The following is a 57092-nucleotide window of genomic DNA, read 5'->3' as shown; positions in this document are numbered from 1 at the left end:
TTCAAAATCGATCAGCCACAGCCTGCTGCCGTCGTCGAGAATGTTGGCTGGCAAAAGATCATTGTGGCCAAAGACGATCGGCAGCAGTTTCTGCGCCCGCTCCAATTCGTCCGCCAGCGTCAGCAGGCGCGGCAGGTCGTTGCGCTTGCGGCTGTTGCCTTCCTCGAGCGTGCGCGCATAGTCGCGGATGACGTGGAACACCCAGAACATGAAGCCGGCGCCGGAGACATGGTTCGGCATCTCGCGATGGAAGGATCGCAGCAGAGCCGCCACGCGGCCGAGATTGGCGCGCACGTCTTCGGCGAGGAAGGTCCTGGCGCCGAGAAACTGCGTCACCAGGATGCCCGGTTCGGAATAGTGCACGGCAGGCGCGAAACCGGCGGCATGGGCCGCGCGCGCGGTCATCACCTCGCGCTCGCGGAAGACATGGTGGAAGGGATAGTCCTGGCCGAAGCGCACGACATGCCGTCCGGCTGCGTCGCTGACCACATAATTGGCGTTGCTCAGGCCGCCGGGCAGGGGGGCGATCTCGATGGCGCCGGTCCAGCAGGGCAGGGCGCGGATGCGATCTTCGGCAATCACGGGCTCATCCCTGGTTTGCTGGGCTTCGACTAAAGCGCGTCGCGTTGAAACGGGTCCATGCGACGCGCTTTAGGTCCTTGTTTTTATGCATGTCGTTCTCCCAAAGCCGAGGTCACTATTGGGCGATATGCATTGGGCGCCATGGACAGCGCGACGAGAGCGGGGAGAAACGCAAATAATCTCGCCGGTGCGGGACGCCAGGATCGGTATCCCGCACCGCACCGACGAGCCCCTTGGCCAGGACTTTGAGCCTGGCATCCGCCCCCGCGGATCTGAAAATTCCTTGCGCCAGACGCATTCAAGGCTGTCCGGCCACTGAGTTGCGGCTCTGCCATCACCCTCCCGTTGCAGTTCCGAAACCCCTGTTGATGCCTTGGATTTCACGCCAGGGTTGCCCGGTTGTCAATAAAAAGATGTGACTTTTTTTGGGTGTTTTGCCCGAAAGCAAGAGTTGATCCCTTTAAAAGCGCTTGAATTGCCTTAAAACCGGTCAAAAGGCTCGGGAAACCCAATGGTCCATTCCAAACGCCACGGCGAGATCCTGCGGCTGCTGCAGGAAGAGGGAACCGTCACCATCGCCAGCCTGGCCGACCGGCTGGGTGTTTCACTGGAAACCGTGCGGCGCGACGTCAAGCCGCTCACCAATGATGGTTCGGTTCTGAAAATGCATGGCGCCATCGGCCTGCCGTCGATGGTCGGCGAGGCGCCGTTCGAACGGCGCATGCGCGAGAACGCCGATGCCAAGCGCATCATTGCCCGCATGGTCGCGGCCACCATCCGCGACGGCGAATCGGTCATGCTCGACACTGGCACCACGACCTCGTTCCTGGCCCGGGAGTTGCTCGGCCACCGGCGGCTGACGGTCGTCACCAATTCATCCGACATCGCCCGCACGCTGGCCACCATCAACGGCAACAAGGTCTATATGGCGGGCGGCGAATTGCGCAGCGATTCAGGCGCTGCCTTCGGCACTTCGGCCATCGACTTCGTCAGCCGCTTCTCGGTCAGTCACGCCATCATCTCCACCGGCGCCGTCGATGCGGTGACGGGTGTCATGGACTACGATCTGGAAGAGGCCGAATTCGCCCGCATGGTGCTGTCGCGCGGCCAGCGCTCGCTCGTCATCACCGACCACACGAAATTCGGCCGCCAGGGGCTGGTCCAGGTCTGCGGCTTCGATGGCTTTTCCGAACTCGCCACCGACCGTTCGCCGCCGCATGACATCGCCGCGGCGCTGGCACAGGCCGGCGCGCGGCTCAGCATTGCCGGCGGCGAAGCCGGATTTTAACTGAACACCAGCGATTGGTGGGCGAAGGCGATGTTGTGCATCGATGGCCGCCTGCGGCCATGTCTACGCGGGCACAGCGCGAAAACTCATCCTGAAGCGGGCACCGCTCGGCTTGCCGTCAAGGATCTCGATGCGCCCGCCATGCAGTTGCATGATTTCCTGCACGAGGTTGAGCCCGAGCCCGGCGCCGTGATCCTGCGGCCGCAGCCGGTAGAACGGCTCGAAGATGCGTTCGCGCTCGGCTGGCGGCACACCGTCGCCTTCGTCGCGCACCTCGATGACGGCGGGCGTTGTGACGCTGACGGTGATCTTGCCCGTGCGGCCGCCATGCTCGATGGCGTTCTGGACGATGTTGGTCACCGCGCGCTCGATCGCGGTGTGGTCGCCGCTGGCGAAAACCGTTTCCCGTTCCGGCTCGAACGACATTTCATACCCCGCCGAAAACGCCATCGGCGCGAGATCGACGATGACGCCACGGGCGATCGCCACGAGATCGACTTTCTCGAAAGGCGAGGTCTGCCGGTCGAGGCGCTGCAGGTCGAGCAGCTGGTCGGTCAGCGTCGAAAGCCGCGCCGCGTCCTGCAGCAGCCGTGCCCGCTCCGGTGTTGCCGGCAGCGAGGCCAGGCGTGTGTTGAGGATGGCGACCGGCGTTCGGAGTTCATGAGCGGCGTCGGTCAGGAAGCGCTTGTGGCGCTCATAGCCCTTGTCGAGGCGCGCAAGGGCTGCGTTTACCGCCTTCACCAGCGGCGTGACTTCCGTCGGCACATCCTTCAGCGGCAGTTGCACGCCGCGCTGGTCTATGTTGATGCGCTCGGCCTCAGCGGCCGCATGGCCAAGGCCCGACAGCGCGCCGCGCACCACCCAGGGCGTCGCGAACAGCGTCGCTAGCGCCATCAGCCCGGCCAGCGGCAATATGCCCTGCAGGAAGAACTGCGGCGCCTGCCCAAGCAGGCGCAGCAGCGAAAGCCCGCCCTTGGTGCCGGTGAAGATCTGGACATTGCCGGCGGCCGTGTCGGTCCAGCGGATCTTTGCATCCGGCGGCGCGCTCTCGCCGATGGAATTGTCGATACGCGCGTCGCTGATGGTGTCCAGCAGTCCGGCGAAAGGCAGGAAGAGGGCCGGCACCGTGCCCTCCTGCAGCCGCTGCCCCTGCTTGTCGCGGATGATGAACCAGAGGTCGGGGACATCCGATCGCAGCTTCGTCAGGTCGGAGGTCTCGCGCAGGACAAGCTTGCCGCCCGCGTCGCGCGCCACCGCATCCGCCAGCACATCCATCGTGCCGTCCTCATAGTCGTGCGGAATGAGGCCGGTGGCCAGCAACGCGCCGAGAATGCCGACGATGATCAGCGTCAGCATCGCGCATTGCAGCAAAGCAATGCGCAGCACCAGGCTCCATTTGAGCGAACGTGGTCGTTTGAGGCTCATCCCTTGGCGCTCACGTCGTTTCGCGCAGGAGATAGCCGACGCCGCGAATGCCGTTGATCGTCACCCCGGCATCGGCGTCGGCCAGTTTGCGGCGCAGGCGTGAGACATGGGTGTCGAGTGCATTGGACTGGATCTCGTCGTCGAGGCCGAACACCGCTTCCATCAGCGCCTCGCGCTGCACCATGCGGCCGGTGCGCCGCATCAGCGCCTCCAGCACCAGCAGTTCGCGGCGCGGCAGGCTGAGCGGCTCGCCGCGGATCGCCGCCTCGCGATGTCCGACATCGAGCACCAGATGGCCGGCGCGGATGAATTGCGCCTGCATCGGCGCCGGCCGCCTGAGCAAGGCGCGCAAGCGGGCCAGCAATTCCTCGAAGGCGAACGGCTTCGCCAGATAGTCGTCCGCGCCCATGTCCAGCCCATCGACCTTGTCGGACGTGTCGCCCTTGGCCGTCAGCACCAGCACGGGCGTGGTGTTTTTCGCCGAGCGCAATCTCGGCACCAGCGACAGCCCGTCACCATCGGGCAACTGGCGGTCGAGCAGGATGGCGTCGTAGCCGTCGACGGCAACGAAGCCTTCCGCCTCAAGCAATGTGCCGGCGTGATCGACCACCATGTCGTGGCGCTTCAGCGCGGCACGCAGCGCCGAGACCATTTCAGGCTCGTCTTCGACCAGCAAGATACGCATCCACACTCCCCAGGCAACGGCACCGCTTCGGGCGCTACCGCGCCAACATTGCGTAGACATGGCAAAGCCGAGTGGACCGAGGCCGGCAAGGTCTTTCTTTGCGCGAGCGACGTTGCGCAATGTCTATGCAATCCAGTCGCGGCAAACAGCGCCGGTCGGCGGGAACCGCCCATGCCGGCGTCAAGGCGTCGGGCCCGACTATGCAACAGGTCGGGTCCGACGCCGAAACGAAATCAAGTGGCCGCACCAAGCCGATTGTCGCGCCGCTGTTCGGGATTGAGGTTGGTTATGCCTGCACATGATGCCCTGTCTTTTCTCATGGCGTGGACCGTTGCGCCGTTCAGGGTCGGCTCCGTCACGCCGTCCAGTTCCAGCCTGGCGGCCTTGATGACCCGCGACATCGGCCCCGAGACGGGGCCTGTGCTGGAGCTTGGACCCGGAACCGGCCCTTTCACCCGGGCGCTGCTGTCACGCGGGGTGCGGGAGGAGGATCTGACGCTGATCGAATCCGATCCGGATTTTGCCGCACTTCTCATGCGGCGCTTTCCCGCCGCCCGGATTTTCGAGATGGATGCCGCCGGGCTGCGCCATCTGTCGCTCTTCCCTGGGCCGGTGGTTGGTGCCGCCGTCAGCGGGCTGCCTTTCCGCCTGATTTCGCCGCGCAAGACGCTTGCCATTCTCGAAGGCGTTTTCGCGAATCTGCGCCCGGGTGGGGCGCTCTACCAGTTCACGCTCGGCCGGCGCTGCCCGTTTGACCAGTCGCTGCTCGATCGGCTCGATCTCGAAGTCACGCGGGTCGGCCATACCTTTCGCAATTTCCCGCCGGCGACGGTCTATCGCGTCACGAGGATCAAGACGCTTGGGACCTATGACTGGCGCTTCGCATGACGGGTCCGCTGTCGGCCATTCTCGGCTTCGGCCTGTTCGGCGTCTTCTGCCTCGCCTTCACCGAAAAAATCCTGCCGATTCCGCCCTCGCATGTGCTGCTGCTGTTCCTCGGCATGACGGCGGCGCCGGATGCCTTCACACTGGCAATCCTGCTGGCGGTGACGACGTTCGCCTCCTTCGCCGGTTGCCTTGTCTGGTATGGGGTTGGTCGCCGGATCGGATTTGACCGTGCCGACAGGCTGATCGAACGTGTCGGCAGATATGTCTTCCTGCGCCCCGCAACCTACCGCAAGCTCGGCCAGGCCTATCGCCGCGATCATGTGCGGGTGTCGCTGCTGGCGCAGTTCATCCCGACGGTGCGCAATTATTTGCCGATCGCGGCCGGCGCGCTCTGTCTGCCTGCAATGCCCTTCGCGATCGCGACGCTGCTCGGCGCCACCATCTGGAATGCGGGCTTTCTCGTAACCGGCTATCTCTTGCACGGCAGTGGCCAGGATTCTTTCACGGTGGGTTTGCGCATCATCGTCATCGTCGTGGCGCTGGAGACGGCCTTCATGCTGGCGCTGCGCTATGGTCCCGCATGGCGGCGGCGCATCAGGCTGATGCTCGGCTGAGCGCACAGCACCAGTCATGGGATAAGCTCCGCCATCGGCTTTCCTTCCCTTGTCTGCCGGTGTTTAGTCCGGCCATGGCCTTCACCATCCGCCAGTTGCAGTTCTTCATCGCCGTCGCCGAGCAAGGCACGGTGTCGGGCGCGGCACAGAACCTCTCCATCTCGCAATCGTCCGTCACCGAAGCGATCAAGGAACTCGAAAGCGATCTCGGCGTCGAATTGTTCGAGCGCCATCCGCGCGGCCTCAACATCACCCACAAGGGCCACCAGTTCCTGCGTCACGCGACGAAGATCCTCGCCGACGTGTCCGACGCCCGCCGCTCTTTTTCTGGCGAACAGGCGGTGGCGGGCGGCCGGCTCCAGCTCGGCGTCACCTCGCTGGTCGCCGGCTATGTGCTGTCGGATCTGCTCTCCCGCTATCGCCGCGCCTATCCCGGCGTCGAGGTCTCGGCCATCGAGGACAATGGCGACTACCTCGAACATCTCCTGATCGGCGGCAAGCTCGACATCGCCGTCATGGTCACTTCCAATTTGCGCGACCGCACAGCGCTGCAATCGGAAATCCTCGAAGTCTCGGCCTACCGCCTGTGGCTGCCGCTCGGCCATCCGCTCGCCAGCGCCGACATCATCAGCATTGGCGATATCGCTGGCGAGCCACTGATCATGCTGACCGTCGACGAAATCGAGGAGAATACGGGAAAACTGCTGACGGCGATCGGCGCCAAGCCGCATGTCGCTTTCCGCACCCGTTCCGTCGAAGCCGTGCGCAGCCTGGTCGCCACCGGTGCCGGCGTGGCGCTGTTGCCCGACCTTGTCTACCGGCCTTGGTCGCTGGAAGGCGACCGCATCGAATCACGCGATATTTCCGGCTCCTTGCCGGTCGTGCAGGTCGGCATGGTCTGGCGGCGCGGCTCCGGCTTGCCGCAGGCGGCGCGCGATTTCATCGGGCTTGCCCAGTCGCAGCGGACGGTCCGTCGCTAGTGTGACATACTCCAGGCGACGCCAGTCCTACGCTTGCGCCTCTTGATGGAAACCGCCTCCGCCATGAACGGCCCTATCGGAGCAACCTCGAAGCGGCCGGCGCCGGCAAGCCTGACGGGCGCGGCGGAACGCAGGGCACTCCATCGGCCGGGTGGCCGGACATTGGGCGGCGTGACGCAAGGCCTCTCGGATCGTCGTCAGCCGTTGGATGATTTGGTCCAGTTCCTTCGCTTTGGCATCCAGGCGCCCTCGATCCATTTTCGGCAGACCGTCGGGTGTCAGCATCGAGGAAATCTCGTCCAGTGCGAATCCACCGGCGCGTCCGAGTGCGATCAAGGCGAGCCGGTCGAGGACGGCAGGGTCGAACAAACGGCGCTGGCCGCGACGGCCGATCGAGGCGACGAGGCCCTTCTCCTCGTAGTAGCGAAGTGTCGAGGCGGGCACGCCGGAGCGGCGCGATACTTCGGCAATGTCCATATTTTTCATACTTGACCTCAAGTCGGCTTGAACTCGTAGAGTGCTCGTGACGATCGGTGAGAGCAACACGAAAGCGAGGTCCGTTATGCCGCAATCCGCGCCGCCCAACACACGCCAAGCCGCGCTCTGGAACGATGCCAGCGGAAAGGCCTGGGTCGAGATGCAGCCGATCCTCGACGAGATATTGGCACCGTTCGAGCGGCTGGTGGTCGATGCCGGCTATCCCGGGGAAGGGGGCAATGTCCTGGATGTCGGCTGCGGTGCCGGCGCCACAACTCTGGCGATGGCGCGCCGCGTGGGCAAAGGCGGAAATTGTGTGGGGCTCGACATCTCGCAGCCGCTTGTCGCCCTGGCGACGGAGCGCGCGAGGGTGGAAGACGTAGCAAACGCAAGTTTTGAAGTGGGCGATGCCCAGGCGTTTGCGTTCGAATCCGGGCGCTTCGACGCTGTTATCTCGCGCTTCGGCGTCATGTTCTTCGACGATCCCGTGGCGGCGTTCACCAACATAAGAAAGGCTGCGAGGCGCGGCGGCAAACTCGCCTTTGTCGCCTGGCGCAGTCCGCTCGAGAATGATTTCATGACGACCGCCGTGCGAGCGGCTGCGCCTTTCCTGCCGCCCGCACCGGCGCCAGACCCCGATGCGCCGGGTCAGTTTGCCTTTGCCGACGGCGCCAAGGCGAAGCGGATCCTGGAAGCGAGCGGCTGGGCTTCAATCGAAGTCGAACAGGCCGACGTTCCGTGCCGGATCGCCCAACGCGATCTGATGACGTTTGCCACCCGGCTAGGGCCGCTCGGCGCCGTGCTGCGCGAGGTTGACCGGGCAACGGCCGAAAAAATCACGACGGTGTTGCCGGCTGCGTTCGCGCCTTTCGTGGAGAACGGTGAGGCTCGCTTCAATGCGGCCTGCTGGCTGGTGACGGCGCTTGCTTGAAGCGGTCCGGCTATCGGAAAAACCGATATCGCCTTTCTGATAAATGAATTTGCGAAACCGGGATTTCCCAAGCACCTTCGGCTTCAGGGACCAACGCCGCCATCAGAGCGGCATCAAGTCCACAGGACGAACTGATACGTTTTTCAGTCCGCGCGTGATCTGGCGAAAACCGGAGCGGTTTCGGGGTCATCCGCCAAAATGGGAGATCGATGATGAATTCATTCCTGAAGTCATGCACGGCGCTGACGGTCGCGCTGACCTTCTCCGGTCAGGCCATCGCCCAGGTCAAGGAACTCGGCAAGGGCGAAGGCCAGGTCAACATCGTTGCATGGCCGGGCTATATCGAGCGCGGCGAGACCGATAAGGGCTATGACTGGGTCACCGCCTTCGAGAAGGAGAGCGGCTGCAAGGTCAACGTCAAGACCGCCAACACGTCGGACGAGATGGTCTCGCTGATGAACGAGGGCGGCTTCGACCTCGTCACGGCTTCGGGTGATGCCTCGCTGCGCCTCGTCGCCGGCAAGCGCGTGCAGCCGATCAACACCGATCTCATCCCGAGCTGGAAGACGGTCGACGACCGGCTCAAGGACGCGCCCTGGTTCACCGTCGACAAGGTGCATTACGGCGTTCCCTATCAGTGGGGCCCCAACATCCTGATGTACAACACCGAGGTGTTCAAGGACGCGCCGAAGAGCTGGAATGTCGTCTTCGAGGAGATGAAGCTGCCGGACGGCAAGTCCAACAAAGGCCGCGTCCAGGCCTATGACGGCCCGATCCACATTGCGGATGCCGCCAACTATCTGATGTTCCACAAGCCGGAACTCGGCATCAAGGACCCCTACGAGCTGAACGAGGACCAGTACAAGGCAGCGCTCGACCTGCTGCGCGTCCAGCGCACGCTGGTCGGTCGCTACTGGCATGACGCCGCCATCCAGGTCGACGATTTCCAGAACGAAGGCGTCGTCGCCTCGGGTTCGTGGCCGTATCAGGTCAACACGCTGGTTGCCGCCAAGAAGCCGGTTGCCTCGACCGTGCCGGAAGAAGGCGTCACCGGCTGGGCCGACACCACCATGATGGAAGCCGACGCGGCTCACCCGAACTGCGCCTATATGTGGCTCGAGCATTCGCTGTCACCGAAGGTGCAGGGCGATGTCTCGGCCTGGTTCGGATCGCTCCCCGTGGTGCCCGCCGCCTGCAAGGGCAATGAGCTCTTGACCGACGAAGGCTGCAAGACCAACGGCTACGACAATTTCGACAAGATCAAGTTCTGGAAGACGCCGGTCTCGAAATGCGTCACCCAGAACGACCAGTGCGTGCCTTACTACCGCTGGGTGTCGGACTATATCGGCGTCATCGGCGGACGGTGATTTCCCTTACCCTCCCCCTGGTGGGGAGGGTCGACGCCCAGCGTCGGGGTGGGGGGCTGTCCGATAGATTCGCGCCATCACCCCCACCCGCGGCTTCGCCGCGACCTCCCCCGTCGAGGGGGAGGTGAAGCGGCGCGCGAATTTCGTGATCCTAGCCAGATTTGTAGCTGAGGATGATTTTGATAAACCGGCAACAGACTGACAGCCCATGACCTCTGCCGTCTCCTTCCAGAAAGTCTCGCGCCATTTCGGCAGCATTCGCGCCGTCGATGCGGTCGATCTCGACATTGCGCCGGGCGAGTTCTTCGCCATGCTCGGGCCGTCCGGTTCCGGCAAGACCACCTGCCTGCGCCTGATCGCCGGTTTCGAGCAGCCGACGGCGGGTTCCATCTCGATCTTCGGTGAGCGCGCCGAGGGCGTTCCGCCCTATCGCCGCAACGTCAACACCGTGTTCCAGGACTATGCGCTGTTCCCGCATCTCAATGTGCTCGACAACGTCGCCTACGGGCTGATGGTCAAGGGCGTCGGCAAGGCCGAGCGGCACAAGGCGGCCGAGGAAGCGCTGTCGCTGGTGCGGCTGCCCGGCTACGGCGCCCGCCGCCCCGGCCAGCTTTCCGGCGGCCAGCGCCAGCGTGTCGCGCTGGCCCGTGCGCTGGTCAACCAGCCCAAGGTGCTGCTACTCGACGAACCGCTCGGCGCGCTCGACCTCAAACTGCGCGAAAACATGCAGGAAGAGCTGAAATCGTTGCAGAAGGCGCTCGGCATCACCTTCGTCTTCGTCACCCACGACCAGGGCGAGGCACTGTCCATGGCTGACCGCGTCGCCGTCTTCAACGACGGCAGGATCATGCAGATCGGCACGCCCGAAGATATCTATCAGCGGCCTCGCACGCGCTTCGTTGCCGATTTCGTTGGCTCCTCCAATGTACTGCCGCCGGACTTCGTCCAGCGCTATTCCGGCCAGCACCGCTGGGGCAGCCTTCGCCCCGAATCCATTCGCGTCAGCCGCGCCGCTAGCGGCGAAGGCGTCGCCGCCCGCCTCGTTTCGACCAACTATCTCGGTGCCACCACCAGGCTGGCGCTCGATGCCGATGGGTTGAAACTACACGCCGTGGTGCCGGCCGGCACGGCGCTGCCTGCCGAGGGCGAAGCGGTGATGCTCACCTTCAACCGCGAAAGCCTGCATCTGATGGATGAGCCGGCATGATGAAGGTTGGCGCCAGGCCCCCCTCTCTGTCCTGCCGGACATCTCCCCCTCAAGGGGGGAGATTGGCTGTCCCCTCGGGTTTCGCCAATTTCCAACGTGGCAAAACCGGCGAGGCCGAGAAACTGCTGATCTCCCCCCTTGAGGGGGAGATGTCCGGCAGGACAGAGAGGGGGGCGAAGGATCGCGACCTCTCACTCAATCCCTTTCAGCACGCGGTGGCCTCATGACCATCGCCGCTGTTCAATCCAACCCCGCGCCTGCCATCCTGCCCGGCAGCGGCGGCATGCGCGGTACGCTGTCGGATCTGTTCTGGCGCCGGCCGCAACTGCTCCTGCTTCTCATGCTGTTGCCGCCGGTGCTGTGGCTCGGCATCGTCTATATCGGCTCGCTCTTCGCGCTCTTGGCACAGAGCTTTTTCTCCATCGACGAGTACTCCGGCCTCATCAACCGCCAGTTCACGCTGAAGACCTATGGCGATCTGTTGCAGGCCGCCAATCTCGACATCATCCTGCGCACGGTGACCATGGCGGCCCTGGTGACGCTGGCCTCGGCCATCGTTGCCTTCCCCATCGCCTATTACGCGGCGCGTTATGCGCGCGGCCGTTGGAAGGCGCTGTTCTATCTCGGCGTCATGCTGCCGCTGTGGTCGAGTTATCTGGTCAAGATCTACGCCTGGAAGCTGATCCTGGCCAAGGAAGGCATCCTCACCTGGCTCTTCGCCAAGCTGCATTTGCTGTGGATTCTCGATGCCTGGCTCTCGCTGCCGGTCGTCGGCGGCAACTCGCTGTCGGTCTCGTTCACCGGCACCTTCATCGTTTTCGTCTATGTCTGGCTGCCCTTCATGATCCTGCCGGTTCAGGCGGCGCTCGAGCGCGTGCCCGGCAACCTGGTCGAGGCTTCCTCCGATCTCGGCGCCTCGCCGGGACAGACCTTTCGCAACGTGCTGTTCCCGTTGGCGCTGCCCGGCATTGTCGCCGGCTCGATCTTCACCTTCTCGCTGACTCTCGGCGACTACATCATTCCGCAGATCATCGGCACGTCGCGCCTGTTCATCGGCCAGGCCGTCTATTCGCAGCAAGGCACCGCCGGCAACATCCCGCTCGCCGCCGCCTTCACCGTGGTGCCCATCGTCATCATGGGCTTCTACCTCTGGGGCGCCAAGCGCATGGGGGCCTTCGATGCACTCTGACCGTGGCCAATCCGCTCCGCTCGGCCTGAAGATCGCTGCCGCCTGCGGCCTGCTGTTCCTGCATTTGCCGATCCTGCTGATCTTCGTCTATGCCTTCACCACCGAGGAGAAGAGTTTCGTCTGGCCTCCGCCCGGGCTGACCACGCAGTGGTTCGCCGTCACCTGGAACCGGCCCGACGTCTGGGAGGCGCTGTCGCTGTCGGTGCGCGTCGCCGCCATCTCGACGGCGATCGCGCTGGTGCTCGGCACGCTGTGCGCCGCCGCGGTGTCGCGGACGAAATTCTTCGGTCGCGAGACCATCTCGCTGCTGGTCATCCTGCCGATCGCCCTGCCCGGCATCATCACCGGCATCGCGCTGCGCTCGGCCTTTTCGCTCGCCGACATCCCTTTCTCGTTCTGGACGATCGTGCTCGGCCACGCCACCTTCTGCGTCGTCGTCGTCTACAACAATGCAGTTGCCCGTTTCCGCCGCACCTCCGGCTCGATGATCGAGGCCTCGATGGATCTCGGCGCCGACGGTTTTCAGACCTTCCGCCATGTCATGCTGCCCAACATCGCCACCGCACTGCTTGCCGGCGGCATGCTGGCCTTCGCCCTTTCGTTCGATGAGGTCATCGTCACCACCTTCACCGCCGGCCAGCAGCAGACCGTGCCGATCTGGATGCTGGAGGAACTGATCCGCCCGCGTCAGCGCCCGGTCACCAATGTCGTGGCCATGGTCGTCGTGCTGGTGACGCTGCTGCCCATCCTGTTTGCCTATTACCTGACCCGCGACGGCGACCAGATCGCTGGTTCGGGCAAATAATCCAATCGATAAGGGAGAGACCTCCATGGACACCCAGATGCTGATCGGCTCGAAATTCGAGAACGGCGCCGAGACCGAGGAGCCGATCCTCAATCCGAAGACCGGGGCGACCGTTCTCAACCTGCCCGAGGCCAGCCAGGCACAGATCGAAGCAGCGGTCAGTGCCGCCGAAAAGGCGTTCGTCTTGTGGTCGCGCACCACGCCGGCGCAGCGCTCAGCCTATCTCCTCAAGATCGCCGATCGCATCGAGGCCGAGGCCAAGGAATTCGCCGCGCTCGAGGCATTGAACTGCGGCAAGCCGATCAATGCCGTGCTCAATGACGAAATCCCCGCAATCGTCGACTGCTACCGCTTCTTCGCCGGCGCGGTGCGTTCCATGCCGGGCGTGGTCGCCGGCGAATATCTGCCTGGCCACACCTCGATGGTCCGGCGCGACCCGATCGGCATCGTCGCCTCGATCGCGCCCTGGAATTATCCGCTGATGATGATGGCCTGGAAGCTGGCCCCGGCGATCGGCGGCGGCAACACCGTCGTCTTCAAGCCGTCGGAGCAGACGCCGCTGACGGCGCTGAAGCTGGCAAAAATCCTGGCCGAAATCCTGCCCGAAGGCGTCGTCAATGTCGTGCTCGGCCGCGGCGACAGCGTCGGCAACACGCTGATCAACCACCCCAAAGTCAACATGATCTCGATCACCGGGGACGTCGCCACCGGCAAGAAGGTGCTGCAGGCGGCCGCCAAGTCGGTCAAGCGCACGCATCTCGAACTCGGCGGCAAGGCGCCGGTCATCGTCTTCGACGACGCCGACCTCGGCGCCGTCGTCAACGGCCTACGCGCCTTCGGCTATTACAATGCCGGCCAGGACTGCACCGCCGCCTGCCGCATCTATGCCGGCAAGAAGATCTACGACAAGCTCGTCGCCGACCTGTCCTCCGCTGTGTCGACCATCAAATACAATCGACCCGACGATACCGAAAACGAGATCGGCCCGCTGATCTCGCGCCGCCAGCGCGACCGCGTGTCGAGCTTCGTCGAACGCGCCTCGGAGCTGAAGCACATCGAGATCACCACCGGCGGCAAGCCGGGCGACGGCACCGGCTTCTACTACCAGCCGACCGTCGTCGCCGGCGCCTTGCAGGAAGACGAGATCGTGCGCCGCGAGGTGTTTGGCCCGGTTGTCTCGGTCACCCGCTTCACCGAAGTCGACGAGGCGGTGACCTGGGCCAATGACAGCGACTATGGCCTGGCGTCGTCGGTGTGGACCAAGGACGTCTCGCGCGCCATGGCGACGGCCGCGCGCCTGCAATATGGCTGCACCTGGATCAACACCCATTTCATGCTGACCAACGAGATGCCGCATGGCGGGCTGAAGCAGTCCGGCTACGGCAAGGACATGTCGCTCTACGCGCTGGAGGACTACACCGCCGTGCGGCATGTGATGGTTGCACATGGGTGAGGAGCGGTCCGCGCAGCGGACGAAAAGCCCCTAAATGGGCTTTTCGAGCGACGAACGGTGAAGGTCCGGTTCGCCTTCGGGCGAATTAAAAGGTCCAGTGGACCTTTTAAAGGAGCTGAACGCCCGAAGGGCAGGGAGCCATAGCGAAGGGCCGGGCGTGGCTATTTTCCCTTCTCCCCTTGTGGGAGAAGGTGGATCGGCGCGTAGCGCCGAGACGGTTGAGGGGTGTTCCAGCTTGGCGCCAGCCTACCCCTCACCCGGATTGCCAACCGATTTGTGAAGAACAAATCGGGGCAATCCGACCTCTCCCACAAGGGGCCTGTTGCGTAATTGGCTGGTTGTGATTCTCTGAGACATAAGCTCGGAGGACGAACCGATGGCGGTGAAGCGGACAGGTCAGTTGAGTCTGGTGGAGGGATTTCTGGGCGACAAGCTGTCTGGTGGCTCCTCGCCGCTCGACCGGTTGTCTGGCCTTGTGAAGTGGTACCGCTTCGAGAAGCTGCTTAACCCTCTGCGCGATGGCGGACCGGGTCGGGCGGCTTGGCCGCCGCTGGTGCTGTTCAAGGCACTGCTGCTGCAATCGCTTTATGGGCTGTCGGATCGCGAACTTGAGGAGGCGCTCGGCGACCGGCTGTCGTTCCGGCGTTTTGCCGGGCTTGGGCTGGGAGAGAGCATTCCCGACCACACGGTGCTCTCGCGCTTTCGCAATCTGCTTGTCGGTGAAGGGCTGCTGGAGAAGCTGTTTGGCGAACTCGACCGGCAGCTGGAGAAGGCCGGCGTGATCCTGAAGCGCGGCACGATGCTGGATGCAACGCTGATCGATGCAGTCTCAGCGCCGCCGACAGCTGAGCGGCCTTCGAAAGATGCGGACGCCCGTGTCACCACGCGGCAGGGCAAGGGCGGTTTCACTTTTGGCTACAAGGCCCATGTCGGCGTGGATGAGGGCTCTGGCATCATCCGCACGGTGATCACCACACCGGCCAACGTCAACGACACGGTGATGGCCGATGACTTGATCCGCAGCGACGAGAAGACGGTGTGGGCCGATGCCGCCTACGACACGCACGCCCGGCGTGCCCGGCTCAAGGCCGAGGGCAAGAAGGTGCGCATCGCGCGCCGCCCCAACAAGCATCATCCGGAGCTGCCGTTGCGGCTCAAACGCTACAATCGCCTCATCGCCAGGCGTCGGGCGGCGGTGGAGACCACCTTCGCCACGCTCAAGAACCGCATGAAGCTGACCGCGATCCGCTACGTCGGACTGGCCAAGGCGTCCGCCCAAGTGACGATGGCGGCGATCGCCTTCAACATGCGCCGATGGGCCGCCATCACGGGATAGGTGCGCCTGCAGTCCGGCCGTACGGGCCGAACCGCCACCTCAACCCCTCAAAACCAGACTCCAATCCACAAGCGCAAGCAACAACCCGCTGCATTCCACTCCCGTCCGCGCACTCCCGAAACTGCGCAACAGGCCCACAAGGGGAGAGCTAAGACCGTTGCGCGCCGCTATTCGACGATGCGATAGATGGTCCAAAGACTGGTGCCCGATACGACATAGGGCTCCATCTCCTTGCCCCATTTGGCGTGCGCGTCGATCTTGCCGATCTTGGCGAAGAACTCTTCCAGCTGGGCAAGTGTTTCGACTTGGTGGTGCGTTTCGATCGTCGCCTCGCGCGCGCCGATCGAGCCGGTCATGATCTGGAACTTCAGCTCGGCGATGCCGACCTGGGCGCCAATCTCGCGCTCCCATTTCCGCATCAGGTCGAGCACGGTCTGCTTGTGCCCGAACTTGGCGTCGATCTGCCATCTGGCGCTGAACATGGCGGCCTCACTCGTCCCAGGCCTGCACGACGGTCTGCCGTGCGATCTGCCCGTTCTTCAGTTCCAGCATCGCGGCGGCGAACACCTTGGTGCCATCCGGATAGGCGCAGGCCTGGGTGAAGGCCAGGCTGTTGCCGTCGGCGATCGTGGTGTCGACCTTGTGGGTCATCGCCCGGCTGCAAATGTCGTCCCAGAAGGTGGTGATCGCCGCGCGCCCGCGGATCTCGCGCGGCTTGCTCGGCGGGTTGTTGCGGTCGATCACGCGCACCAGCGCGTCATCGGTATAGAAGCTCGAAAGCGTCTTGCCGTCGCGGGTCTCGATCGCCTTCTTGATGGCCGCGCCATCCACGGTTTGGGTCTTGGTCAGCATTTCATCCTCCATGGCCCGTCTTCGGGCGGTTGATGTGCGCAAATCTGCCCGGCGCTTATCGACGGGCAGTGTCGTTCACTGCGACTTCGCCTTGACGGCCGCGAAAACGTCGTCGGTCTGCTTCTTGAAAGTCGCGAGATCGACCTGACTGCCGTTGAGCATCGTCGACCAATGGCGCACGATCGCCGCCATCGCGATCGTCTCCTTGATCTCCTCCTCGCTGGCGCCGTTGAGCTTGGCCGCCTCGGTGTGGAAATAGATGCAGTACTGGCAGGGGATCTGCGCGGCGACCGCAAGGCCAATCAACTCCTTGGTCTTGCCGTCGAGCGCGGTCTTGGGGTTAAGCTGCACCCCCTTGATCTCGGCCCAGGCGCCGGCGACGGCGACGTCAGGCAGCGTCTTGAACATATCCGGCACCGAGCCGAGCGTCGCCTGGATGTCCTTGTAGGCGGCTGTCGCCGATGCATCCTCGGCCTTTGCGGGAGAGATCGTGAACAGCGCGCCAATGCCTGCCGCGATCACGAATGATCTGACATTCAGTTTTGACTTGAGCATTTCATCCTCCGTTCGCAGGGCCTTCCCGGCGGCATCCGCCTGGCCTGCATGGGGGAATTGATAGCCCCTACATCGGCGTGTCCGCTTCGCCCGAAAGCGCCATGGCTCTCATGGCCCGTCCGGGCCAGCGTGCCTGGCGGAAAATGCCGCCGCTGCCGCTCGCGATGGCAGGTCGAGCTTGAGCAGTATGTTGGCGACGTGACGCTTGACCGTGTGCTCGCTCAGCCTGAGTTCGGCGGCGATAGCGGCGTTGCTCTTGCCATCGGCGATCAGGTTCACCACCTCGCTTTCCCGTGCCGTCAACACGGCGGGTTCCGCCGGCTTGGACTTCGAACGGCAAGCCGGTTCCAGATGCTGCTCCGACGTCGCATGCACCACCGGCAATGGCTCGTCCAGTTCGCCGAGGCTGACGCGGCCGGCGTCGACGAAATGCAGGCCGGATCCCACCGCCAGATCGGCAACCAGCCGGGAAGCCAGAATGTCGCCACGCCCGGCATGGTTCGCCAACTGCATGGCCACGCGCGCCGTCAGTCCGACCGGTGGGCCGCGCGCTTCGATCTCGCCGACATGGACCCCTTGCGCACTCGCCACCCCGATCTGCTGCGCCGCCTCGCGCAACGCCGCCGCGCAACCTACGGCGCGCGCCGGCCCGTCGAAGCGCGAGATCATCAATTCGCCATGCATGCCCACCGCGCGCCCGCCATGGCGCCCGACCAGCAGCCGCCAGCTCTCCTGAAAACGCTGACTGCGCTCGAGCCACATGCGGTCGCCAAGCTTGGCCGTGTCGGAGATGCGCGTCACCAGCAACGCGGCAAGCACACGCTCCGTGTCCGCCACCGCCGGCTGGCCGGTAAGAAATTCCTCGATCAGATCGGCAACGCGGTCGACATCGCCGGTCCAGACCGGATGGTCGCGCCCGGCGATCTCGACCAGCCGTGCATTCGGGATCTTCTTCGCCAGGAAGCGGCTGGCCTCGGGATCGACACGAATATCGTTGCGGCGATGGATCAGCAGTGTCGGCGCGCTGATCGCGCCGAGGATGTCTCGCACGTCGATTCCGGCATTCATCCGCGCCAATGCCACCGCCGCGGTCGGGCTCGCCGACAGGCGCTCGAAGCGTGCCCACCAGGTTGAAAAGTGGGCGTCATCGACCCGGCCCGGCGCAAAATTCGGCAAGGTCGCGCCGGTGCCCCAGGCCGTTTCGGCCGTCTTGATGAAGGCCGCCAGCCGCTCCGGCGGCATCACCCATTTGTGGAAATTCGCATAGCCGCCATAGAGCACCAGCCCCCGCGTCCGCTCCGGATAGGTGGCTGCGAACAGCATCGCCATCGGCGCGCCCTCGGAAGCGCCGAGCAATGCGGCCCGGCCGCTGCCGGCCGCATCCATCACCGCGCGCACATCGTCCATGCGGGTTTCGAGGCTCGGCAGATGATGGGCATCGACACGGTCTGAAAGACCGGTGCCGCGCTTGTCGAACAGGATCAGCCGCGAGAATGCCGACAGCCGCCTCAAGAGCCTTGTATAGCCCTCGTCCTCCCAATGCAGGTCGAGATTGGAAATGAAGCCCGGGACGAAGACGAGATCAAGCGAACCCTGGCCGACCACCTGATAGGCGATCCGCACCTCGCCACTGCGGGCATATCGGGTCTCGATCGGCCTCACGAGGTTTCTTCCGCCCGGCCTGACGATTTCTGATCGTCGACCATAGCAGAGCCGCGTCGATAGCGGCAGATCAAACTTTAGCGGAAAGGAATATAGGCCCGCGTGGCGGCTCGCGGCTACTTCTGCGACGCGGCGACGTCTGCCGGGGAGGGCTTGAGCCCGAGCTTGAGATCGGCCTCGGCTGGTGTGATCGGCCGCTTGATCCTGGCCGACGCAGCCACGACGAGTTCGTCGAAGCCTTCACCGCTGTCCAGCAGTTCGAAGAACTGCCGCCGCATCCGGGGCTCCCAGAACTTGTTGATATGCTCGGCGACGCCGGCAATCCCTTCCTCGCGCGACTTGGAATGGAAGAAGGCCGCGATCTGGTTGGCCATACGCACCAGCTTTTCGCTGGTGCTCGTGATGTGGTCTTCGTCATGCGACATGCTGGGCAACTCCCAAAACCACCCGGTCGGGGTGGGTGAAAACATCGAAATCTTCGCCGCGCACCAGCGCCACCAGTGTCATGCCGGCCTCGTCGGCGGTGCGGATGGCAAGCGCGGTCGGCGCCGAGACGGCAATGATGAAGGCCGAGCCGATCGCCGCCGTCTTCTGCACCATTTCGACCGACACGCGCGACGTCACCACGACGGCGCCCGACGCGCCGTCGATGCCTGCTTTGGCCAATGCGCCGGCCAGCTTGTCCAACGCATTGTGGCGGCCGACATCCTCGCGCGCCATGACGACGCCCTTGCCGGGAATGTAGAAGCCGGCGGCATGCACGGCCCCGGTCTCCTGATGCAGCGGCTGCACCTTCGACAACAGCTTGACGGAGCGCACGATGTCGTCTGCACCAAGCGTAAGTTTTGACGCACCAACCGCATCGACCGAGCGCATCGCTTCCTCGATCGACTCTATGCCGCACAGCCCGCATCCGACCGGCCCGGCGAGCCTGCGCCGCCGCGCTTCGAACCGTGTATTGGCCTGATCTCTCAGCCGGATCTGGATGTCGATGCCGGCGCCATGATCCTCGACCTCGATCGCCTCGATCTCTTCAGGGGAAGAGATGATGCCTTCTGTCAACGAGAAGCCGAGCGCGAAATCCTCGAAATCGGCCGGGCTCGCCATCATCACCGCATGGGTTGTGCCGGCGAAGGAGAACGCCACCGGCGTCTCCTCCGGCACCATGCGATTGGCGGCAGCCGTACCGCTGGCGCGATGCGCCAGCCGCGATATCTCGGTCGTTGCTTTGCGGCGCGCGGCCACGGCTACTCCGCTGCCTGCAGCGAGGCGATGCGGCGGCTGTTCCTGGCCTGCTCATCATACTCGCGCTGCCAGTCCGACGGGCCGTTGGAGGCGCCGACCTGCACCGCCGTCACCTTGTACTCCGGACAGTTGGTCGCCCAGTCCGAGAAGTCGGTGGTGATGACGTTGGCCTGCGTGTCCGGATGGTGGAAGGTGGTGTAGACCACGCCCGGCGACACCCGGTCGGTGATCAGCGCCCGCAGCGTCGTCTCGCCGGAGCGGCTGGTAAGCCGCACCCAGTCGCCGTCGCGCAGGCCGCGATTCTCGGCATCGTGCGGGTGGATCTCCAGCCGGTCTTCCGAGTGCCACATGACGTTGTCGGTGCGCCGCGTCTGCGCGCCGACATTATACTGGCTGAGGATGCGGCCTGTGGTCAAAAGCAGCGGGAAGCGCGGCCCGGTCCTCTCGTCCGTCGCCACATATTCGGTGCGGATGAACTTGCCCTTGCCGCGCACGAAGCCGTCGATGTGCATGATCGGCGTGCCGAGCGGGGCCTTCTCGTTGCAGGGCCACTGCACCGATCCCACCCGGTCGAGCAGATCGAAGGAGACATTGGCGAAGCTCGGCGTCGTCTGGGCGATCTCGTCCATGATCTGCGACGGATGCGTGTAGTTCCAGTCGAGCCCGATGGCGCGGGCAAGCTCCTGCGTCGCCTCCCAGTCGGCATAGCGCGCCTTTGGTTCCAGCACCTTGCGCACCATGTTGATGCGGCGCTCGGCATTGGTGAAAGTGCCGTCCTTTTCCAGGAAGGTCGAACCCGGCAGGAAGACATGCGCGTAGTTCGCTGTTTCGTTGAGGAAGAGATCGTGCACGACGACGCATTCCATGGCCGCGAGACCGCCGGCAACATGCTTGGTGTCGGGATCGGACTGCAATATGTCCTCGCCCTGGATGTAGATGCCCTTGAAGGAGCCGTCGACGGCGGCATCGAGCATGTTGGGGATGCGCAGGCCGGGTTCGTCGTCCAGCTTCACGCCCCACAGGCTCTCATAGATGTCGCGCACGGCTTCGCCGGAGATGTGGCGGTAGCCGGGCAGTTCGTGCGGGAAGGAGCCCATGTCGCACGAGCCCTGCACGTTGTTCTGGCCGCGCAGCGGGTTCACGCCGACGCCCGGGCGGCCGATATTGCCGGTGGCCATGGCGAGGTTGGCGATCGCCATCACCGTCGTCGAGCCCTGGCTGTGCTCGGTGACGCCGAGGCCGTAATAGATCGCGCCATTGCCGCCCTTGGCGTAGAGCCGCGCGGCACCCCGGATCAGCTCCGGATCGACGCCGGAAAGCTTGCCGACGGTCTCGGGGCTGTTTTCCGGCAAGGCGACGAACGAGGCCCAGTCCTGGAACTCCGTCCAGTCGCAGCGTTCGCGGATGAAGGCTTCGTCGAAAAGCCCTTCGGTGACGATGACATGCGCCAGCGACGTCAGCACCGCCACGTTGGTGCCGGGCTTCAGCGGCAGGTGATAGTCGGCCTCGACATGAGCCGATTTGACCATCTCCGTGCGGCGCGGATCGAGCACGATCAGCTTGGCGCCCTGGCGCAGCCGCTTCTTCAGCCGCGAAGCGAACACCGGGTGCGCCGAAACCGGATTGGCGCCGATGACGACGGCGACGTCGGTGAATTCGACGGAATCGAAATCCTGCGTGCCGGCCGAGGTGCCGTAGGTCTGGCCGAGCCCGTAACCGGTCGGCGAATGGCAGACGCGGGCGCAGGTGTCGACATTGTTGTTGCGGAAACCCTGCCGCACCAGCTTCTGGACGAGATAGGTCTCCTCATTCGTGCAGCGCGAGGAGGTGATGCCGCCGATCGAAGTGCGGCCATACTGATATTGGATCCGGCGGAATTCCTTGGCCGTATGGGCGATGGCCTCTTCCCAGCTCACCTCGCGCCACGGGTCGGAAATCTTCTCGCGGATCATCGGCGACAGGATGCGGTCCTTGTGGGTGGCGTAGCCATAGGCGAAACGGCCCTTGACGCAGCTATGGCCGTGGTTCGCCTTGCCGTCCTTGTAGGGCATCATACGGATGACTTCGTCGTCCTTCACCTCGGCCTTGAACGAGCAGCCGACGCCGCAATAGGCGCAGGTGGTGACGGCGGAGCGCTCGGGCATACCCTTTTCGAGCACTGTCTTCTCGCGCAGCGCATCGGTCGGGCAGGCCTGCACGCAGGCGCCGCAGGACACGCATTCGGAAGCGATGAAATCCTCATGCATGCCGGCGACCATGCGCGATTCGAAACCGCGGCCCTCTATGGTCAGCGCGAAGGTGCCCTGCACCTCCTCGCAGGCCCGCACGCAGCGCGAGCAGACGATGCACTGCGCCGGATCATAGGTGAAATAGGGATTGGATTCGTCGCGGGCGATGTAGTCGACGGCCAGCGAGCCATGGCCGGGCGCGACGCCGTCTTCCTGCTTGACGTGGTTGCGGCCCTCGACGCCGTAGCGGTTCTCGGTCAGGCCGACTGATTTCGCCACCGTGTCGAATTCGCTGGCGCCGGTGCCGGCCTTCTCGTTCCAGCCGGTCGGATGATCGGAGACGTAAAGCTCCATGACGCCGCGGCGGATCGCGTCGAGCCGGTCGGACTGCGTGCGCACCACCATGCCTTCGCCGACCGGCGTCGTACAGGAGGCCGGCGTGCCGCCACGGCCTTCGATCTCGACCAGGCAGACGCGGCACGAGCCGAAGGAGTCCAGCATGTCGGTGGCGCAGAGTTTCGGGATCTCGACACCGCCTTCCATCGCCGCGCGCATGATCGAGGTGCCTTCCGGCACCGTGATGCTGCGGCCGTCGACGTTCAGCGTGACCTGCTTTTGCGCTCGCGATTCCGGGGTTCCGTAGTCGATCTCTTCGACCAGCGATGGGAAGTCGGCCTTGATGTTCATCTGCCAGCTCCTACTCAGCAGCCACGCGCGCCGGCGCGGGCTTGAAATCTTCGGGGAAATGCGTGATCGAACTCATCACCGGGTAGGGCGTGAAGCCGCCCAGCGCGCACAGCGAACCGAACTTCATCGTGTTGCAGAGGTCGGTGACCAGAGCGAGGTTCTTTTCCGGCTCGATGCCGGCGGCAAGCCTGTCGATGGTCTCGACGCCGCGCGTCGAGCCGATGCGGCAGGGCGTGCACTTGCCGCAGCTTTCGATGGCGCAGAATTCCATGGCGAAGCGCGCCTGCTTCAGCATATCGGCCGTGTCGTCGAACACGGTGATGCCGGCATGGCCGATCAGCCCGTCGCGCTTGGCGAATTCCTCGTAGTCGAACGGCGTGTCGAACAGAGCGCGCGGGAAATAGGCGCCGAGCGGTCCGCCGACCTGCACTGCCTTCACCGGGCGGCCAGTGGCCGTGCCGCCACCGATGTCATCGACGATTTCGCCCAGCGTCAGGCCGAAAGCGGTCTCGAACAAACCGCCATTCCTGACATTGCCGGCGATCTGGATCGGGATCGTGCCGCGCGAGCGGCCCATGCCGAAATCCTTGTAGAAGGCGGCGCCCTTGTCCATGATGATGGGCACGGAGGCCAGGCTGATCACGTTGTTGATCACCGTCGGTTTGCCGAACAGGCCCTGGATGGCCGGCAGCGGCGGCTTGGCGCGCACCACGCCGCGCTTGCCTTCCAGGCTGTTCAGAAGCGAGGTTTCCTCGCCGCAGACATAGGCGCCGGCGCCGACGCGGATTTCCATGTCGAAGGCGTTCGGCGAGCCCAGCACATTGACGCCGAGCACACCGGACTTGCGAGCGATTTCGACGGCCTTGTTCATTGTTGCCACCGCATGCGGATATTCCGAGCGGATATAGACAAAACCCTTGGTCGCGCCGGTGGCGATGCCGGCGATCGCCATGCCTTCGATCAGCACGAAGGGGTCGCCTTCCATGATCATGCGGTCGGCGAAAGTCGCGCTATCGCCTTCGTCGGCGTTGCAGACGATGTATTTGCGCTCGGATGTCGTATCCAGCACCGTCTTCCACTTGATGCCGGTCGGGAAGCCGGCGCCGCCACGGCCGCGCAGGCCTGAGTCTGTCACCTGCTTGACAATGTCGGCCGGGGCCATGGCCACCGCGTTCTGCAGGCCCTTCAGCCCGCCGAGCGACTTGTAGGCGTCAAGCGACAGCGGATCGTTGATGCCGCAGCGGGCGAAGGTCAGCCGGGTCTGTTTGGCCAGGAATGGGATTTTGTCTGGCGCGCCGAGCCAGCGCTTGTGATGGCCGCCGGTGAGGAAACCGCTGTCGAACAGGCTCTTGACGTCGGACGACTTCACCGGCCCGTAGGCGACGCGGCCCTTTTCGGTCGCCACTTCGACCATCGGCTCGAGGAAATAGGCGCCGCGCGAGCCGTTGCGCACGATCTTGGCCTCGATGCCACGCTCGGCGAGTTCCTTGGCGATCGCCCTGGCGACCTTTTCGGCACCGAGCGCCAGCGCGCCGGAATCGCCGGGAATGTAAATGCGGGGGATCATGAGCGCACCTCGGCAAGGATCTCGTCGATCTTGTCGTCATCGAGCCGCCCGATCACCTCGCCATCGAGCATCGCCGACGGCGAACAGGCGCAAAGCCCGAGGCAATAGACCGGCTCGAGTGTAACCGATCCGTCGCGGGCGGTCTCGTGGAAACCGATGCCCAGCAACTGTTTGATCTTGGCAGCGACGGCATCCGAGCCCATCGACTGGCAGGCTTCCGCCTGGCAGAGCTTGAGGACATGCCGCCCGGCCGGCCGGGCACGGAAATCATGGTAGAAGGTGACGACGCCGTGCACCTCGGCCCTGGAGAGGTTCAGCCCATCGGCGATGACCGGCAGCGCTGCCTGCGGCACATGGCCGAATTCTTCCTGGATCTCGTGCAGGATCGGCAGCAATGGGCCTTCGAGGCCCTTCAGCTCTTGGATAATCGCCGCCGTGCGCGATGCGATCTCGGTACTTGCAGGCTGCATCGTCATGCAGCGCCCTCCCTGGTCGGTGGTAGCGTTCTAGCGCTAAGTCGTTACAAAAACAGAGGAAACCCGCGAAATCAATAAAGCTGATCCGTTGCTTGATAGAAATCTTCTATCAAGCGCTGCCAGCCGCCATTCTCTATCCTAGCGGTGGGCGCGGAAATCGTCTGCCAGCGCCATCGCCTCGTCCAGCAGCGCCTGCACCAGCGGCGTGTGCGGCTCGCGCGGCGCGGCCACCAGGCCGACCGTGTGGCTGGCATCCGGCTCGACGATCGGAATGGCTCGGATCGGCTCGGAAAAGCCGAACGTTTCCGCGAGGTTGAGCGGCATGATCGATGACCATTTGCCGGTGTGGATATGCGAGAACAGCACGATCATCGAGTTGGATTCGAGCGTCGGCCGCACCTGCACCCCGGCCTCAGCCAGATGCTGGTCGATGATGCGACGGTTCTGCATGTCCGGCGTCAGCAAGCAGAGCGGCAACCGGCTGATCTCGGCCCATGTCACTTTGTCGCGGTCGGAATAGGGATTTCCGACCGCCGTGATCAGCTGATAGCGCTCATCGTAAAGCGGCACGCTGGTCACCCGCCCGAGCGGTTCGTTGTCGAGATAGGTGATGCCGGCGTCGATGTCGAAATTGCCGAGCAGCGACAAGACTTCGATCGAGGTGCGCGACAGAACCGAAAAGGTGACGCCCGGGTGCTTTTCGCGAAACGGCGTCGTCAGCCGCGCCACCATGGCGAGTGCCGTCGGAATGGCGGCAATGCGGATGCGGCCGGAAAGACCGTGGCGCGCCGCCCGCATCTCCTCGCGCATGGTCCTTGAATCGCCGACGATGCGGCGCGCCCAGACCAGCACCTGCTTGCCTTCCGGCGTCAGCCCCTGGAACCGCGACCCGCGATTGACCAGCATGACGCCAAGCTGCCCCTCCAACTGCTTGATACCGGCCGACAGGGTCGGCTGGGTGACGCCACACGCCTCCGCCGCCCGGCCGAAATGCTCTTCCTTGGCCAGCGCGATGAAGAATTCGAGTTTGTCGATCATGCCATCCTTCCGGTCGTCATGCGCAGACTCGGGGAAATTCTTCCTTGCCGCAAGCGCTGTGCGTAATCGTTCCGCATCCACATCTTTCAGCCGGCTTACTGTTTCCCGCGGCGTCAGGCGGCGCTATGTCAATGAAACGGTCGTGAACAGGGCGCGATGGGAGACTGACATGCTGGGCTGGTTCCGCAAGCTGCTGCCACGCGAAGATCGTTTCTTCGAATTGTTCGAGCGGCATTCCCGTACGGTGGTCGGCGGCGCGGAAGCGCTGCAGCAGCTTCTTCAGGGCAAGGACATCGATCGCTGGTGCCAGAAGATCGTCGATCTCGAGGACGAAGCCGATCATATCACGGCGGAAGTCCTGCTTGCCGTGCGGCGCTCCTTCATCACACCTTTCGATCGCGGCGACATCAAGGATCTGATCCAGTCGATGGATGACGCCATCGACATGATGCACAAGACCGTCAAGACGGTGAGGCTATTCGAGAAGCGGGAGTTCGACCCGCTGATGCAGGAAATGGGCGCCGTCATCGTCGACGCCGCCCGTTTGGTCGCGGAGGCAATCCCGTTGCTGGCCAAGGTCGGCGCCAACAGCGCACGCCTCAATGCCCTCGCCGAGGAGGTGATGCGCGCCGAAGGCCGGGCCGACGATTTGCACGAGCAGGGCCTGAAGGATTTGTTCAGGCGCCATGGTCGCGGTGACGCGATGGCTTATCTGATCGGCAGCGAGATCTATGGCCAGCTGGAGAAGGTGGTCGACCGTTTCGAGGACGTCGCCAACGAGATCAGCGGCATCGTCATCGAGAACGTCTAGGCGATGGACGTCGCGATCGCTTTCCCCCTGCTGGCCGGCCTCGTCGCCGTCGCACTGTTCTTTGATTTTCTCAATGGCCTGCACGATGCGGCAAATTCCATCGCCACCATCGTCTCGACACGCGTACTCAGGCCGCAATATGCAGTGCTGTGGGCGGCCTTCTTCAACTTCATTGCCTTCATGTTCTTCGGCCTGCATGTCGCTGAGACCGTGGGGAAAGGCATCGTCGACGTCAGCATCGTCACACCGGCGGTGATCTTCTCGGCCCTCGTCGGCGCCATCGTCTGGAACATCGTCACCTGGATCGCCGGCATTCCCTCGAGCAGTTCTCACGCGCTGATCGGCGGGCTGGTCGGCGCCGGCGTTGCAAAGGGAGGCATCGGCGCCATCGTCTGGTCGGGACTTGGCAAGACGGTCGCCGCGATCGTGCTCTCGCCGGCGACCGGTTTTGTCTTGGCACTCGTGCTGATCCTGGTGGTTTCGTGGCTGTTCGTGCGCCAGACGCCGTTCGCCGTCGACAGCACCTTTCGCGTCCTGCAGTTCTTTTCCGCCTCGCTCTATTCGCTTGGCCATGGCGGCAACGATGCGCAGAAGACCATGGGCATCATCGCCGTGCTGCTCTATTCGCAAGGCATGCTCGGCGAAAAATTCTACGTGCCGCTATGGGTCGTCCTGACCTGCCAGTCGGCGCTGGCGCTCGGCACGCTGTTCGGCGGCTGGCGGATCGTCCACACAATGGGTTCTAAGATCACCAGGCTCAATCCGATGCAGGGCTTCTGCGCCGAAACCGGCGGCGCAATCACACTGTTCGCCGCCACCTGGCTTGGCGTTCCCGTATCGACCACGCATACGATCACCGGCGCCATCATCGGCGTCGGCGCCGCCCGCCGCGTCTCGGCGGTGCGCTGGGGCATTGCCGGCAACATCGTCATCGCCTGGATCGTCACCTTGCCGGCGACGGCGGCGATTTCGGCTCTCACCTATTTCGTCACAAACCTGGCAGGCTGACGCGCAGCGCCGAAGCCTATTTGTCGACTAGATTCAGGATGTTGCCGTCGGGGTCCTTGAACCATGCGACCTTCATGCCGTCGCCGACATGGACGTCGCCCTCAAGCGTCAGGCCGGGCATCTCATAATGTTCGAAGGCCACGCCCTTTGATTTCAGCGATTTGACGACATCGCCGATCTGGTCGCCAACCGTCCAGGTCAGTGCCGTCGCCTTGTTGGTTCCGGCAAATTGCGAGTGGTAGACATTGATGAGCGTGTCACCGCTTTTGTAGACGATGAGCTCGCCGCCCATGTCGTCGACCTGCTTGAGGCCTAGCGTGCCCTCATAAAAGGCCTTTGCCCTTGCCAGGTCCTTGACGGCGAGATTGGCCGTTGCGTTGCTGTTTTGGAGCATGACCGTCTCCTTCCCGGATTGTCGTGTCCTCGCTCAGGCAACCGAAATAGGGCAGGCGGCCCGTTTGGCCATCGGCAACCGTCCGACCGGGAGCGTCACCTGGCAAAATCCGACAGCATCGGTCGTTTTCCGTGGCACGCCGGACAAGCCTTTGCGTCACGGCTTGGTTCTCGCTGGAAACTGCACTATCTGGATCGCAAAACGCCGAGGAAAGATCATGACCGTTACCAAGGAAATCGTCACCGAGCGCCTGAAGACGGTCAACGGGCCGGACTTCACCGGCAACATCGTCGACCTCGGCATGGTTTCGGAGATTTTCATCGCCGATTCGAAAGTGTTCTTCTCGATCACGGTTCCCGCCGCCCGTGCGCAGGAGATGGAGCCGTTGCGCGCCGCCGCCGAGCGTGTCGTCAAGGCGATCCCCGGCGTTGCCGGCGCCGTGGTGGCGCTGACGGCGGAGAAAAAGGGGGGCGGCATGGAAGCGCCGGTGCCGGCGCGCCCCGCGCCCAGGCCGGCATCGCCTGCAACCGCCGCCCCGCGCCCCGCGCCGCATGCCCCCGCCTCGCACAGCTCGGGCAAGCGCGGCGTGCCCGGCATCGAGGCGATCATCGCGGTTGCTTCCGGCAAGGGCGGCGTCGGCAAGTCGACCACCGCCGTCAATCTCGCGCTTGGCCTCGCCGCCAATGGCTTGCGGGTCGGTGTGCTCGATGCCGACATCTACGGCCCGTCCATGCCGAAGCTGCTCAACATCCACGGTCGGCCGCAGACGGTTGACGGCAAGATCCTGAAACCGATGGAGAACTACGGTCTCAAGGTGATGTCGATGGGCTTCCTCGTCGATGAGGAGACGCCGATGATCTGGCGCGGGCCGATGGTGATGTCGGCGCTGACGCAGATGCTGCGCGAGGTCGAATGGGGCCGGCTCGACGTGCTCGTCGTCGACATGCCCCCCGGCACCGGCGACGCGCAATTGACCATGGCGCAGCAGGTGCCGCTGGCCGGCGCCGTCATCGTCTCGACGCCGCAGGACCTGGCGCTGATCGATGCCCGCAAGGGTTTGAACATGTTCAAGAAGGTTGACGTGCCGCTGCTCGGCATCGTCGAGAACATGAGCTATTTCATCGCCCCGGACACCGGCAAGCGCTACGACATTTTCGGCCATGGCGGCGCACGCCGCGAAGCCGAACGCCTCGGCGTCACCTTCCTCGGAGAAGTGCCGCTGGAAATGGGTATCCGCGAAAGCTCGGATGCCGGTGAGCCGGTTGTTGCCTCGAAGCCCGATAGCGCCACGGCGAAAACCTATCGCGACATCGCCGCCAAGGTCTGGGACCGCGTCAATGAGGAACGCGGCGCGGCCGAAGCGGCGGTGCCGAGCATCGTCTTCGAGTAAGCGTTCCGAGGGGGAGGGTCAGCCGCCGACCTTCTCGCCGAAACTGGAAAAGAACTGCCCGGCCAGTTTTTTCGACGTCGACTCGATCAGCCGGCTGCCGAGCTGGGCGATCTTGCCGCCGACATCGGCCTTGGCCGCGTATTTGAGCACCGTGGCATCCGGTCCATCCTCGGTCAGCGTCACGTCGGCGCCACCCTTGGCGAAGCCGGCGATGCCGCCCTTGCCTTCGCCCTGGATGGTGTAGGAATGCGGCGGCTTGAGGTTCTTCAGCGTCACTTCGCCGTTGAAGGTTGCCTTGATCGGGCCGATCTTCAACACCACCGTCGCCGCCATCTCGGTCGGCGACTTCATCTCCAGACTCTGGCAGCCGGGAATCGTCGCCTTCAGCACATCGGGATCGTTCAGCGCTTCCCAGACTTTTTGTAGGGGTGCGGCAATGCGTTCCTCGCCTTCGATCACCAAAGCCATCAAGAACCTCCCGGAAAGAATGCTTTGAAGCCCTAGCGCAGGGGCGCTGTTGTGTCTATCGCACCAAAGTGCGGGTTAGGAACGCGCGTGCCCCTTGCTTGCAGTGACGCGTTGTCATATCGATTTGTCATACAAATACGGAGACCGTGATGGCCGGCGCCCCCACCAAGAAGAAAAAATTCCGCTCCCAGGAGTGGTTCGACAACCCCGACAATCCGGGAATGACCGCGCTCTATCTGGAGCGTTACCTGAATTACGGGTTGACCCGTGCCGAGCTGATGTCGGGCAAGCCGCTGATCGGCATCGCCCAGACAGGCTCGGATCTGTCGCCTTGCAACCGGCACCATATCGAGCTCGCCAAGCGCGTGCGCGAAGGCATCGTCTCGATGGGCGGCATCCCTTTCGAATTCCCTTGCCATCCGATCCAGGAGACCGGCAAGCGCCCGACCGCAGCACTTGACCGCAACCTTGCCTATCTCGGCCTCGTCGAGGTGCTCTATGGCTATCCGCTCGACGGCGTCGTGCTGACCATCGGATGCGACAAGACGACGCCGGCGCTGCTGATGGCGGCGGCCACCGTCAACATTCCTGCCATCGCGCTGTCGGTCGGTCCGATGCTCAATGGCTGGCACAAGGGCAAGCGCACCGGCTCCGGCACCATCGTCTGGGAATCGCGCCAGCGGCTGTCGGCCGGCGAGATCGACTATGACGAGTTCATGGACATCGTCGCTTCCTCGGCGCCGTCCACCGGCTATTGCAACACGATGGGCACCGCCACCACGATGAATTCGCTGGCCGAGGCGCTCGGCATGCAGCTTCCGGGCTCGGCCGCCATTCCGGCCCCTTACCGCGAGCGCGGCCAGATCGCCTACGAAACGGGAAAACGCATCGTCGACATGGTGCATGAGGATCTGAAGCCGTCCGACATCATGACGCGCAAAGCCTTCGAAAACGCCATCGTCGTCAATTCGGCGATCGGCGGTTCCACCAACGCGCCGATCCATCTCAACGCCATCGCCCGCCATCTCGGCGTGCCGCTCGACAATGACGACTGGCAGAAGATCGGCCTCAAAGTGCCGCTCATCGTCAATCTGCAGCCGACGGGCGAATATCTCGGCGAGGATTACCATCATGCCGGCGGCGTGCCGGCGGTGGTGGCCGAACTGATGAAGGGCGGGCTGTTGCCGCATCCCGATGCCCTGACCGCCAATGGCAAGTCGATCGGCGACAATTGCAAGGCGGCGGTCGTTGAAAACGCCGACGTCATCCACAGCGTCGACAAGCCGCTGAAGATCAATGCCGGCTTCATCAACCTCAGCGGCAATCTGTTCGATTCGGCGATCATGAAGACGAGTGGCATCTCGCCGGAATTCCGCGAACGCTATCTGTCCAACCCGAAGGACCCGGAAGCGTTCGAAGGCAACGCCATGGTCTTCGACGGGCCGGAGGATTACCACGCCCGCATCGACGATCCGGCGCAAGGCATCGACGAGCACACCATCCTGTTCATGCGCGGCGCCGGCCCGGTCGGCTATCCCGGCGGCGCCGAGGTCGTCAACATGCAGCCGCCGGCCTACCTCATCAAGAAGGGCATCCATGCGCTGGCGTGCATCGGCGATGGCCGCCAGTCGGGCACGTCGGGCTCGCCGTCGATCCTGAACGCCTCGCCGGAAGCGGCAATAGGCGGCGGCCTGGCGCTGCTCAAGACAGGCGACCGCGTTCGCATCGACCTGAACAAGGGCACCGCCAACATCCTGGTCAGCGACGACGAGATCGCCAAGCGGCGCGCAGCACTCCAGGGCAATGGCGGCTACCATTATCCGCAGCACCAGACGCCATGGCAGGAAATCCAGCGCGGTATGGTCGACCAGTTCGACCAGGGCATGGTGCTGAAGCCGGCGGTGAAATACCAGGATGTCGCGCACACCCGTGGCGTGCCGAGGGACAATCACTGATTGCTGCGGAGACAATCGCTGATTGCTCCGGAGACAATCGCTGATTGCTCCCGGGATAATCACCGATTATTCCAAGGGGCAGTCATCGATTATTCCTGGCGGCAATCACTGATGTTGGATCGACCGGCTGACGGCCCGTGCAATTGGGCCGCCAGCCGTTTTTCGTTTTCGCAGTGGCGCTCCGGTCACGATCCTTGACAAGCGCGCCCAACAAATCCACGATCATGGCAAGGGGTGCATCGCGACGACCCCGTGAGGCGTCAGCCCAACGTTCGCGTCCAAGCTTCTCTATCAGGAGGTGGACGCTATGCCGTCAACAACCGCTATCACCGTATCGCAACTGTCCCGTCTCGTCGGTCTGCCGGGTGCGCCTGTCATCATCGATGTCCGCATCGATGATGATTTCGACGCCGATCCGCGCCTGCTGCCGGCGTCGGTCCGGCGTGATTTCAAAACCGTTTCGACCTGGGCGCCCGATTTCGCCGGCAAGCCGGTGGCGATCGTCTGTCAGAGAGGTCAAAAACTCTCGCAAGGCGTGGCCGCTTGGCTGCGGCACGAGGGAATTCCCGCTGAATCCCTCGAAGGCGGCTTTGAGGCCTGGCGCGATGCCGGGGGGATTCTGGTCCGCACCGACAAATTGCCGCCACGCGACGAAAAGGGCCGCACCGTCTGGGTGACACGGTCACGCCCGAAGGTTGACCGCATCGCTTGCCCCTGGCTGATCCGGCGTTTCGTCGACCCTCATGCGATGTTCCTGTTTGTCGAACCCGCTGAAGTCTTGGCTGTTGCCGACCGCTTTCAAGCCGTGCCATTCGACATCGACAATGTGTTCTGGAGCCATCGCGGCGAGCGCTGCACCTTCGACACGATGATCGAGGAATTCGGGCTGGAATCCGCCGCGCTCGACCGTCTCGCCGCGATCGTGCGCGCGGCCGACACCGCAAATCTCGATCTGGTGCCCCAGGCCGCCGGCTTTCTGGCTGCCTCGCTTGGCCTGTCGCGGATGTTTCGCGATGATCTGGAGCAATTGGAAGCAGGCATGCTGCTCTACGATGCATTCTTCCGCTGGTGTCGCGACGCCACCGAAGAAACGCACAACTGGCCCAGCGCGGGGAAACCGTCATGAGCGCTGTTGCGCCTCTACATGAGGCGGGGAACGTCGAGGCGCCGGCTGCCCCGACCTTTGCCGAAGCCGTGAAGGTCTGGGCGAAGATCGGACTGCTCAGCTTCGGCGGGCCGGCCGGGCAGATCGCCCTGATGCACAGGGAACTGGTCGAGGAGCGGCGCTGGATCGGTGAACAGCGTTTCCTGCATGCGTTGAACTACTGCATGCTCCTGCCCGGCCCGGAGGCCCAGCAGCTCGCCATCTATATTGGCTGGCTGCTGCACCGGACGGTCGGCGGCCTTGTCGCCGGCATCCTGTTCGTCGTGCCCGGCGCGCTCGTCATGCTGATCCTGAGCAGCCTCTACGTGCTCTATGGCGACATGCCGCTCGTCGAGGCGCTTTTCCTCGGGGTGAAGGCGGCGGTGCTTGCCATCGTCATCGAGGCGGTGATCCGCATCGGACGGCGCGCCTTGAAAAACCGGGCCATGGTGCTGATCGCGGTCGCGGCCTTCATCGCCATCTATGCGTTGAATGTGCCGTTTCCGCTCATCATCCTGCTCGCCGGCCTGACAGGATGGCTGGGAGACCGCATGGTTCCCGGCCTGTTTTCCGGCTCCGCGCATGGCAAGGGCGACGTTGTCGACATCAAGGGCGCGGTCGACCTGATGTTCGAGCGCGGCGAACTGGCCCATGTCAAACCGACCAGATGGCATGCGCCGCGCACGATCGCCATCTGGCTACCGATCTGGCTCGGACCGGTTCTCGTCATCTGGTGGTTCACCGGCGCCAGTGTGTGGACCGAGATCGGCCGGTTCTTCAGTCTGATGGCGGTCGTCACCTTCGGCGGCGCCTATGCGGTGCTTGCCTATGTCGCGCAGGCGGCCGTCCAGTCCTTCGGCTGGCTGGCCCCCGGTGAAATGGTCGATGGTCTCGGGCTTGCCGAGACCACGCCTGGCCCGCTCATCCTGGTGCTGCAGTTTGTCGGCTTCATCGCCGCGTTCCGCCACTCCGGGTCACTGAACCCATTGCTTGCCGGATCGCTTGGAGCGCTGCTGACGCTGTGGGTGACGTTCACGCCGTGCTTCTTCTGGATATTCCTTGGCGCGCCCTATATCGAGGCCCTGCGCGGCAACAGGGCCTTGTCGGCGGCACTCGGCGCGATTACCGCCGCTGTTGTCGGCGTCATCATGAATCTCGCTTTGTGGTTTGCCTTGCACGTCGTTTTCCGTGAGGTGCACGCAATGAGCCTCGGCATGAATGTGCCGGTGCTTTCGTCGATCGACTGGCGTGCCGCGCTGCTCTCCTGTGCCGCGATGATCGCCATCCTGAAGCTGAAGATCGGCATGCTGCCGACGCTCGCCGGATCGGCCCTTGCCGGTGTCTTGCTGCTGGCGGTGGGTGGCTAGATATCAGTCGCCTTTGTATTCCGCTTGCCGACCACTTAAGTGGTTGGAAACGGATCGGACCATCATGGCGCAACGACGCTTTTCCCTCGGTTTCCTTGGCATGTTCGGCCGCTCGGGCGATCTGAGGCAGCTTGATACCGCCTTGCGCGGCGTCGACCTGCATCCCGCCCTGGTGCCTGAGGGCGTGAAACTCACCCTCGTCAATCTGATGAAGGACCGCTGGCCCGACGAACCGCCGCCACAGGCCTATCCGGACGTGGCGCGGCTGTTCAGCTATTGCATTGCCGGACCGGAAACTTTCGAAAGCGCGCATGGCTTGCAGCAACGGCAGGACGTCGAGCGCCGGATCGAGGCCGCTGTCGAGGCCGGCGACAGTTTCGACGCGCAAATCGTGCTGATGGCGCTACACGCCAAGCTGATCAATGCCGAAGTCGTCGAGCGTTTTGGGTTGGGCGCCGAATAACTTGTTCCGACGAGCGCCTCAGCCGCCCATATTGGCGCGTGGCAGCTTGATCATGTCACCGAAGCGGGCGCGCAATTTGTCGTCGAGCAGTTTCGGCACATGGCGCGGGAAGCGTTCGGCAAGGATCCGCTTCTTCTCGATGATCGCCCGCTGCAATATGTCGGGCCGGCCCTTCTCGTTCCATTCCTTCGGCGAAAACCGGTCGCCGACGGCCGGGTAGAAATACTCCGTCTGCATCAGCCGCAGCGTCTGCTCGTTGCCGAGATAGTGGCCCGGGCCGTTCAGGCAGACCTCGGCGATGGTGTCGATCGACAGTGCCTCGTCGGTCACCTCGATACCGCGCACGCAGCGCAGGCAGTGGCCGAGCATGTCATTGTCGATGATCAGGCTTTCCAGGCAGAAGCCGAGCAGCGAGGCATGCATGCCGGCCGACTCATAGACCAGGTTGAGGCCGGCAAGGCCGGCCATGACATCGGTGATGCCCTTTTCGTAGCCGGACTGGATGTCGGGCAATTTCGAATCCGTCATGCCGGCGGCCGAGCCGCCCGGCAGATCGTAGAATTGCGCCATCTGCGCGCAGGCCGCGGTCAACACCGCCTGCTCGGCCGAGCCGCCCGACATGGCGCCGGTCCGCAGATCCGATACGAACGGCCAGGTGCCGAAGATCGCCGGATGCCCCGGCTTGATGGCGTTGACATAGACCAGACCGGCCAGCACTTCGGCCACGGCCTGCACCACCGCGCCGGCGATCGCCGCCGGTGCGGTCGCGCCGGCCTGGCCGGCCGACAAAAGCAGGATCGGGATGCCGCCCTCGACGCAGGCCTCGAGCACGCCGCAGGCGTCCTCGGCGAATTTCATCGGCGGCACGACGAAGCAGTTGGAGTTCGACACGAACGGCCGGGCGCGGAAATTCTCCTCGCCGCCGGCAATGGCGTAGAGCATTTCCAGCGCCGGCTGCACGTTCTCGCGCACCGTGAACGAGGTGCCGACATGCTTGGACGTGCCCATCACGCAGGCGTAGAGCGTGTTGAAGTCCATTTCGAGTGGATCGGGAATGTCGCGCGGCACCATCGGCCGCTGGAAGAAATGGATGTTGTCGAGCCCGTCGACGATGCGGGCGGCGTCATAGATGTCCTGCAGCAGCGATTCGCGGTATTCGCGCTTCTCGACATCGACCAGATGGACCGCGGCACCCGCCGTGCCGTAATGCACGCGCTTGCCCTGGATCACCATGTCGTGTTTCGGGTCCTGGCCGTGCAAGGTGAAATTCCGTGCCGCTTTTTTGATCGTGTCGAGCACCAGCGCGCGCGGGAAACGGATGCGGCCGTCATCGCCATAGGTGGCGCTGGCCTTGGTCAGGGCGTCTATGCAGGAGGGGATGGCATTGGCGAAGCCGACGGTCTCCAGCAGCGTCAGCACCGCCTCGTGGATGCGCTCCTGGTCGTTCCCGCGCAACGGTCCGTAGCTGCCGCCCTCGAGGCCCGCGCGCACCGGCCTGATGTCGTCGGCGAGCGGCGCTGCCCGCATGGCACGGCGCGCTTCGCGTCCACCGGAGCGGCGCGAGCGCTGATCCGCCGCCGCTTCCTGCTTTTCAAGAACCACTGACATGGAGGCACTCCACCTTTTCTTGGAAACAGGGCGGCGGTTGGTCCACCATCGTCTGTTTCTTCCCCTTTATGCCACGACTATGCCGCCGGCATTGGCACAGACTATGAGCCAGCCGGTCTGGCTGCATATGCCAGAGCTAAAGGTTACGGAGCCGCACTCATGCGGCTCCGGTCAGGGATAGAGCGCGTGGTTCAGGCAGCCGCCGGCCTGCGGCCGGCCGCGGTGGCGAGTTCGCGGATGCCGGGCTCGATATGCTGCAGCGCGATCGACGAAATGCCCAACCGCATGAAACGCGAAGGCTTTTCGGTGCGGTCGAAGAAGCGGTCGCCCGGCTCGATGATGACGCTGCGCGAGGCGGCGGCCTCGGCCAAACCGCGGGAATCGGTACCGCGCGGCCCTTCGAGCCAGAGCGACGTGCCGCCGGCCGAGTCGGTCGAGCGCCATTCCGGCAGGAAAGCGGAAATCGCATGGACCAGGCGCTTGCGCCGCTCGTCGAAGGCGCTCGACAGCCGCCGCACCAGGGCCTCGTGATGGCCGAGCGACAGGAACAGTGCGACGGCGCGCTGGTTGTTGGCCGGCGGATGGCGCAGCATGAAACGGCGCAGCGCCCTGAGCTCCGATATCAGCCCAGCCGAGGCGACGATGTAGCCAAGCCGCAGGCCGGGAGCCAGCGTCTTCGACATCGAGCCGACATAGACGACGCGACCGGAGCGATCTAGGCTCTTCAGCGCCTGCTGCGGCGCCTCGTCGAGAAGCTGGCTGTCATAGCCGTCCTCGATGATGATCTGGTTGTGCCGGTTGGCGCGCGCCAGAAGATCCTGCCGACGCTCGGCAGACAACGGCACCATGGTCGGGCAATGATGGCTGGGCGTGACGAAGACGAAGCCCGAATCATTGGGGATAGAAGAGGTTACGATGCCGGACTGGTCGACCGGAACCGGCTGGATCTCGGCGCCCGCAAGCCGGAAGATCGAGCGCGCGTCGGGATAGCCAGGATCTTCCATCGCCACCTTCGAGCCCTTGGTCATCAGCAGCGAAGCCAGCATGTAGAGCGCGTTCTGGGCGCCGAGCGTGACGATGATCTCGTCGGGGTTGGCGAAGATGCCGCGCCGGGGCAAGAGCCGCGCCTGAATCTGTTCGATCAAGAGCGGATCGTCGCGATCGACCATGTCGGACGCCCAGTTGCGGATTTCGAGCACGGCCAGCGCCATGCGGTTGCACTCGCGCCACTCGGCGGTCGGGAACAGCGCCGGATCGAACTGGCCGTAGACGAACGGGTAGGACGACTTGATCCAGTTCTCGTGCTTGGCCGGTGGCGGCATGTCGCTGGCGGCGATCTGCCGGCGCGCCTTCCAGTCGATCTCGTTGGCCTGGTCGGGCGCCTTCTGGTGCGGCTTGGCCGGCGTTGCCAGCACGTCCGGATTGACGAAATGGCCGCGCCGCTCGCGCGCCACCAGGAAACCCTGGTCGACGAGCTGCTGGAAGGCCAGCACCACCGTCCCGCGTGCGACGCCGAGTTTTTCGGCCAGGATGCGGCAGGAGGGAAGCGGCATCGAAGCGGCGATCTGGCGGTCGAGAATGGCGGCCACGATGGCTTGGCGGATCTGCGCCTGCAGGGTTTGGCCGGATTCGGCCGAAATCCGGAACAGGCCGGACCATATGGCCGTGTCGTTGCGCTGTGGCATGGGAAATCTTCCTCGGATGGCCAGCCATTTTCATTTGGCTGGACCAGTCGAGTGTATGGGTGGCACAAGGGGTTGCGCCAATCAATTTTTCTGATCGTTGGGATTTATGCCAGTGATCCTTCAGCCAAAAATCGGGCTCTGTGGCCGCCCGCAGTGACACATTGTGTCATCGCATCGTGATGCGATGCGGCATCGCCGCGTATTGACCGCACGGAATTCGGCTCAATAGGTTTGTCGCGACGACACGCGCCGGAAACATCCGGTCTGATAAAGTACGTCGAAAAACGCCAGGAGCCCCCCGCCAGTGGATAAGTCAGCCTTCCAGAAACAGCTTGCCGCCTTGCGCGATCATCGCGCTGCGGCACCTGCCAGCATGCGCCAGGCCTTCGCCGCCGATCCGCAGCGGTTCCAGACATTCTCCGCCAGCGACGGCGACCTCTTGCTTGACTGGTCGAAATGCGCCGTCGACGCAACCACCATGGACTTGCTGGAAAAGCTCGCCGGCGCCGCCGATCTCGAAGGCCGCCGCGCCGCCATGTTCGCCGGCAAGAAGATCAACATCACCGAAGACCGCGCCGTGCTGCACACGGCGCTGCGCAATCTCAGCGGCAAGGGCGTCACGGTCGATGGCCAGGACGTCAAGGCGGATGTTCTTTCCGTGCTCGACGCGATGGGCGCCTTCGCCGATGCCATCCGCTCCGGCAAAGCGGCCGGTGCCACCGGCAAGAAGATCACCGACATCGTCAACATCGGCATTGGCGGCTCCGACCTCGGCCCGGCCATGGCGACGCTGGCGCTCGCCCCCTATCATGACGGACCGCGCGCGCACTATGTCTCCAACATCGACGGCGCCCATATCCATGACACGTTGAAAGGCCTGTCGGCCGAGACCACGCTGTTCATCATCGCCTCCAAGACCTTCACCACGGTCGAGACGATGACCAATGCGCAGACGGCGCGCGACTGGGTGCAGAAGGCGCTGGGCAAGGAAGCGGTCGGCAAGCATTTCGCCGCCGTTTCGACGGCGCTCGACCTGGTGGCCAAGTTCGGCATCGAACCCGATCGCGTCTTCGGCTTCTGGGATTGGGTCGGCGGCCGCTATTCGGTCTGGGGCGCGATCGGCCTTCCGGTCATGATCGCCGTCGGTCCGAGGAATTTCCGCGCCTTCCTCGACGGTGCCCATGAGATGGACGAGCATTTCCGCACCGCGCCGCTCGCCAACAACCTGCCGGCGCTGCTCGGGCTGGTCGGTTGGTGGCATCGCGTGATCTGCGGCTATCCGGCTCGCGCCGTCATCCCCTATGACCAGCGCCTGTCCCGGCTGCCCGCCTATCTGCAGCAGCTCGACATGGAATCGAACGGCAAGGGCGTCACACTTGACGGCACGCCCGTGGCGACGCCGACCGGGCCGCTGGTCTGGGGCGAGCCGGGCACCAATGGCCAGCACGCCTTCTTCCAGCTTCTGCACCAGGGCACCGACTTCATCCCGGTCGAGTTTCTCGCCGCGGCCGTCGGCCACGAGCCGGAGCTCAAGCATCAGCATGATTTGCTGCTCGCCAATTGCCTGGCGCAGTCGGAAGCGCTAATGAAGGGCCGCACGCTGGATGAGGCGCGCGCGCAGATGCTGGCCAAGGGCATGAAGCCGGCTGATGTCGACAAAATAGCGCCGCATCGTGTCTTCTCCGGCAACCGGCCTTCGGTGACCATCCTCTATCGCAAGCTCGACCCGCGCACCTTCGGCCGGCTGATCGCGCTCTACGAACACCGCGTCTTCGTCGAGGGCACGCTGTTCAACATCAATTCCTTCGACCAGTGGGGCGTCGAGCTCGGTAAGGAACTGGCGACCGGCCTGCTGCCTGTCGTGGAAGGCAAGGAAAGCGCCGCAAACCGGGACGCCTCGACCAGGGGCCTTGTGGAACGCATCCACCAATTGCGTGGTTCGGAGTAACTGATTTGGCAGACATCAAAGGCATACTGTTCGACAAGGACGGGACACTTGTCGACTTCAACGCGACCTGGCTCGGCGTCGCCGACTTCATGGCCATGGACGCGTCCGATGGCGACCGCTGGAAGGCCGACAGGCTGCTGGCGGCGGCCGGCTTCGATTTCGCCAACCGCCGCTTCAAGCCCGATTCGATCTTTGCCTCGGGCACCAACATGGACGTCGTCGAGCTGTGGTTCCCGCGCCTGTCCGACGAGGACCAGATGCTGGCTGTCGCCCGCTTCAACGAGATCACCTCGGTGCAGGGTTCATCGATGGCGGTGGCGCTGCCGGGCATCGTCGACACCTTGGCAACACTGCACAAAAGATCTTACCGGCTCGGCGTCGCCACCAATGATTCCACCAGCGGCGCGGAAAAGACGCTGGTCACGCTGGGCGTCGCGCAGCTGTTCGACGCCGCCTATGGTTACGACGCCGTGGCCAATCCCAAACCAGCGCCCGACACCATCCAGGCCTTTTGCGATCTCACCGGACTGAAGCCGTCGGAGATAGCCATGGTCGGCGACAACCGCCACGATCTCGAAATGGCGCGCGCCGGCGGCTGCGGCCTGGCGGTGGGCGTGCTCTCCGGCACCGGCACGCGCGAATCGCTGGCCGAGATTGCCGACGTCATCCTGGATTCGGTTGCCGACCTGCCGGATTTCCTGGCGGCGCGGGTCAGGGAGACTGTCTAACCGCCAGGTTCGGCCTCGAAACGAAAGACGCCGCTCGGCCTTGGGGCGGCGTCTTTCGCGTCGCCGAAATCCGGCACCTGATATTCGGCGAGCAGGCGCAATCGCGACCGCGGCAGGTAGGCCCGGCCCGGATCGCCCACCAGCACCTCGATTCCGGTGGCAAGGCAGCGGTCGAAAAAAGGCATGACGCGCTCAGCGACTTCCTGGCCATAGAACACATCGCCGGCAAGCACGAGATCGACCAAGGGCGGCCAGCTCCCAGTGATATCGCCATCGACAATGGCAATTTTGACACCGTTCGCCGCCGCGTTGAGGCCGAGCGCGGCGACGCCGTTGCGGTCGATTTCGGCGGCGATCACCTCGCGTGCCCCGGCCTTGGCGGCGGCGATGCCGACAATGCCGGAGCCGGCACCGAGGTCGAGCACGCGGCGGCCTGCCACTGTCATCGGATGGTCGAGGATATAGCGCGCCAGCACCGCACCACCGGCCCAGGCATAGGCCCAGTAGGGCGGCCGCGGCTCCGACGCGTCGTCGTCCGCGTCACCATCGTCTTCGGGATCGACGAGGCGCCTCAGCCCGCTGCCCGGGTGGGCGGTGTAAAACCGGATTTCGGGAAGCGCCGCCACCGGAACAAGGCGCATGTTCGCCTTGATGAATTCCGCCGGGTCGAGGCGGGGGCGCGGGGTCGGCGAATCGTTGTCTGGCAAAACATTGCCCAAGGCGTTGTCGCCGACAGAATCTCCTCTCACGAGGCGCGCAGCGCCCGCCGCAGGATCTTGCCGACCGGCGTCTTCGGCAATTCGGTCCTGAACTCGATGTATTTGGGCCGCTTGTAGCCGGTCAGGTTCTCGCGGCAGAAAGCGGTGATGGCTTCCACGGTCAGGGCTGGATCCTTCTTGACGATGAACAGCTTCGGCACTTCGCCCGAATGCTCGTCCGGCACGCCGATCGCCGCCACTTCGAGAACGCCCGGATGCATCGCCACGACCTCCTCGAGCTCGTTCGGATAGACGTTGAAGCCCGAGACCAGGATCATATCCTTCTTGCGGTCGACGATCTTGGTGTAGCCGCGCGCGTCCATGAAGCCCATGTCGCCGGACTTGAAGTAGCCGTCCTTGGTCATCACCTTGGCGGTCTCGTCAGGCCGGTTCCAATAGCCCGCCATCACCTGCGGACCCCTGATGCAGATTTCGCCGACCTCGCCGAGCGGCAGATTGTTGCCGTCGTCGTCGCGGATGGCGATTTCCGTCGAGGGCAGCGGCAGGCCGATCGTGCCGGTGAACTCGCCGGAGCTGAATTTGTTGGCCGTCGCCACCGGCGAGGTTTCCGACAGGCCGTAGCCTTCGGTGACAGGGCAGCCGGTCAACGCCTTCCAGCGTTCGGCGACGCCCTTTTGCACCGCCATTCCGCCGCCCAGTGTCAGCACCAGCGGCTTGAAATCGAGTTTGCGGAAATCCTCATTGTTGAGCAGCGCATTGAACAGCGTGTTGAGGCCGGGAAAGATGTGGGCCGGATACTTTGCCAGTTCCTTGACGAAGCCCGGAATGTCGCGCGGATTGGGAATGAGCACGTTGCGAGCGCCTTGCTGCATGCCCATCAGTGCGTTCACGGTCAGCGCGAAGATATGATAGAGCGGCAGCGCGCAGATGAAGTTCGGGTGCGCGGGTTTCGGCTTGATCGTATAGGCGTCTTCCATCCACTGCGCGTTCTGCATGACATTGGAGAGCACATTGCTGTGCAGCAGCGTGGCGCCCTTCGACACGCCGGTGGTGCCGCCCGTATATTGCAGGAAGGCGACGTCGTCGGCTGCGACCTTGGCTGGCTTGAAGCCAAGGCCGGCGCCGGCCTTCATCGCCGCGTTGAACTTGACATGCCCGGGCAGCGACCATGCCGGCACCATCTTCTTCACGCGGCGCACCACGAAGTTGACGATGGTGCCCTTGAGGCCGCCGAGCATGTCGCCCATGGCCGCCACCACGACGTGCTTGACCGCGGTCCTGGCGACTACCGCCTGCAAGGTGTTGGCGAAGTTTTCCAGGATGACGATGGCTTGTGCGCCGGAATCCTTGAGCTGGTGCTCCAGCTCGCGCGGCGTGTACAGCGGATTGATGTTCACCACGACATAGCCGGCGCGCAGGATGCCCATCATCGCCACCGGATATTGCAGGACGTTCGGCATCATCAGGGCGACGCGCGCCCCCTTTTGCAGCCCCTTCGATTGCAGGTAGGCACCGAAGGCCGCCGACAACTGCTCGACATCGGCGTAGCTGATGGATTTGTCCATGCAGGTGAAAGCCGGCTGGGCGGAAAATTGCTTGCAGGCGGCGACCAGGAAATCGCCGATCGAACTGTAGGGCAACGCACCGATCTCAGCCGGCACATTTTTCGGATAGCTCTTGAGCCATGGCTTTTCGGGCAGGCCGGCCGCAAGTTCCGCCAGTGCCTTCGGCAGCCCCTTGGTGGCAGCCGGCGCCGGCTTCGATGTCGGCGCTGCCTTTGCTGGCGATGTGGCCTTCGTTGCCCCAGTCTTTGTGGGAGAAGTCTTTGCCGGAGAAGCCTTTGTCGGAGAAGTCTTCGTCGCAGAAGTTTTTGCCGGGGTGGCTTTCACGGCTGGCTTCGCAGCGGCTTTGGCGGTGCTGGCCGCTTTTGCCGCCGGTGCTGTCTTGGCAGGCTTTGCCTCCGCCTTGGCGGTCGCGGCTTTGGCGGCAGCTTTACCTTGCCCGTCGGCGGCGGCTGGTTTCGACACTGCCTTGGCCGACGCTTTCACCGGCGCCTTCGATGCTTTTGCCACCCGTTCCTCCCTAGCAATTCTTGTTCGCCGTCTGGTCGCCTGTGCCGCGCTTGCCTCCGAATTGACAGAGACATCCTCCGCTGCGGCCAGCATATCCATCTATGTATTGCCTCTATCGGCGGCGGTGCAAGTCTTGCCCCTGCGGCAAGGCGCCGAAAGATTTGCCGCCGAAAATCTTTCCCGTCGGCGACACTTGGAACCGGCATCTTTCCACATCGACGATCGGATGAAGGCGGACGCGGCATCGATGTCGCCAGATGCCAGATCAATAAAAAAATGCGGTCGTTAACAATCTCGTGAGTGGAAAAAACTGCTAATTTTTTCTGCCGTTTAGCAAAATGACGGATTTTTTTCCTGCTTCCCGCGGGGTAAGCAAACGGGGTGTTCCAAAGCCGGAAAAACGGTGCTTATATGCGCGCTTCGCGAGCCTGATAGAGGGGCTTGGAAGAACATCAGGGAGTGCTCAATGAAAAAGAAACTCGCTTTTGCGGCCGCGTTGCTGGCTGCAAGCGTCCTGAGCGGCATGGCCAATGCGAAGACGCTTGTCTATTGCTCGGAAGCGTCGCCGGCCAATTTCGATCCGGGTACGACGACCGGCGGCAACGACTTCGATGCCTCGTCGCGTACCGTCTATTCGCGTCTGGTCGAATTCAAGCATGGCGGCACCGAGGTCGAGCCCGGCCTCGCCGACAAGTGGGAAATCTCGGACGATGGCCTGGTCTATACGTTCCACCTGCATCCGGGCGTGAAGTTCCAGACCACCGACTATTTCAAGCCGACGCGTGACCTCAATGCCGACGACGTCGTCTTCTCCTTCGACCGCCAGTTCAACAAGGCGAATCCCTGGAACGGCGACAAGTATCTGCCCAACCTGACCTGGGACTACTACACCGGCATGGACATGCCGAAATACGTCGCCAAGTGGGAAAAGGTCGACGACCTGACCGTCAAGCTGACGCTGACCGAGCCGAACGCGCCGATGCTGGCCAACCTTGGCATGGACTTCGCGTCGATCGTGTCGAAGGAATATGCCGACCAACTGGAGAAGTCCGGCAAGATGGCCGATTTCTCGACCAAGCCGATCGGCACTGGTCCTTTCCAGTTCGTCGACTACCAGCTGGATTCGGTCATCCGCTACGCGGCCCACCCGGATTATTTCAAGGGCAAGGAGAAGATCGACGATCTCGTCTTCGCCATCACGCCTGACGCGACCGCCCGCATCCAGAAGGTGCTCGCCGGCGAGTGCGACATCGCTCCCTATCCGAATCCTGCCGACATCGGCACGATCAAGGCCAACAACGACGTGACCCTGATGGATCAGGCCGGCCTGAACATCGGCTATATGAGCTACAACACCACGATCCCGCCGCTCGACAAGCCTGAAGTGCGCCACGCGCTCAACCAGGCGATCGACCGGGAGGCGCTGATCAAGTCGCTGTTCCAGGATGCCGGTGCCACGCCTGCCGAAAACCTGATCCCGCCGACCATGTGGTCGTGGAACAAGGATGTGAAGGCCGACGCCTATAATCCGGATGCGGCCAAGAAGGTGCTTGAGGCTGCCGGGCTGAAGGAAATCCAGCTCTGGGCTTCCGATCGCGTTCGTCCTTACAACCCGAACTTCCAGCGCGCCGCCGAACTGATCCAGGCCGACTGGGCCAAGGTCGGCGTCAAGGCCGAGATCGTCAACTACGAGTGGACCAAGTATCGCTCGGAGGGCAAGAAGAAGGACCGTCCCGGCGCGTTCCAGATTGGCTGGACCGGCGACAATGGCGATCCGGACAACTTCTTCGCCACCCTGTTCGCTTGCTCCGCCATCGGCGTCTCGAACTACTCCAGCTGGTGCGACAAGGACTTCGAAGACCTGATCCAGAAGGCCAAGAAGACCAGCGACCAGGCCGAGCGCGCCAAGCTCTATGGAGAGGCGCAGGTCGTCTTCCAGAAGCAGGCTCCGGCCTTCCTGCTGGCGCATAGCCAAGTCTACGCGGTGGTGCGCAAGAATGTCAGCGGTTTCATGATGGACCCGCTCGGCATTCACCGCTTCGACGGCGTCGACAAAGCCGAATAAGACATTGAGTGGGGCGGTGCTCTAGAGCGCCGCCCCCTTTGCCATGCTCAAATATATTCTTCACAGAATTGCACTTTTGATCCCGACGCTAGTCGGCATCACTATCTGTGCCTTCGCCTTCGTCAGGCTGCTGCCCGGCGATCCCATCCTTGCCATGGCCGGCGAACACGGCGTGGCGCCCGCGCGTTACGAGGAACTCAAGGAACAGTTCGGCTATAATCTGCCGATCTGGCAGCAATACGCACGCTATGTCGGCGAGGTCGCGACCGGTGATTTCGGGGTCTCGATTTCGTCCAAGCGCCCGGTACTTGAAGAGTTCAAGACGCTCTTCCCGGCGACGCTGGAACTCTCGTTCTTCGCCATGATTTTCGCCATGTTGCTCGGCATCCCGGCCGGCATCTTCGCGGCCGTCAAGCGCGGCTCGTGGTTCGACCAGTCGCTGATGGGCACCGCGCTCGTCGGCTACTCCATGCCGATCTTCTGGTGGGGCCTGCTGCTGATCATCTTTTTCTCCGGTTATCTCGGCTGGACACCGGTTAACGGCCGCATCGACCTGCAGTACTTCTTCAAGCCGATCACCGGCTTTATGACCATCGACACCTTGCTCTACGGCAAATGGGATGCATTTCGCTCGGTATTGCGGCATCTGGTGCTGCCGACAATTGTGCTCGGCACCATTCCGCTGGCTGTGATAGCGCGCCAGACGCGCTCCGCCATGCTCGAGGTGCTGGGCGAGGACTACGTGCGGACGGCCCGAGCCAAAGGGCTTTCGTCGGCCCGAGTCATCGGCGTGCATGCTCTGCGCAACGCACTCATCCCGGTGGTCACCACCATCGGCCTGCAAGTTAGTACGCTGCTCGCCGGCGCCATCCTTACCGAAACGATCTTCTCCTGGCCCGGCATCGGCAGGTGGATGGTCGAGTCAATATCCAAGCGCGACTATGTTGTCGTGCAGTCTGGCCTGCTCTTGATCGCCCTTGTCGTCATGGCCGTGAACCTGATCGTCGATGTGCTTTATGCCGTCATCAACCCACGCATAAGGGCGGCGTGATGAGCCAATCGACCGAAATCACCCCGATGGCCGCTGGCAACCCGGATCGCCTCACCGGCTTCAGGACCTTCTGGCATTATTTCTCGGTGAACCGGGGCGCCGTGATCGGCCTGTTCGTCTTCATCCTCTTGGTGCTGGCGGCGCTGTTTGCGCCGCTGCTCGCGCCCTATGCGCCCGACATCCAGGACAAGACCGCTTTCTTGAGGCCTCCGGCCTGGCAGGCCGGCGGTAGCGCCCAATATCTGCTCGGCACCGACCCGGTCGGGCGCGACATCCTTTCACGCCTGCTCTATGGCGCGCGCTTCTCGTTGCTCATCGGCGCGGTCGTGGTCACGCTGGCGCTCGCCGGCGGCATCACGCTCGGCCTGCTGGCTGGGTATTTCCGTGGCTGGGTCGACGTGGCGATCATGCGCGTCATGGACCTGATCCTGGCCTTCCCGTCGCTGTTGCTGGCGTTGGTGATGGTCACCATCCTCGGTCCCGGCCTGTTCAATGCGATGCTGGCCATCGCGCTTGTGCTGCAGCCGCATTTCGCGCGCCTTGTGCGCGCCGCGGTGATGGCCGAGAAGAGCCGCGAATATGTCGTGGCGGCGAAGGTCGCCGGCGCCGGCCACATCAGACTGATGTTGCGCACCATCCTGCCCAATTGCCTGGGGCCGCTGATTGTCCAGGGCACGCTGTCCTTCTCCAACGCCATCCTCGAGGCCGCCGCCCTAGGCTTCCTCGGCCTTGGCGCCCAGCCACCGACGCCCGAATGGGGCACGATGCTCGCTTCGGCGCGCGAGTTCATCCTGCGCGCCTGGTGGGTGGTGACCTTCCCCGGTCTTGCGATCCTGATCACCGTGCTTGCCATCAATCTGATTGGCGACGGCCTGCGCGATGCGCTCGACCCGAAACTGAGGAGGTCGTGATGGCGCTGCTGGACATTCAGAATCTCGTCGTCGAGTTCCAGACCGCATCCGGTCCATTCCGTGCCGTCGATGGCGTGTCGCTCCATGTCGACGAGCGCGAAGTGCTGGCGATCGTCGGAGAATCTGGCTCGGGCAAATCGGTCTCGATGTTGGCGGTGATGGGCCTTTTGCCATGGACCGCCAAGGTCACCGCCGACCGTATGAGTTTCAACGGCCGCGACCTCCTGAAGCTGAGCCCTGCCGACCGCCGCAAGATCGTCGGCAAGGACATGTCGATGATCTTCCAGGAGCCGATGGCCAGCCTCAATCCCTGTTTCACCGTAGGCTTCCAGATCGAGGAGGTGCTGCGTTTCCATATGGGCATGGACGGTGCGCAACGCCGGGAGCGCGCCATCGAACTCCTGACGCAGGTCGGCATTGCCGAGCCGGCGGAACGGCTGAACTCGTTCCCGCACCAGATGTCGGGCGGCCAGTGCCAGCGCGTCATGATCGCCATCGCCATTGCCTGCAATCCGAAGCTTTTGATCGCCGACGAGCCGACCACCGCGCTCGACGTCACCATCCAGAAGCAGATCCTCGATCTCCTGGTCTCGCTGCAGGCCAAATACGGCATGGGGCTGATCATGATCACCCACAATATGGGCGTGGTGGCCGAGACCGCCGACCGTGTCATCGTCCAGTACAAGGGCCGCAAGATGGAAGAGGCCGACGTGCTGTCGCTGTTTGAATCGCCGAAGAGCAACTACACCCGGGCGCTTTTGTCGGCACTGCCGGAAAACGCCGTCGGCGACCGGCTGCCGACCGTCTCCGACATGCTGTTCGAGCCGGCGCCCTCCGGAGCCGCAGCATGACCAAGGTCGTCGAAGGCAAGAATATCGTGCGCGACTATCATGTCGGCGGCGGGCTGTTTCGCGCGCAGCGCACCGTGCATGCGGTCAAGGGTGTCTCGTTCGGCGTCGACAAGGGCAAGACGCTGGCCATCGTCGGTGAGAGCGGTTGCGGCAAGTCGACACTTGCCCGCATCATCACGCTGATCGATCCCGCGACTTCGGGTGAACTGTTCATCGACGGCAACAAGGTCGACATCGCCAAGGATGGGCTGAGCAAGGAGATGCGCCGCAAGGTGCAGATCGTCTTCCAGAACCCGTATGGCTCGCTCAACCCGCGCCAGAAGATCGGCGACGTGCTGGGTGAACCGCTGCTCATCAACACCGGCAAGCCGGCCGAGGAGCGGCGCGACCTCGCCATGAAGATGCTGAAAAAGGTCGGCCTCGGCCCCGAGCACTACAATCGCTATCCGCACATGTTCTCGGGCGGCCAGCGCCAGCGCATAGCCATTGCCCGCGCGCTGATGCTGAACCCGAGCCTCTTGGTGCTGGACGAGCCGGTTTCGGCGCTCGACCTGTCGGTGCAGGCGCAGGTGCTCAATCTGCTCGCCGACCTGCAGGACGAGTTCCAGCTGACCTATGTCTTCATCAGCCACGATCTGTCCGTGGTGCGCTACATCGCCGACGATGTGATGGTGATGTATTTTGGCGAGGCGGTCGAATACGGCTCGCGCGACGAGGTCTTCTCAGACCCCAAGCACAGCTACACCAAAACGCTGTTCGCCGCGACGCCGCGCGCCGATGTGGCCAGCATCAAGGCGAGGCTGGCGAAGAAGAAGGCGGCGGCCTGAGGCTGCGCGCTGCAGCCGCCAGGCCACCGTCTTCGATCACGACAGCTTGGCGATGATGGCGCGCAGCGCTTCGCCGAAACGGCGGATTTCCTCGACCGTGTTGTAATGCACCAGCGAGGCGCGGATGGCGCCGCTGTCCATCGACAGATTGAGGCGCTTCATCAGCCGCGGCGCGTACATGTGGCCGTCGCGGATACCGATCTGCATCTCGGCCATTTCCTCGACGATCCGCTGCGGCGAGAGCTTGCCGATGTTGAAGCAGAAGGTCGGCACGCGTTCGTTGATGCGGGCCTCGTCGGCAACGCCGTAGATGGTCGCGCCGCAGCCTTTCAGCACGCCAAGCATCTCGCGCGCCAGCAGCAGCTCATAATCGCGGATGGCGCCCATGCCGGCGACGATGTTTTCGCGCCGCGAGCGGTTGTTGGACGGCGCCAGGTTGCGGCCGATCAGTTCCAGATACTGCACGGCGGCATCCATGCCTGAGACATTTTCGTAGATGAAGGTGCCGGCCTCGACCTTGTAGGGAGGTTCGTCGGGGATGAAATCCTCGCGGAAAGTCGGCAACCGCTTCAGCGTGTCGAAGCGGCCCCAGAGAAAACCCATATGCGGTGAGAAATTCTTGTAGCCGGAGCAGACGAGATAGTCGCAATCCCAGGCCTGCACGTCGATCAGGCCGTGCGGCCCGTAGTGGACGCAGTCGAGGAACACTTCGGCGCCGGCCGCGTGCGCGATCCCGGCCACCGAAGCGACATCGACGATCGAGCCGATCGAATGCGCCGTCACCGTGCAGGCGACGAGACGGGTGCGGTCGGAGACCAGGGGCTTGAGATCGTCGACATGCAGATTGCCGTCCTCGCGCATGCGCCACCACTTGAACTTGGCGCCGGCGGATTCCAGCGCCAGCCAGGTCGCGATGTTGGCGTCATGGTCCATGTCGGTGATGACGATCTCGTCGCGCTCCTGCAGCATCTGGCCGATGCCGAGGCTGACCAGGCGGATGAACGAGGTGGCGTTCATGCCGAAGCAGATCTCCGCCGGACTATAGGCGTTGATCAGCAGCGCCACGCTTGTCCGGGCGTCGGCGACCGACTGGTCGACGGTGACGCTGCGGCCATAGCGGCCGCCGCGCTGCACATTGTGCGAAACCAGATGGTTGGTCACCGCGTCGAGCACGCTCTGCGGGATCTGCGCACCGGCGGCATTGTCCATGAAGATGAAATCGCCGGCTCGCTGCAGAGCGGGAAACATGGCGCGGATGGTGGCAACCGGGAAGTCGCCGGCGGCGGTCTGGGGATTGCTCAAGGGTGGTCTCCTGCGAAGTGTTTTTTTGCGGCCGGGGTCAGCGCGTTTTTTCGGTCTTGAAGCGGTCTTCAAGCAGGCTGACGAGGCGAACCATCGGCCAGAGGAAAATGAGATAGACGAGTGCGGCGCCGATCAGCGGCGAGGGGTTGGCGTAGAGCGACTGCGCGTTGGTTGCTTCCTTGAGCAGTTCCGGCAGCGCCACGGTCGAGGCGAGCGAGGTGTCCTTGAACATCGAGACGCAGTTGCTGGTCATCGGCGGGATGACCACGCGGATCGCCTGCGGCAGCACCACCTTGCGCAAGGTCAAAAGGAACGGCAGGCCAAGCGCCTGCGATGCCTCGAATTGGCCTTTCGGAATGCTCTCTATGCCGGAGCGGAACACTTCCGCCGAATAGGCCGACATGATGATGGCGAACGCCGTCACGGCGGAGGCCCAGGACGACAGGCGGATGCCGAGGAAGGGCAGCGCGTAATAGATCAGGATCAGCACCACCAGCACCGGCAGCGCGCGAAAAATGTCGGTGTAGCCAACCGCCAGCCAGCGCAGCGGCTTGGGCGCATAGAGCCGCAGCAGGCTGATCACCAGGCCGATAGGGATGCCGATGCCGATGCTCAAAATGCCGAGCAGCAGCGTGTTCAGGAAGCCGCGCAGCAGCGCCGGCAGGCTGGACGCAATGACATCGGGATTAAAGAAGGTGTCGATCAGCGACATGGGAGCGTTCCCGCACCCCAGAGCAGAGGGTGCTCAAGTTAAAACCAATCGACCGTGCCTACGGTGAGGCGGTCCATGCGGCAGCCAGCGCCAAAGCGTGAAATGAATCGTGCCGGCCTGGAAAAGCCGGCACGATTTCAGTGCATCGCCGCTCAGGCCTTCGGCAGCGGCATTTCCTTGACGGTCGAGGAGTCCGCCGGCGCGTCGCTGCCGAACCACTTCTTGTGGATCGCGGCCAGCGTGCCGTCCTTCTTCATCGCCGTCAGCGCGTCGTTCAGCTTGCCGAGCAGCGGATGGTCCTTGGTCATCATCAGGCCGTACTGTTCGCCGGTCTTGATGCGCTGCTTGACCTTCAAATCCTTCATCTTGGTGAAGGAGTATTCCATGCCGGGAATGTCGCTGACGGCGGCGTCGACGCGGCCGGCGCTAAGGTCGAGCAGCAGGTTCTGCTGCGTGTCATAACCCTTCACGTCGCTGAAGCCATCGGCTTCCTGATGTGCCTTGACCCAGGTTTCGCCAGTCGAGCCGGACAGCACGCCGACGATCTTGCCCTTGAGATCGGCCTCGGTGTTGACAGCGCTGTCGGTCTTGGTGGCGATGCCCATGTCGGAATCATAATAGGGCTGCGTGAAGGACTGCGACTTCAGCCGCTCCGCCGTGATTGTGATCGAGGAGATGGCGACGTCGATGCGCTTCGAGGTGGTAGCTGCGAACAGCGCCTGGAAGCCGAGATCGGCGATGTCGGTGGTCATGCCGATGCGCTTGGCCGCCTCATTGACGATATCGACTTCAAAGCCCTCGAAAGTGCCGCTCTCGTTCTTGTATTCGAAGGGCGGATTGGTCGGGTAGGCGCCGACATTGAGCACATCGGCGGCATAGGCGGTTGCTGGTCCGGCGACGATGCCGATGGCGGCAGCGAGCAGGATGATATTGCGACGGTTGATCTGCATGGGTGGTCCCTCTGGGGTGTTCCCTCTGGTTGTTGATCGGACGGGGCTCGCCCCGCACGGTTTCTTGCCGCCCCACCTCCCAGCGGGGCGTCAATTCATGGCAGCGACCATGCGGTCAAGCGCGGTCGCTATCTGGTCGCGGTCACGGCAGACACACATCCGCAGGAAGGCCGTTGCCGAACTTCCGAAGAGATGGCCGGGTGCCAGCCCGACGCGTGCCGTCTCCAGGATTTTGGCGCAGGCCTGGCGGGCGTCGCTTTCACCTTCCATGGCAAAGAAGGCATACATGCCGCCACGAGGTTTCGTCGGCAGGATGATGCCGGGAATCTGTGCCAGCCTGTCATAGGCGAGATCGAGGCCGGTCCTGATGCGCTGCCGGATTTCTTCGACCAGCGGCTCGCCCTGGCGGATCGCCGCGACGGCACCGGCCTGGATCGGAGCAGCGGTACCGCTGTTGACATACTGCGTCATGGCGCCGAGTTGGTCGGCCACGCCCGACGGATGCGTCAGCCAGCCGATGCGCCAGCCGGTCATCGCCCAGGCCTTGGAGAAGCTGTTGACCGACAGCACCCGGTCGCCGTCCTCGGCGATCTGCAGGATCGAGGGCGCGACATCGCCATCGAAATAGAGCCGGCCATAGACCTCGTCGGAGATGATCCAGATGCCGGTGCGACGGCTGAAGTCGAGCAGGGCTCGCATCTCCTCGGCCGACGCAGTCCAGCCGGTCGGGTTGGAGGGCGTCGACAGGAAGATGGCGCGGGTGCGGGCGTCGCAGGTGGCAAACAGCCGGTCGAGGTCGAGGCGCCAGTCCCCCCTGAAGTCGAGCGAGAACGGCCGCGGCTCGCCGCCGATCAGATGGATGGCATTATGGATGTTGGGCCATTGCGGCGCGACATAGACGACATTGGTGCCGGTATCGACGAGCAGTTCGAGCGCCAGATACAGCGCCTGCATGCCGCCCGGTGTGACGGTGGTGCGTGCGATGGGGATGGAGCGGCCATGGATGCGCGTCTGGTATTCCGACAGCGCCTCGTTCAGCGGGCCGTGGCCGCGCATGTTGGGAACATAGAAGGTCAGCCCTTCATCGAAAGCGGCCTTTGCCGCGTCGCGGATGAAGGCGGGCGTGACCATGTCGCCTTCGCCGTACCAGAGCGCGATGACATCGCCCAATTCACGTGCACGAACAGCGAGGTTGGCGATGTTCTCGGTGTGCAGATCGCGGATCTGGGCGCGCACGCCGTCGAACGCATAGCGCGCGCTGGACGATGACTGGGGCAGTATGAACGACAAGGACTGAACCCCTCCCACCCGGAGCACCACGATGGACTGCCCGAAAAGCCCCTCCGGCACGGCAGTCACCATCGACTTCGGATGCTATCCAAAGTGCCGCGCTTTTCAAGGCAAAAGTTTTAAGCTTAAAAAGTTTCGCCCGGCTGTTGCGCCGCCGATACGCCCTTTTTGCCTGGCTGTGCCCGTCTCATGCCAGTTCATCGCGCGCCGCGGCGCAGTTGGCCGCGGTGCCGGCGCCAAGAAACATCGTGTCGCTGGCCAGGATAAAGAAGCTGGCGCCGAAGGCAGCCCATTGGCCGACAGGCTGCGGACTGGCGCAAAATATGCCGGCGGCCTTGTCGTGTGCGATCGTTGCGCCGATGATCGTGCGGATCGCCGCATTGAGCTTCTCGGCGCCTTTCGGTCCGATCGCGTCGATCGACACCGAGAGATCGCCGGGGCCGACGAAGACCACATCGAGGCCGTCGACGGCCGCGATCGCATCGATGTTGGCGAGCCCTTCCGCTGTCTCGACCTGGACCGCCACGACGGTCCTGTCATTGGCGCCGGCCAGATATTCGGGAATGCGATAGCCATAGCCGGCAGCCCGGCCAGGTCCGACGCCGCGCTCGCCGAGCGGCGGATAGCGACATGCCTTCACCGCCGCCTCCGCCTGGGCGGCGGTCGAGACGCGCGGCACCAGCACGCCTTGCGCGCCGCTGTCCAGCGCTGCCTGGATCGCTTCCGGCCCATGGCCGGGAACGCGCACCATCGCCGGTACCCGATGGACGTCGGCCGCGCGCACCATGGCCTCGATCATGTCGCGCGAAATCTGGGCATGCTCCCAGTCGATGCAGAGGAAATCGAGGCCGGCCAGCGCCATCACTTCGACCGCGACCGGATGCGGAATGGCGGCGAAGGAACCGACGATGTTCGTCTTGCCAATGCATTTCTGACGAAACTCGCTCATGCCGATCCCCTTTTTCGTGTGGCCCAAATTCATAGCCGCAATCGGCGGCAAGGCGAAGCTATTTCAGGCTTGAAATATTTTGCCGCGGGCCTAGCGTGTGGTCTCCCGCCGCGAGTTCCCGACATGATCAAAGCCCATCCCCTGCACGGCCCGAACAAACTGAAGCTCGGCGTCTTCTCGACCAACGCCGATGGCGGGCTTGCCATCACCGATGTGCCGGAGCGCTGGACGGCAAGCTGGCAGGACAATCTGACGGCGGCGCAAATCGCCGACCGCGCCGGGCTGGAATTCATGCTGCCGATCGCCCGCTGGCGCGGCTTTGGCGGCCGCAACAAGGTGCGCGAGTGGTCGTTCGAAACCTTCACCTGGGCGGCGGCACTTGCCGTGGCCACCGAGCAGATCGGCCTGTTCATGACCGTGCATGTGCCGCTGGTGCATCCGCTCTACGCCGCCAAGGCGCTGGCGACGGTGGATCACATCAGCCAGGGCCGCGCCGGCCTCAACATCGTCTGCGGCTGGAACCCGAAGGAATTCGGCATGTTCGGCACGCCGCTGGTCGAGAAGGGTTACGACCAGGCAGCCGAGTGGATTGAAATCCTTGAGAAGCTTTATGCGTCGGCCGAGCCGCTCGACTACGAAGGCACTTACTATCGCCTGAAGGAGGCGGTGAGCCGGCCTGCCAGTCTGCAGCTTCCTCGTCCGGTGACGATGAACGCCGCTTTCGGCGGCCCGGGCCGCGATTTCGCCGCCGCCCGCTGCGACTATCTGTTCACGACCTTTTCCGAAATGAGCGACGCCGGCAAGCATGTCGCCGATATAAGGGAGCGGGCCGACAAGGTCGGCCGCGACGTCGGCGTCTACACCGTGGCGCATGTCGTGTGCCGTCCGACGATGGAAGAGGCGCAAGCCTATTACACGCGCTACGCAGCCACGCTGGCCGACCATGAGGCGGTCGACGCCCATATGGCCGGCAAGAAGGAATTCTCGCAGTCGCACGACCCGCACGCCTATGACCGCTACCGCCAGCGTTTCGCCGGCGGCGCCGGCACCTATCCCTTGATCGGAACGCCGGAAACGATCGCCGCCGACATGGCCGCGATTGCCGGGCACGGCTACCAGGGCATTGCGCTCTCCTTCGTCAACTACACGCAGGAATTGCCCTATTTCTGCGACCACGTGCTGCCGATTTTGAGGAAGGCTGGCCTGCGCGCATGAATTATTCCGGGCGAGCGACTATTCCGGAGATTGGTTATTCCGGGATAACGGCGGTGGCCTGGATCTCCACCTTGGCGCGATCCTCGACCAGCGCCATCACCTGCATGGCGGCCATCGCCGGGAAATGCCGGCCGATCACCTCGCGATAGGCCTCGCCGATCCCCCTGAGATTGGCCAGATACTCGGCCTTGTCGGTGAAATACCAGGTCATCGAGGTGATGTGCTGCGGCATGGCACCGGCCTCGGCCAGCACCGCGACGATGTTTTGCAGCGTCTGCCGCACCTGGCCGACAAAGTCGTCGGTTTCGAACCGGCACTGCCCGTTCCAGCCGACCTGTCCACCGACGAAGATGAGCCGCCCGCGTGCCGCGACACCATTGGCGTAGCCGACCGGTTTGGCCCAGCCTTCCGGCTGCAAAATCTCATGCATTCATGCCTCCCGGTATTTCCGCAAAACCAAGTCTCAAAATCGAATACTCTTCAATTTCCCGTCGTCAGGCCGCGCCCATCACTTGCCGCGCGATGACCACCTTCTGCACGTCGGAAGCGCCCTCATAGATGCGCAGTGCTCGAATCTCGCGATACAGACTCTCGACGATGTGCCCCTTGCGCACACCGTCGCCGCCATGCAGTTGCACGGCCTTGTCGATCACCTCTTGCGCCTTGTCGGTGGCGAACAGCTTGGCCATCGCCGCCTCGCGGGTGACCCGCGCCGCACCCATGTCCTTGGTCCACGCGGCGCGGTAGACCAGCAGCGCGGCCGCATCGACGTCTAGCGCCATGTCGGCAATATGGCCTTGCACCATCTGCAGTTCGCCCATAGGCGCGCCGAACAGTTTGCGCTCTGCCACCCTCTTGATGCTTTCATCCAGCGCGCGGCGGGCAAAGCCAAGGGCTGCCGCACCAACGGTCGAGCGGAACACGTCGAGCACCGACATGGCGATGCGAAAACCGTCGCCGGGCTTGCCGATCAGTGCGGCGGTCGGCAGGCGGACCTGGTCGAAGGACAGCCGCGCCAGCGGATGCGGCGCGATCACTTCGAGGCGTTCGGCGATGCCGAGGCCCTTGGCATCGCCCGGCACGATAAAGGCCGAGAGCCCCTTGGCGCCCGGTGCTTCGCCGGTGCGGGCAAAGACGATGTAGAGATCGGCAATGCCGCCATTGGAAATCCAGGTCTTTTCGCCGGTGAGCACATAAGCGTCACCGTCGCGGGTCGCCGTCATCTCGGTGTTGGCGACATCCGATCCCGAGCGCGGTTCCGACAGGGCGAAGGCCGAGATCGCCTTGCCGGCGCGGGTCTTGGTTAGCCACTGCTGCTGCTCCGCCGTGCCGAACAGGCTAAGCGCACCGGTGCCAAGCCCTTGCATGGCGAAAGCGAAATCGGCGAGACCGTCATGGCGCGCCAGCGTCTCGCGCGTGATGCACAAAGTGCGGACGTCGAGGGGGCCGGGATTGTCAGTGTCGACAGCTGTCGGTTTCAGCCAGCCGTCCTCCCCGAGTTTTTGCACCAGCTCGCGACAGGCGGCATCGACGTTATGGTGATCGACGGGCAGGTTTTTCGCGCACCATGCTTCCAGGCTTTCGGCCAGCTCACGATGACGGTCTTCGAAGAACGGCCAGTTGAGGAAGGAACGGTCAGGCATGTTGGGAACCTTCCGCGTGCTGGTGCGAG

54 protein-coding genes (1 of these 54 cut by a window edge) are annotated in these 57092 nt (G+C 63.8%); 27 read left to right on the top strand and 27 right to left on the bottom strand.

The features are described from left to right. Positions 1-582, bottom strand: partial view of a phosphotransferase family protein gene (locus JN279_RS00795; RefSeq protein ID WP_202351751.1) — the 5' portion only. 306 nt of this gene lie to the left of the window's left edge; the window shows 582 of its 888 coding nt (coding positions 1-582); the start codon lies at positions 580-582; its stop codon lies off the left edge, out of view. Between the two features lie 511 nt (positions 583-1093). On the opposite strand from JN279_RS00795, the gene JN279_RS00790 reads away from it, so the two are divergent. Beyond that, complete coding sequence (locus tag JN279_RS00790) at positions 1094-1870, top strand: DeoR/GlpR family DNA-binding transcription regulator (RefSeq protein ID WP_096453157.1); 777 nt, start codon at positions 1094-1096, stop codon at positions 1868-1870. Positions 1871-1933: 63 nt separating this feature from the next. On the opposite strand, the gene JN279_RS00785 is transcribed toward JN279_RS00790, so the two are convergent. Both JN279_RS00785 and JN279_RS00780 read right to left on the bottom strand, forming a co-directional pair. Then, the gene (locus JN279_RS00785; RefSeq protein WP_202351750.1) at positions 1934-3295 is read right to left on the bottom strand and encodes a sensor histidine kinase; all 1362 of its coding nucleotides are present in this window, start codon (positions 3293-3295) and stop codon (positions 1934-1936) included. Positions 3296-3305: 10 nt separating this feature from the next. Beyond that, positions 3306-3980 carry a response regulator transcription factor gene (locus tag JN279_RS00780; RefSeq protein WP_202351749.1) on the bottom strand — a complete coding sequence of 225 codons (675 nt, stop codon included), beginning with the start codon at positions 3978-3980 and terminating at the stop codon, positions 3306-3308. A 288-nt stretch (positions 3981-4268) separates the two neighbouring features. On the opposite strand from JN279_RS00780, the gene JN279_RS00775 reads away from it, so the two are divergent. The 3 genes from JN279_RS00775 (at position 4269) to JN279_RS00765 (ending at position 6462) form a co-directional block, all read left to right on the top strand. Beyond that, positions 4269-4868, top strand: a complete 600-nt coding sequence (locus JN279_RS00775) for a class I SAM-dependent methyltransferase (protein WP_202351748.1) — start codon at positions 4269-4271, stop codon at positions 4866-4868. Beyond that, the gene (locus JN279_RS00770) at positions 4865-5482 is read left to right on the top strand and encodes a DedA family protein (protein ID WP_202351747.1); all 618 of its coding nucleotides are present in this window, start codon (positions 4865-4867) and stop codon (positions 5480-5482) included. Before JN279_RS00775 ends, JN279_RS00770 begins: the two co-directional genes overlap by 4 nt. A gap of 74 nt (positions 5483-5556) precedes the next feature. After that, positions 5557-6462 carry a LysR family transcriptional regulator gene (locus JN279_RS00765; RefSeq protein WP_095200970.1) on the top strand — a complete coding sequence of 302 codons (906 nt, stop codon included), beginning with the start codon at positions 5557-5559 and terminating at the stop codon, positions 6460-6462. A 27-nt stretch (positions 6463-6489) separates the two neighbouring features. On the opposite strand, the gene JN279_RS00760 is transcribed toward JN279_RS00765, so the two are convergent. Beyond that, the gene (locus JN279_RS00760; protein ID WP_244734349.1) at positions 6490-6948 is read right to left on the bottom strand and encodes a helix-turn-helix domain-containing protein; all 459 of its coding nucleotides are present in this window, start codon (positions 6946-6948) and stop codon (positions 6490-6492) included. 196 nt (positions 6949-7144) lie between these two features. Here JN279_RS00760 and JN279_RS00755 point away from each other — a divergent pair, with 196 nt between their 5' ends. From JN279_RS00755 to JN279_RS00725, 7 genes are all read left to right on the top strand, one after another. Next, entirely contained in the window at positions 7145-7870 is a 726-nt protein-coding gene (locus tag JN279_RS00755; RefSeq protein WP_244734347.1) for a class I SAM-dependent methyltransferase, read from the top strand. 212 nt (positions 7871-8082) lie between these two features. Beyond that, positions 8083-9237 (top strand): ABC transporter substrate-binding protein, encoded by a 1155-nt coding sequence (locus tag JN279_RS00750; protein ID WP_096458438.1) that lies wholly within the window; start codon positions 8083-8085, stop codon positions 9235-9237. 208 nt (positions 9238-9445) lie between these two features. Further along, on the top strand, positions 9446-10444 hold the full coding sequence (locus tag JN279_RS00745) for an ABC transporter ATP-binding protein (protein ID WP_202351745.1): 999 nt from the start codon (positions 9446-9448) through the stop codon (positions 10442-10444). Between the two features lie 223 nt (positions 10445-10667). Beyond that, positions 10668-11633 (top strand): ABC transporter permease, encoded by a 966-nt coding sequence (locus JN279_RS00740; RefSeq protein WP_202351744.1) that lies wholly within the window; start codon positions 10668-10670, stop codon positions 11631-11633. Next, complete coding sequence (locus tag JN279_RS00735; protein ID WP_202351743.1) at positions 11623-12438, top strand: ABC transporter permease; 816 nt, start codon at positions 11623-11625, stop codon at positions 12436-12438. Before JN279_RS00740 ends, JN279_RS00735 begins: the two co-directional genes overlap by 11 nt. Before the next feature lie 25 nt (positions 12439-12463). Further along, entirely contained in the window at positions 12464-13891 is a 1428-nt protein-coding gene (locus JN279_RS00730) for a gamma-aminobutyraldehyde dehydrogenase (protein WP_202351742.1), read from the top strand. Between the two features lie 376 nt (positions 13892-14267). Beyond that, positions 14268-15227, top strand: coding sequence for an IS5 family transposase (locus JN279_RS00725; RefSeq protein ID WP_096447906.1), 960 nt, complete (start codon positions 14268-14270; stop codon positions 15225-15227). A gap of 167 nt (positions 15228-15394) precedes the next feature. Here the strand turns inward: JN279_RS00725 and JN279_RS00720 are convergent, their stop codons facing one another. The 10 genes from JN279_RS00720 to JN279_RS00675 all read right to left on the bottom strand — a co-directional run bounded on the left by JN279_RS00720 (position 15395) and on the right by JN279_RS00675 (position 25537). Continuing rightward, positions 15395-15709, bottom strand: coding sequence for a hypothetical protein (locus JN279_RS00720; protein ID WP_202351741.1), 315 nt, complete (start codon positions 15707-15709; stop codon positions 15395-15397). A gap of 7 nt (positions 15710-15716) precedes the next feature. Then, a complete protein-coding gene (locus JN279_RS00715; RefSeq protein WP_095201056.1) occupies positions 15717-16079 on the bottom strand; it encodes a nuclear transport factor 2 family protein in 363 nt (120 codons plus the stop codon). A gap of 75 nt (positions 16080-16154) precedes the next feature. Then, a complete protein-coding gene (locus tag JN279_RS00710; RefSeq protein WP_096453171.1) occupies positions 16155-16634 on the bottom strand; it encodes a carboxymuconolactone decarboxylase family protein in 480 nt (159 codons plus the stop codon). 108 nt (positions 16635-16742) lie between these two features. Then, positions 16743-18296, bottom strand: a complete 1554-nt coding sequence (locus tag JN279_RS00705) for an alpha/beta fold hydrolase (RefSeq protein ID WP_202351740.1) — start codon at positions 18294-18296, stop codon at positions 16743-16745. 116 nt (positions 18297-18412) lie between these two features. Beyond that, positions 18413-18721, bottom strand: coding sequence for a formate dehydrogenase subunit delta (locus JN279_RS00700; RefSeq protein WP_096453173.1), 309 nt, complete (start codon positions 18719-18721; stop codon positions 18413-18415). Next, a complete protein-coding gene (gene fdhD / locus JN279_RS00695; protein ID WP_096453174.1) occupies positions 18711-19541 on the bottom strand; it encodes a formate dehydrogenase accessory sulfurtransferase FdhD in 831 nt (276 codons plus the stop codon). The genes JN279_RS00700 and fdhD overlap by 11 nt, the downstream gene beginning before the upstream one ends. Positions 19542-19543: 2 nt before the next feature. After that, positions 19544-22456, bottom strand: coding sequence for a formate dehydrogenase subunit alpha (fdhF, locus tag JN279_RS00690; protein WP_202351739.1), 2913 nt, complete (start codon positions 22454-22456; stop codon positions 19544-19546). Positions 22457-22466: 10 nt separating this feature from the next. Then, positions 22467-24023, bottom strand: coding sequence for a formate dehydrogenase beta subunit (locus JN279_RS00685; protein ID WP_202351738.1), 1557 nt, complete (start codon positions 24021-24023; stop codon positions 22467-22469). Further along, positions 24020-24499, bottom strand: a complete 480-nt coding sequence (locus tag JN279_RS00680) for a formate dehydrogenase subunit gamma (protein WP_096453177.1) — start codon at positions 24497-24499, stop codon at positions 24020-24022. The genes JN279_RS00685 and JN279_RS00680 overlap by 4 nt, the downstream gene beginning before the upstream one ends. Before the next feature lie 138 nt (positions 24500-24637). Further along, on the bottom strand, positions 24638-25537 hold the full coding sequence (locus JN279_RS00675) for a LysR family transcriptional regulator (protein WP_096453178.1): 900 nt from the start codon (positions 25535-25537) through the stop codon (positions 24638-24640). 169 nt (positions 25538-25706) lie between these two features. Between JN279_RS00675 and JN279_RS00670 the strand changes: the two genes are divergently transcribed. Together JN279_RS00670 and JN279_RS00665 are read left to right on the top strand one after the other, a co-directional pair. After that, positions 25707-26348 (top strand): DUF47 domain-containing protein, encoded by a 642-nt coding sequence (locus tag JN279_RS00670; RefSeq protein WP_143976066.1) that lies wholly within the window; start codon positions 25707-25709, stop codon positions 26346-26348. A 3-nt stretch (positions 26349-26351) separates the two neighbouring features. Continuing rightward, positions 26352-27356, top strand: a complete 1005-nt coding sequence (locus JN279_RS00665) for an inorganic phosphate transporter (protein WP_096453180.1) — start codon at positions 26352-26354, stop codon at positions 27354-27356. Positions 27357-27372: 16 nt separating this feature from the next. On the opposite strand, the gene JN279_RS00660 is transcribed toward JN279_RS00665, so the two are convergent. Continuing rightward, the gene (locus JN279_RS00660) at positions 27373-27750 is read right to left on the bottom strand and encodes a VOC family protein (RefSeq protein WP_096453181.1); all 378 of its coding nucleotides are present in this window, start codon (positions 27748-27750) and stop codon (positions 27373-27375) included. Between the two features lie 217 nt (positions 27751-27967). On the opposite strand from JN279_RS00660, the gene JN279_RS00655 reads away from it, so the two are divergent. After that, on the top strand, positions 27968-29140 hold the full coding sequence (locus tag JN279_RS00655) for an Mrp/NBP35 family ATP-binding protein (protein WP_096458441.1): 1173 nt from the start codon (positions 27968-27970) through the stop codon (positions 29138-29140). Between the two features lie 18 nt (positions 29141-29158). On the opposite strand, the gene JN279_RS00650 is transcribed toward JN279_RS00655, so the two are convergent. Continuing rightward, the gene (locus JN279_RS00650; RefSeq protein ID WP_096453182.1) at positions 29159-29608 is read right to left on the bottom strand and encodes an SRPBCC family protein; all 450 of its coding nucleotides are present in this window, start codon (positions 29606-29608) and stop codon (positions 29159-29161) included. A gap of 149 nt (positions 29609-29757) precedes the next feature. Here JN279_RS00650 and JN279_RS00645 point away from each other — a divergent pair, with 149 nt between their 5' ends. The 4 genes from JN279_RS00645 (at position 29758) to JN279_RS00630 (ending at position 34537) form a co-directional block, all read left to right on the top strand. Further along, positions 29758-31563 carry an IlvD/Edd family dehydratase gene (locus JN279_RS00645; protein ID WP_096453183.1) on the top strand — a complete coding sequence of 602 codons (1806 nt, stop codon included), beginning with the start codon at positions 29758-29760 and terminating at the stop codon, positions 31561-31563. A gap of 307 nt (positions 31564-31870) precedes the next feature. Next, a complete protein-coding gene (locus JN279_RS00640) occupies positions 31871-32689 on the top strand; it encodes a chromate resistance protein ChrB domain-containing protein (protein ID WP_202351737.1) in 819 nt (272 codons plus the stop codon). Next, the gene (gene chrA / locus JN279_RS00635; RefSeq protein WP_096453185.1) at positions 32686-34074 is read left to right on the top strand and encodes a chromate efflux transporter; all 1389 of its coding nucleotides are present in this window, start codon (positions 32686-32688) and stop codon (positions 34072-34074) included. The genes JN279_RS00640 and chrA overlap by 4 nt, the downstream gene beginning before the upstream one ends. A 64-nt stretch (positions 34075-34138) precedes the next feature. Continuing rightward, the gene (locus JN279_RS00630; protein ID WP_202351736.1) at positions 34139-34537 is read left to right on the top strand and encodes a hypothetical protein; all 399 of its coding nucleotides are present in this window, start codon (positions 34139-34141) and stop codon (positions 34535-34537) included. Between the two features lie 18 nt (positions 34538-34555). On the opposite strand, the gene JN279_RS00625 is transcribed toward JN279_RS00630, so the two are convergent. Next, positions 34556-36145 carry a trimethylamine methyltransferase family protein gene (locus JN279_RS00625; RefSeq protein WP_096453187.1) on the bottom strand — a complete coding sequence of 530 codons (1590 nt, stop codon included), beginning with the start codon at positions 36143-36145 and terminating at the stop codon, positions 34556-34558. Between the two features lie 191 nt (positions 36146-36336). Then, positions 36337-37830: a MocR-like pyridoxine biosynthesis transcription factor PdxR gene (gene pdxR / locus JN279_RS00620; protein ID WP_095200991.1), complete on the bottom strand. Its 1494-nt coding sequence runs from the start codon at positions 37828-37830 to the stop codon at positions 36337-36339. Positions 37831-38134: 304 nt separating this feature from the next. Between pdxR and pgi the strand changes: the two genes are divergently transcribed. Together pgi and JN279_RS00610 are read left to right on the top strand one after the other, a co-directional pair. Then, positions 38135-39778, top strand: a complete 1644-nt coding sequence (gene pgi / locus JN279_RS00615; protein WP_096453188.1) for a glucose-6-phosphate isomerase — start codon at positions 38135-38137, stop codon at positions 39776-39778. Positions 39779-39783: 5 nt separating this feature from the next. Next, complete coding sequence (locus tag JN279_RS00610) at positions 39784-40506, top strand: HAD family hydrolase (protein ID WP_096453189.1); 723 nt, start codon at positions 39784-39786, stop codon at positions 40504-40506. Here JN279_RS00610 and JN279_RS00605 read toward each other — a convergent pair. Together JN279_RS00605 and JN279_RS00600 are read right to left on the bottom strand one after the other, a co-directional pair. Continuing rightward, positions 40503-41225, bottom strand: a complete 723-nt coding sequence (locus JN279_RS00605; protein WP_446720391.1) for a class I SAM-dependent methyltransferase — start codon at positions 41223-41225, stop codon at positions 40503-40505. The two genes, JN279_RS00610 and JN279_RS00605, sit on opposite strands and share 4 nt — an antisense overlap. Positions 41226-41251: 26 nt before the next feature. Further along, positions 41252-42958 carry a long-chain-fatty-acid--CoA ligase gene (locus JN279_RS00600; RefSeq protein WP_446720413.1) on the bottom strand — a complete coding sequence of 569 codons (1707 nt, stop codon included), beginning with the start codon at positions 42956-42958 and terminating at the stop codon, positions 41252-41254. Here JN279_RS00600 and JN279_RS38105 point away from each other — a divergent pair. From JN279_RS38105 to JN279_RS00575, 6 genes are all read left to right on the top strand, one after another. Continuing rightward, positions 42903-43586 carry a hypothetical protein gene (locus JN279_RS38105; RefSeq protein ID WP_244734828.1) on the top strand — a complete coding sequence of 228 codons (684 nt, stop codon included), beginning with the start codon at positions 42903-42905 and terminating at the stop codon, positions 43584-43586. The genes JN279_RS00600 and JN279_RS38105 overlap by 56 nt on opposite strands. A 177-nt stretch (positions 43587-43763) precedes the next feature. Beyond that, complete coding sequence (locus tag JN279_RS00595) at positions 43764-45362, top strand: ABC transporter substrate-binding protein (RefSeq protein ID WP_202351735.1); 1599 nt, start codon at positions 43764-43766, stop codon at positions 45360-45362. A gap of 43 nt (positions 45363-45405) precedes the next feature. Continuing rightward, a complete protein-coding gene (locus tag JN279_RS00590; protein ID WP_096453191.1) occupies positions 45406-46413 on the top strand; it encodes an ABC transporter permease subunit in 1008 nt (335 codons plus the stop codon). Beyond that, on the top strand, positions 46413-47324 hold the full coding sequence (locus JN279_RS00585; RefSeq protein WP_096453192.1) for an ABC transporter permease subunit: 912 nt from the start codon (positions 46413-46415) through the stop codon (positions 47322-47324). The genes JN279_RS00590 and JN279_RS00585 overlap by 1 nt, the downstream gene beginning before the upstream one ends. Further along, positions 47324-48175: an ABC transporter ATP-binding protein gene (locus tag JN279_RS00580; RefSeq protein WP_096453193.1), complete on the top strand. Its 852-nt coding sequence runs from the start codon at positions 47324-47326 to the stop codon at positions 48173-48175. Before JN279_RS00585 ends, JN279_RS00580 begins: the two co-directional genes overlap by 1 nt. Continuing rightward, on the top strand, positions 48172-49002 hold the full coding sequence (locus tag JN279_RS00575) for a dipeptide ABC transporter ATP-binding protein (RefSeq protein WP_096453194.1): 831 nt from the start codon (positions 48172-48174) through the stop codon (positions 49000-49002). Before JN279_RS00580 ends, JN279_RS00575 begins: the two co-directional genes overlap by 4 nt. A 36-nt stretch (positions 49003-49038) precedes the next feature. Here JN279_RS00575 and JN279_RS00570 read toward each other — a convergent pair whose 3' ends face one another. The 5 genes from JN279_RS00570 to JN279_RS00550 form a co-directional block, all read right to left on the bottom strand. Beyond that, positions 49039-50304 carry a cysteine desulfurase-like protein gene (locus tag JN279_RS00570; protein ID WP_096453195.1) on the bottom strand — a complete coding sequence of 422 codons (1266 nt, stop codon included), beginning with the start codon at positions 50302-50304 and terminating at the stop codon, positions 49039-49041. Positions 50305-50341: 37 nt separating this feature from the next. Beyond that, on the bottom strand, positions 50342-51016 hold the full coding sequence (locus JN279_RS00565; RefSeq protein WP_096453196.1) for an amino acid ABC transporter permease: 675 nt from the start codon (positions 51014-51016) through the stop codon (positions 50342-50344). A 152-nt stretch (positions 51017-51168) separates the two neighbouring features. Then, complete coding sequence (locus JN279_RS00560; RefSeq protein WP_096453197.1) at positions 51169-51966, bottom strand: ABC transporter substrate-binding protein; 798 nt, start codon at positions 51964-51966, stop codon at positions 51169-51171. Positions 51967-52056: 90 nt separating this feature from the next. Continuing rightward, positions 52057-53256 carry a pyridoxal phosphate-dependent aminotransferase gene (locus JN279_RS00555; protein ID WP_096458450.1) on the bottom strand — a complete coding sequence of 400 codons (1200 nt, stop codon included), beginning with the start codon at positions 53254-53256 and terminating at the stop codon, positions 52057-52059. A 187-nt stretch (positions 53257-53443) separates the two neighbouring features. Further along, on the bottom strand, positions 53444-54205 hold the full coding sequence (locus JN279_RS00550) for an HpcH/HpaI aldolase family protein (RefSeq protein WP_096458453.1): 762 nt from the start codon (positions 54203-54205) through the stop codon (positions 53444-53446). A 123-nt stretch (positions 54206-54328) separates the two neighbouring features. Here JN279_RS00550 and JN279_RS00545 point away from each other — a divergent pair, with 123 nt between their 5' ends. After that, positions 54329-55420: an LLM class flavin-dependent oxidoreductase gene (locus JN279_RS00545; protein ID WP_096453198.1), complete on the top strand. Its 1092-nt coding sequence runs from the start codon at positions 54329-54331 to the stop codon at positions 55418-55420. Positions 55421-55454: 34 nt separating this feature from the next. Here JN279_RS00545 and JN279_RS00540 read toward each other — a convergent pair whose 3' ends face one another. Beyond that, complete coding sequence (locus JN279_RS00540) at positions 55455-55850, bottom strand: RidA family protein (RefSeq protein ID WP_096453199.1); 396 nt, start codon at positions 55848-55850, stop codon at positions 55455-55457. Positions 55851-55914: 64 nt separating this feature from the next. Continuing rightward, on the bottom strand, positions 55915-57063 hold the full coding sequence (locus JN279_RS00535) for an acyl-CoA dehydrogenase family protein (RefSeq protein ID WP_202351734.1): 1149 nt from the start codon (positions 57061-57063) through the stop codon (positions 55915-55917). Between the last annotated feature and the right edge of the window lie 29 nt (positions 57064-57092).

The organism is Mesorhizobium sp. 113-1-2, from assembly GCF_016756475.1.
In the GTDB taxonomy this organism is placed as follows: Bacteria; Pseudomonadota; Alphaproteobacteria; order Rhizobiales; family Rhizobiaceae; genus Mesorhizobium; species Mesorhizobium loti_C.
This window is presented reverse-complemented; position numbering and strand designations above follow the sequence as displayed.

Coding starts and splice junctions, on each gene's coding strand:
- JN279_RS00790 (WP_096453157.1), top strand. CDS start 1,094: ATGGTCCATTCCAAACGCCACGGCGAGATCCTGCGGCTGCTGCAGGAA.
- JN279_RS00785 (WP_202351750.1), bottom strand. CDS start 3,295: ATGAGCCTCAAACGACCACGTTCGCTCAAATGGAGCCTGGTGCTGCGC.
- JN279_RS00780 (WP_202351749.1), bottom strand. CDS start 3,980: ATGCGTATCTTGCTGGTCGAAGACGAGCCTGAAATGGTCTCGGCGCTG.
- JN279_RS00775 (WP_202351748.1), top strand. CDS start 4,269: ATGCCTGCACATGATGCCCTGTCTTTTCTCATGGCGTGGACCGTTGCG.
- JN279_RS00770 (WP_202351747.1), top strand. CDS start 4,865: ATGACGGGTCCGCTGTCGGCCATTCTCGGCTTCGGCCTGTTCGGCGTC.
- JN279_RS00765 (WP_095200970.1), top strand. CDS start 5,557: ATGGCCTTCACCATCCGCCAGTTGCAGTTCTTCATCGCCGTCGCCGAG.
- JN279_RS00760 (WP_244734349.1), bottom strand. CDS start 6,948: ATGAAAAATATGGACATTGCCGAAGTATCGCGCCGCTCCGGCGTGCCC.
- JN279_RS00750 (WP_096458438.1), top strand. CDS start 8,083: ATGAATTCATTCCTGAAGTCATGCACGGCGCTGACGGTCGCGCTGACC.
- JN279_RS00745 (WP_202351745.1), top strand. CDS start 9,446: ATGACCTCTGCCGTCTCCTTCCAGAAAGTCTCGCGCCATTTCGGCAGC.
- JN279_RS00740 (WP_202351744.1), top strand. CDS start 10,668: ATGACCATCGCCGCTGTTCAATCCAACCCCGCGCCTGCCATCCTGCCC.
- JN279_RS00735 (WP_202351743.1), top strand. CDS start 11,623: ATGCACTCTGACCGTGGCCAATCCGCTCCGCTCGGCCTGAAGATCGCT.
- JN279_RS00730 (WP_202351742.1), top strand. CDS start 12,464: ATGGACACCCAGATGCTGATCGGCTCGAAATTCGAGAACGGCGCCGAG.
- JN279_RS00725 (WP_096447906.1), top strand. CDS start 14,268: ATGGCGGTGAAGCGGACAGGTCAGTTGAGTCTGGTGGAGGGATTTCTG.
- JN279_RS00720 (WP_202351741.1), bottom strand. CDS start 15,709: ATGTTCAGCGCCAGATGGCAGATCGACGCCAAGTTCGGGCACAAGCAG.
- JN279_RS00715 (WP_095201056.1), bottom strand. CDS start 16,079: ATGCTGACCAAGACCCAAACCGTGGATGGCGCGGCCATCAAGAAGGCG.
- JN279_RS00710 (WP_096453171.1), bottom strand. CDS start 16,634: ATGCTCAAGTCAAAACTGAATGTCAGATCATTCGTGATCGCGGCAGGC.
- JN279_RS00700 (WP_096453173.1), bottom strand. CDS start 18,721: ATGTCGCATGACGAAGACCACATCACGAGCACCAGCGAAAAGCTGGTG.
- fdhF (WP_202351739.1), bottom strand. CDS start 22,456: ATGAACATCAAGGCCGACTTCCCATCGCTGGTCGAAGAGATCGACTAC.
- JN279_RS00685 (WP_202351738.1), bottom strand. CDS start 24,023: ATGATCCCCCGCATTTACATTCCCGGCGATTCCGGCGCGCTGGCGCTC.
- JN279_RS00680 (WP_096453177.1), bottom strand. CDS start 24,499: ATGACGATGCAGCCTGCAAGTACCGAGATCGCATCGCGCACGGCGGCG.
- JN279_RS00675 (WP_096453178.1), bottom strand. CDS start 25,537: ATGATCGACAAACTCGAATTCTTCATCGCGCTGGCCAAGGAAGAGCAT.
- JN279_RS00670 (WP_143976066.1), top strand. CDS start 25,707: ATGCTGGGCTGGTTCCGCAAGCTGCTGCCACGCGAAGATCGTTTCTTC.
- JN279_RS00665 (WP_096453180.1), top strand. CDS start 26,352: ATGGACGTCGCGATCGCTTTCCCCCTGCTGGCCGGCCTCGTCGCCGTC.
- JN279_RS00660 (WP_096453181.1), bottom strand. CDS start 27,750: ATGCTCCAAAACAGCAACGCAACGGCCAATCTCGCCGTCAAGGACCTG.
- JN279_RS00655 (WP_096458441.1), top strand. CDS start 27,968: ATGACCGTTACCAAGGAAATCGTCACCGAGCGCCTGAAGACGGTCAAC.
- JN279_RS00650 (WP_096453182.1), bottom strand. CDS start 29,608: ATGGCTTTGGTGATCGAAGGCGAGGAACGCATTGCCGCACCCCTACAA.
- JN279_RS00645 (WP_096453183.1), top strand. CDS start 29,758: ATGGCCGGCGCCCCCACCAAGAAGAAAAAATTCCGCTCCCAGGAGTGG.
- JN279_RS00640 (WP_202351737.1), top strand. CDS start 31,871: ATGCCGTCAACAACCGCTATCACCGTATCGCAACTGTCCCGTCTCGTC.
- chrA (WP_096453185.1), top strand. CDS start 32,686: ATGAGCGCTGTTGCGCCTCTACATGAGGCGGGGAACGTCGAGGCGCCG.
- JN279_RS00630 (WP_202351736.1), top strand. CDS start 34,139: ATGGCGCAACGACGCTTTTCCCTCGGTTTCCTTGGCATGTTCGGCCGC.
- JN279_RS00625 (WP_096453187.1), bottom strand. CDS start 36,145: ATGTCAGTGGTTCTTGAAAAGCAGGAAGCGGCGGCGGATCAGCGCTCG.
- pdxR (WP_095200991.1), bottom strand. CDS start 37,830: ATGCCACAGCGCAACGACACGGCCATATGGTCCGGCCTGTTCCGGATT.
- JN279_RS00595 (WP_202351735.1), top strand. CDS start 43,764: ATGAAAAAGAAACTCGCTTTTGCGGCCGCGTTGCTGGCTGCAAGCGTC.
- JN279_RS00590 (WP_096453191.1), top strand. CDS start 45,406: ATGCTCAAATATATTCTTCACAGAATTGCACTTTTGATCCCGACGCTA.
- JN279_RS00585 (WP_096453192.1), top strand. CDS start 46,413: ATGAGCCAATCGACCGAAATCACCCCGATGGCCGCTGGCAACCCGGAT.
- JN279_RS00580 (WP_096453193.1), top strand. CDS start 47,324: ATGGCGCTGCTGGACATTCAGAATCTCGTCGTCGAGTTCCAGACCGCA.
- JN279_RS00575 (WP_096453194.1), top strand. CDS start 48,172: ATGACCAAGGTCGTCGAAGGCAAGAATATCGTGCGCGACTATCATGTC.
- JN279_RS00565 (WP_096453196.1), bottom strand. CDS start 51,016: ATGTCGCTGATCGACACCTTCTTTAATCCCGATGTCATTGCGTCCAGC.
- JN279_RS00560 (WP_096453197.1), bottom strand. CDS start 51,966: ATGCAGATCAACCGTCGCAATATCATCCTGCTCGCTGCCGCCATCGGC.
- JN279_RS00550 (WP_096458453.1), bottom strand. CDS start 54,205: ATGAGCGAGTTTCGTCAGAAATGCATTGGCAAGACGAACATCGTCGGT.
- JN279_RS00545 (WP_096453198.1), top strand. CDS start 54,329: ATGATCAAAGCCCATCCCCTGCACGGCCCGAACAAACTGAAGCTCGGC.
- JN279_RS00540 (WP_096453199.1), bottom strand. CDS start 55,850: ATGCATGAGATTTTGCAGCCGGAAGGCTGGGCCAAACCGGTCGGCTAC.
- JN279_RS00535 (WP_202351734.1), bottom strand. CDS start 57,063: ATGCCTGACCGTTCCTTCCTCAACTGGCCGTTCTTCGAAGACCGTCAT.